Annotated in this window: 52 protein-coding genes (1 of these 52 running past the window's edge); 30 read left to right on the top strand and 22 right to left on the bottom strand. The window is 34.4% G+C overall.

The window, feature by feature from the left end; all coding sequences use genetic code 11:
• Positions 1 to 125, top strand: the 3' end of a protein-coding gene (locus tag PQO00_RS14125) for a TonB-dependent siderophore receptor (protein WP_274185496.1). The gene continues 2,287 nt to the left of window position 1, outside the view; the window shows 125 of its 2,412 coding nt (coding positions 2,288–2,412); the start codon falls outside the window, past its left edge; the stop codon is at positions 123 to 125.
• 100 nt (positions 126 to 225) lie between these two features.
• Here the strand turns inward: PQO00_RS14125 and PQO00_RS14120 are convergent, their stop codons facing one another.
• Positions 226 to 2,682, bottom strand: a complete 2,457-nt coding sequence (locus tag PQO00_RS14120; RefSeq protein ID WP_274185495.1) for a T9SS type A sorting domain-containing protein — start codon at positions 2,680 to 2,682, stop codon at positions 226 to 228.
• A gap of 106 nt (positions 2,683 to 2,788) precedes the next feature.
• Here PQO00_RS14120 and PQO00_RS14115 point away from each other — a divergent pair, with 106 nt between their 5' ends.
• Complete coding sequence (locus tag PQO00_RS14115; RefSeq protein ID WP_274185494.1) at positions 2,789 to 3,265, top strand: regulatory protein RecX; 477 nt, start codon at positions 2,789 to 2,791, stop codon at positions 3,263 to 3,265.
• Here PQO00_RS14115 and PQO00_RS14110 read toward each other — a convergent pair.
• Positions 3,255 to 4,127 carry a cupin-like domain-containing protein gene (locus tag PQO00_RS14110; RefSeq protein WP_274185493.1) on the bottom strand — a complete coding sequence of 291 codons (873 nt, stop codon included), beginning with the start codon at positions 4,125 to 4,127 and terminating at the stop codon, positions 3,255 to 3,257. The two genes, PQO00_RS14115 and PQO00_RS14110, sit on opposite strands and share 11 nt — an antisense overlap.
• 126 nt (positions 4,128 to 4,253) lie before the next feature.
• Entirely contained in the window at positions 4,254 to 5,348 is a 1,095-nt protein-coding gene (gene bioB / locus PQO00_RS14105; RefSeq protein WP_274185492.1) for a biotin synthase BioB, read from the bottom strand.
• 197 nt (positions 5,349 to 5,545) lie between these two features.
• Here bioB and PQO00_RS14100 point away from each other — a divergent pair, with 197 nt between their 5' ends.
• Positions 5,546 to 6,577: a sugar-transfer associated ATP-grasp domain-containing protein gene (locus tag PQO00_RS14100; protein ID WP_274185491.1), complete on the top strand. Its 1,032-nt coding sequence runs from the start codon at positions 5,546 to 5,548 to the stop codon at positions 6,575 to 6,577.
• A 52-nt stretch (positions 6,578 to 6,629) separates the two neighbouring features.
• Here the strand turns inward: PQO00_RS14100 and PQO00_RS14095 are convergent, their stop codons facing one another.
• The 3 genes from PQO00_RS14095 to PQO00_RS14085 are packed head-to-tail and all read right to left on the bottom strand — an operon-like array spanning position 6,630 to position 9,920.
• Complete coding sequence (locus PQO00_RS14095) at positions 6,630 to 8,051, bottom strand: flotillin family protein (protein ID WP_274185490.1); 1,422 nt, start codon at positions 8,049 to 8,051, stop codon at positions 6,630 to 6,632.
• The gene (locus PQO00_RS14090) at positions 8,020 to 8,649 is read right to left on the bottom strand and encodes a hypothetical protein (protein WP_274185489.1); all 630 of its coding nucleotides are present in this window, start codon (positions 8,647 to 8,649) and stop codon (positions 8,020 to 8,022) included. Before PQO00_RS14090 ends, PQO00_RS14095 begins: the two co-directional genes overlap by 32 nt.
• 59 nt (positions 8,650 to 8,708) lie before the next feature.
• Entirely contained in the window at positions 8,709 to 9,920 is a 1,212-nt protein-coding gene (locus PQO00_RS14085; protein WP_274185488.1) for a beta-ketoacyl synthase N-terminal-like domain-containing protein, read from the bottom strand.
• A gap of 336 nt (positions 9,921 to 10,256) precedes the next feature.
• On the opposite strand from PQO00_RS14085, the gene PQO00_RS14080 reads away from it, so the two are divergent.
• Positions 10,257 to 10,688, top strand: a complete 432-nt coding sequence (locus PQO00_RS14080; protein WP_274185487.1) for a cytochrome c oxidase assembly factor Coa1 family protein — start codon at positions 10,257 to 10,259, stop codon at positions 10,686 to 10,688.
• 328 nt (positions 10,689 to 11,016) lie between these two features.
• Here the strand turns inward: PQO00_RS14080 and bioA are convergent, their stop codons facing one another.
• From bioA to PQO00_RS14030, 10 genes are all read right to left on the bottom strand, one after another.
• Positions 11,017 to 12,282: an adenosylmethionine--8-amino-7-oxononanoate transaminase gene (gene bioA / locus PQO00_RS14075; RefSeq protein WP_274185486.1), complete on the bottom strand. Its 1,266-nt coding sequence runs from the start codon at positions 12,280 to 12,282 to the stop codon at positions 11,017 to 11,019.
• A 110-nt stretch (positions 12,283 to 12,392) separates the two neighbouring features.
• Positions 12,393 to 13,001, bottom strand: a complete 609-nt coding sequence (gene bioD / locus PQO00_RS14070; RefSeq protein WP_274185485.1) for a dethiobiotin synthase — start codon at positions 12,999 to 13,001, stop codon at positions 12,393 to 12,395.
• Positions 12,998 to 13,411 (bottom strand): DUF2007 domain-containing protein, encoded by a 414-nt coding sequence (locus PQO00_RS14065; RefSeq protein ID WP_274185484.1) that lies wholly within the window; start codon positions 13,409 to 13,411, stop codon positions 12,998 to 13,000. The genes bioD and PQO00_RS14065 overlap by 4 nt, the downstream gene beginning before the upstream one ends.
• 40 nt (positions 13,412 to 13,451) lie before the next feature.
• Positions 13,452 to 14,624: an 8-amino-7-oxononanoate synthase gene (locus tag PQO00_RS14060; RefSeq protein WP_274185594.1), complete on the bottom strand. Its 1,173-nt coding sequence runs from the start codon at positions 14,622 to 14,624 to the stop codon at positions 13,452 to 13,454.
• A 428-nt stretch (positions 14,625 to 15,052) separates the two neighbouring features.
• A complete protein-coding gene (locus PQO00_RS14055; RefSeq protein WP_274185483.1) occupies positions 15,053 to 16,030 on the bottom strand; it encodes a T9SS type A sorting domain-containing protein in 978 nt (325 codons plus the stop codon).
• Between the two features lies 1 nt (position 16,031).
• Positions 16,032 to 17,069 carry a hypothetical protein gene (locus tag PQO00_RS14050; protein ID WP_274185482.1) on the bottom strand — a complete coding sequence of 346 codons (1,038 nt, stop codon included), beginning with the start codon at positions 17,067 to 17,069 and terminating at the stop codon, positions 16,032 to 16,034.
• A 73-nt stretch (positions 17,070 to 17,142) separates the two neighbouring features.
• Entirely contained in the window at positions 17,143 to 18,075 is a 933-nt protein-coding gene (locus PQO00_RS14045) for a hypothetical protein (RefSeq protein ID WP_274185481.1), read from the bottom strand.
• 33 nt (positions 18,076 to 18,108) lie between these two features.
• The gene (locus tag PQO00_RS14040; protein ID WP_274185480.1) at positions 18,109 to 19,065 is read right to left on the bottom strand and encodes a DUF6175 family protein; all 957 of its coding nucleotides are present in this window, start codon (positions 19,063 to 19,065) and stop codon (positions 18,109 to 18,111) included.
• 16 nt (positions 19,066 to 19,081) lie between these two features.
• A complete protein-coding gene (locus PQO00_RS14035) occupies positions 19,082 to 19,603 on the bottom strand; it encodes a hypothetical protein (RefSeq protein WP_274185479.1) in 522 nt (173 codons plus the stop codon).
• Between the two features lie 12 nt (positions 19,604 to 19,615).
• Entirely contained in the window at positions 19,616 to 20,896 is a 1,281-nt protein-coding gene (locus PQO00_RS14030) for a hypothetical protein (RefSeq protein WP_274185478.1), read from the bottom strand.
• 225 nt (positions 20,897 to 21,121) lie between these two features.
• Between PQO00_RS14030 and PQO00_RS14025 the strand changes: the two genes are divergently transcribed.
• Together PQO00_RS14025 and PQO00_RS14020 are read left to right on the top strand one after the other, a co-directional pair.
• Positions 21,122 to 21,778, top strand: coding sequence for a response regulator transcription factor (locus PQO00_RS14025; RefSeq protein ID WP_274185477.1), 657 nt, complete (start codon positions 21,122 to 21,124; stop codon positions 21,776 to 21,778).
• The gene (locus PQO00_RS14020) at positions 21,775 to 23,862 is read left to right on the top strand and encodes a tetratricopeptide repeat-containing sensor histidine kinase (protein WP_274185476.1); all 2,088 of its coding nucleotides are present in this window, start codon (positions 21,775 to 21,777) and stop codon (positions 23,860 to 23,862) included. The genes PQO00_RS14025 and PQO00_RS14020 overlap by 4 nt, the downstream gene beginning before the upstream one ends.
• Before the next feature lie 495 nt (positions 23,863 to 24,357).
• On the opposite strand, the gene PQO00_RS14015 is transcribed toward PQO00_RS14020, so the two are convergent.
• Positions 24,358 to 24,519 (bottom strand): hypothetical protein, encoded by a 162-nt coding sequence (locus tag PQO00_RS14015; RefSeq protein ID WP_274185475.1) that lies wholly within the window; start codon positions 24,517 to 24,519, stop codon positions 24,358 to 24,360.
• A gap of 276 nt (positions 24,520 to 24,795) precedes the next feature.
• Here PQO00_RS14015 and PQO00_RS14010 point away from each other — a divergent pair, with 276 nt between their 5' ends.
• On the top strand, positions 24,796 to 25,551 hold the full coding sequence (locus PQO00_RS14010) for a hypothetical protein (protein ID WP_274185474.1): 756 nt from the start codon (positions 24,796 to 24,798) through the stop codon (positions 25,549 to 25,551).
• A gap of 21 nt (positions 25,552 to 25,572) precedes the next feature.
• On the opposite strand, the gene PQO00_RS14005 is transcribed toward PQO00_RS14010, so the two are convergent.
• The 3 genes from PQO00_RS14005 to PQO00_RS13995 all read right to left on the bottom strand — a co-directional run bounded on the left by PQO00_RS14005 (position 25,573) and on the right by PQO00_RS13995 (position 28,587).
• Positions 25,573 to 26,736 carry a hypothetical protein gene (locus tag PQO00_RS14005; protein WP_274185473.1) on the bottom strand — a complete coding sequence of 388 codons (1,164 nt, stop codon included), beginning with the start codon at positions 26,734 to 26,736 and terminating at the stop codon, positions 25,573 to 25,575.
• 37 nt (positions 26,737 to 26,773) lie between these two features.
• Positions 26,774 to 27,661 (bottom strand): hypothetical protein, encoded by an 888-nt coding sequence (locus PQO00_RS14000; protein WP_274185472.1) that lies wholly within the window; start codon positions 27,659 to 27,661, stop codon positions 26,774 to 26,776.
• A 233-nt stretch (positions 27,662 to 27,894) separates the two neighbouring features.
• A complete protein-coding gene (locus PQO00_RS13995) occupies positions 27,895 to 28,587 on the bottom strand; it encodes a hypothetical protein (RefSeq protein ID WP_274185471.1) in 693 nt (230 codons plus the stop codon).
• Positions 28,588 to 28,960: 373 nt separating this feature from the next.
• Here PQO00_RS13995 and PQO00_RS13990 point away from each other — a divergent pair, with 373 nt between their 5' ends.
• From PQO00_RS13990 to PQO00_RS13930, 13 genes are all read left to right on the top strand, one after another.
• Positions 28,961 to 29,125 (top strand): hypothetical protein, encoded by a 165-nt coding sequence (locus PQO00_RS13990; RefSeq protein WP_274185470.1) that lies wholly within the window; start codon positions 28,961 to 28,963, stop codon positions 29,123 to 29,125.
• A 101-nt stretch (positions 29,126 to 29,226) separates the two neighbouring features.
• Positions 29,227 to 30,822, top strand: coding sequence for an ATP-binding protein (locus PQO00_RS13985; protein WP_274185469.1), 1,596 nt, complete (start codon positions 29,227 to 29,229; stop codon positions 30,820 to 30,822).
• 2 nt (positions 30,823 to 30,824) lie between these two features.
• A complete protein-coding gene (locus PQO00_RS13980; protein WP_274185468.1) occupies positions 30,825 to 31,490 on the top strand; it encodes a response regulator in 666 nt (221 codons plus the stop codon).
• A 222-nt stretch (positions 31,491 to 31,712) separates the two neighbouring features.
• Positions 31,713 to 31,868 (top strand): DUF1508 domain-containing protein, encoded by a 156-nt coding sequence (locus tag PQO00_RS13975; RefSeq protein WP_274185467.1) that lies wholly within the window; start codon positions 31,713 to 31,715, stop codon positions 31,866 to 31,868.
• Positions 31,869 to 31,885: 17 nt separating this feature from the next.
• Positions 31,886 to 32,029: a hypothetical protein gene (locus tag PQO00_RS13970; protein WP_274185466.1), complete on the top strand. Its 144-nt coding sequence runs from the start codon at positions 31,886 to 31,888 to the stop codon at positions 32,027 to 32,029.
• Between the two features lie 259 nt (positions 32,030 to 32,288).
• A complete protein-coding gene (locus PQO00_RS13965; RefSeq protein WP_274185465.1) occupies positions 32,289 to 32,513 on the top strand; it encodes a hypothetical protein in 225 nt (74 codons plus the stop codon).
• Between the two features lie 16 nt (positions 32,514 to 32,529).
• Positions 32,530 to 32,823 carry a TM2 domain-containing protein gene (locus tag PQO00_RS13960; protein ID WP_274185464.1) on the top strand — a complete coding sequence of 98 codons (294 nt, stop codon included), beginning with the start codon at positions 32,530 to 32,532 and terminating at the stop codon, positions 32,821 to 32,823.
• A gap of 6 nt (positions 32,824 to 32,829) precedes the next feature.
• Positions 32,830 to 33,375 (top strand): hypothetical protein, encoded by a 546-nt coding sequence (locus PQO00_RS13955; RefSeq protein ID WP_274185463.1) that lies wholly within the window; start codon positions 32,830 to 32,832, stop codon positions 33,373 to 33,375.
• Between the two features lie 4 nt (positions 33,376 to 33,379).
• Complete coding sequence (locus PQO00_RS13950; RefSeq protein WP_274185462.1) at positions 33,380 to 33,805, top strand: hypothetical protein; 426 nt, start codon at positions 33,380 to 33,382, stop codon at positions 33,803 to 33,805.
• A 41-nt stretch (positions 33,806 to 33,846) separates the two neighbouring features.
• A complete protein-coding gene (locus PQO00_RS13945) occupies positions 33,847 to 34,509 on the top strand; it encodes a hypothetical protein (RefSeq protein ID WP_274185461.1) in 663 nt (220 codons plus the stop codon).
• Between the two features lie 8 nt (positions 34,510 to 34,517).
• Entirely contained in the window at positions 34,518 to 35,648 is a 1,131-nt protein-coding gene (locus PQO00_RS13940) for a hypothetical protein (RefSeq protein ID WP_274185460.1), read from the top strand.
• 4 nt (positions 35,649 to 35,652) lie between these two features.
• Positions 35,653 to 36,156: a thermonuclease family protein gene (locus tag PQO00_RS13935; protein ID WP_274185459.1), complete on the top strand. Its 504-nt coding sequence runs from the start codon at positions 35,653 to 35,655 to the stop codon at positions 36,154 to 36,156.
• Positions 36,153 to 36,518 carry a hypothetical protein gene (locus PQO00_RS13930; protein ID WP_274185458.1) on the top strand — a complete coding sequence of 122 codons (366 nt, stop codon included), beginning with the start codon at positions 36,153 to 36,155 and terminating at the stop codon, positions 36,516 to 36,518. Before PQO00_RS13935 ends, PQO00_RS13930 begins: the two co-directional genes overlap by 4 nt.
• Positions 36,519 to 36,544: 26 nt before the next feature.
• Here the strand turns inward: PQO00_RS13930 and PQO00_RS13925 are convergent, their stop codons facing one another.
• Both PQO00_RS13925 and gltB read right to left on the bottom strand, forming a co-directional pair.
• Complete coding sequence (locus tag PQO00_RS13925) at positions 36,545 to 38,008, bottom strand: glutamate synthase subunit beta (protein WP_274185457.1); 1,464 nt, start codon at positions 38,006 to 38,008, stop codon at positions 36,545 to 36,547.
• A gap of 4 nt (positions 38,009 to 38,012) precedes the next feature.
• A complete protein-coding gene (gene gltB, locus PQO00_RS13920; RefSeq protein ID WP_274185456.1) occupies positions 38,013 to 42,527 on the bottom strand; it encodes a glutamate synthase large subunit in 4,515 nt (1,504 codons plus the stop codon).
• 465 nt (positions 42,528 to 42,992) lie between these two features.
• Between gltB and PQO00_RS13915 the strand changes: the two genes are divergently transcribed.
• From PQO00_RS13915 to PQO00_RS13870, 10 genes are all read left to right on the top strand, one after another.
• A complete protein-coding gene (locus tag PQO00_RS13915; RefSeq protein ID WP_274185455.1) occupies positions 42,993 to 43,994 on the top strand; it encodes an outer membrane beta-barrel protein in 1,002 nt (333 codons plus the stop codon).
• 26 nt (positions 43,995 to 44,020) lie between these two features.
• Entirely contained in the window at positions 44,021 to 44,359 is a 339-nt protein-coding gene (locus PQO00_RS13910) for a P-II family nitrogen regulator (protein WP_274185454.1), read from the top strand.
• 24 nt (positions 44,360 to 44,383) lie between these two features.
• On the top strand, positions 44,384 to 45,625 hold the full coding sequence (locus tag PQO00_RS13905) for an ammonium transporter (RefSeq protein ID WP_274185453.1): 1,242 nt from the start codon (positions 44,384 to 44,386) through the stop codon (positions 45,623 to 45,625).
• A 359-nt stretch (positions 45,626 to 45,984) separates the two neighbouring features.
• Positions 45,985 to 46,332, top strand: coding sequence for a hypothetical protein (locus PQO00_RS13900; protein ID WP_274185452.1), 348 nt, complete (start codon positions 45,985 to 45,987; stop codon positions 46,330 to 46,332).
• Between the two features lie 32 nt (positions 46,333 to 46,364).
• Positions 46,365 to 49,610 (top strand): hypothetical protein, encoded by a 3,246-nt coding sequence (locus tag PQO00_RS13895; RefSeq protein ID WP_274185451.1) that lies wholly within the window; start codon positions 46,365 to 46,367, stop codon positions 49,608 to 49,610.
• 5 nt (positions 49,611 to 49,615) lie between these two features.
• On the top strand, positions 49,616 to 53,362 hold the full coding sequence (locus tag PQO00_RS13890) for a DUF6443 domain-containing protein (RefSeq protein WP_274185450.1): 3,747 nt from the start codon (positions 49,616 to 49,618) through the stop codon (positions 53,360 to 53,362).
• 430 nt (positions 53,363 to 53,792) lie between these two features.
• Positions 53,793 to 54,296: a hypothetical protein gene (locus PQO00_RS13885; RefSeq protein ID WP_274185449.1), complete on the top strand. Its 504-nt coding sequence runs from the start codon at positions 53,793 to 53,795 to the stop codon at positions 54,294 to 54,296.
• A 9-nt stretch (positions 54,297 to 54,305) separates the two neighbouring features.
• Positions 54,306 to 55,115: a hypothetical protein gene (locus PQO00_RS13880; protein ID WP_274185448.1), complete on the top strand. Its 810-nt coding sequence runs from the start codon at positions 54,306 to 54,308 to the stop codon at positions 55,113 to 55,115.
• 270 nt (positions 55,116 to 55,385) lie between these two features.
• Positions 55,386 to 56,216 (top strand): RHS repeat-associated core domain-containing protein, encoded by an 831-nt coding sequence (locus PQO00_RS13875; RefSeq protein ID WP_337992851.1) that lies wholly within the window; start codon positions 55,386 to 55,388, stop codon positions 56,214 to 56,216.
• A 41-nt stretch (positions 56,217 to 56,257) separates the two neighbouring features.
• On the top strand, positions 56,258 to 57,085 hold the full coding sequence (locus PQO00_RS13870) for a hypothetical protein (protein WP_274185447.1): 828 nt from the start codon (positions 56,258 to 56,260) through the stop codon (positions 57,083 to 57,085).
• The last annotated feature ends 586 nt before the right edge of the window (positions 57,086 to 57,671 follow it).

The raw sequence follows: 57,671 nt of genomic DNA, 5'->3' as shown, positions 1-57,671 counted from the left end.
TAAGCGATTCAACGACACTTACTGCTAGTTTGGAAAACATCACGGACCAACGTTACAAAACATATTCTTCTGGAATTGCCGCAGCAGGAAGGAACTTTATTATGTCTTTAAAATATAGTTTGTAATGGTGTGCTTGTCATTCAGAGCGCAGCGAAGAATCTCTAAAAAAGAAATCATAGTTTGAATGACAAAAGATTCTTCGCTGCGCTCTGAATGAACAGTAGCCTATTTTTTTAAAGCTTTTTTAGTAACAATAACCCCATTGGATAATTCTACTTTAGCAATATAAATAGTATTGCTTAAATTTGAAAGCCTATAAATTTCAGAATTGTTTTGACCTTTAAAATGGTATAATTGGCGACCAATAAGATCAAAAACACTAATGGTTTTAATGTTTAAGCTATTATTTGTGTTAAACTGAACTCTGTCGTTATCTAAATCAACAATACTGAATTGATTTTCTTCTATAGAAACATTATTTGTAGATAACGAGTTTGCATTAAACACAATTTCAAAACGTTCGTTAAATTCGCCTACTTCTGAGGTGAAAGTGTAATCACTTGTAGATAAATCGTGCTGCTTATGAAGTAAATTGTCTTTTAAGTAAATGGTATTGTTACTTAAGAAATTGCCCTGTAATTGGGCAATGGATAATTTGTATAATGTAGGGATATCAATACTTGTCTTAAAACCAAGTTTAATAATTTCATCTTGATTAATACTATTAATTGCTTTGCCTTGAATAGTGAATTTTTTAGTAGAGCCTTCAATGGTCGAGTATAATGCAGAGCCCTTAGTTGGGAATTTAACCGTATCGTATGAAACCCCATCATCATCATTAGTCGCCCCGTTTACATAGCCCACAAGTATTTGATTAAAAACCCCATTATCGGAAGTTAGATCGATCCATAATTTATTTACCGTGGTATTGGATGCTTTTTTAGTATTTGAATTTTTAAAAAACTGACTATTAGCTGTTGTACTGGCAACACGCATAGAATTGTTAAATACTATATTAGTTGTATAGACATCACCAGACACTAAAGTTGCAGGAGCAGAGTTAGACATAGACACAAAAAAGCCTTGACCAGATGGAATAAATCGAGTTGGTATAACACCATCACCACCAGCAGATTGCCCTACGGCATTAATAATGGCAAAGTCATCATTTGTAAAGTTAAGTTGTTGATTTCCATTGGTGGTACTGGAAGGCAGAGTATTTTGAGACCATAAGAATATGGCCCCATTAATAGATTTAGCCGTTGAAATATCTGTAGAAACGTTACTATTAGCTGCTAAAAATAAATCGGCATCAATAGCTGAGGGGTATGGGTTCCCTAAAAAATTCCAGTTGTAATCCGATAATTCGGAATCGTTTCTATAGATGGGTATTGTTTTAATGCCATTGTTAAAATCGCCGGTAAAAGTGTATCTAAATTGTTTATTCGATGGGGCAGGATGAGTGTCATAAGCAAAGCTTGTTAAAGTAGTAGCATAACCTACTCCGGCTTGCATAATGGTAGCACCACTTACCGGTTGCCAATCATCTCCATTGTCATCTATATCATCTTGACCCGGTATCGCTGTACCATCATTATTTGTTTCTGCGGTGGCATCTAAAAAGTTTTGTCCATCAAATATAAAACGTCTACTTGGATGCGAATCAGTGATAGAGCCACTAATGGTTGCTCCAGAAACGGGAGAACCCCAATAAGTGTATTCGTACCATTCATTCATCGGTGCGGTTTCTTTGTCAACTGTCATGGTGCCACTATTATTAACAGCCCCAAAATTATTATTTTGAACGACTGCTCCATAAGGGTGAACATCAATAGAACTTCCTGCATCTACCGTAATGTCATTCTGAATTTCAATATAGGTATTGTCGTTCACAGTTAAAATGGAATTGTTGTTAACCGTTAAACTACAAGCACTAAAGCTTGCCGCACTTGTGTTGTAGTTACCATTAATAATAGCTTCGGTATTAATATCAGGACCTACTACATTATCCCAATCAGAACCATCCCAAGTTACAGGTGCACCACAAGGAATAAGAGTGCCCCAAACTTCAATATTATCTATGGCAATATCTTCGTCACCATCATCAAGATTAAAGACAATTTGAATATCTAAGAGAGAACCTGTACCAGTAATGCTTTGAGTAAATTGAGTAAATGTGTCTGTTATTTCAGGTCCATCCCCGGTACCATCGTAATCAGTATCTATATATGGTGCAGAGTTAAATGTACTTCCGTCATTTTCCAACCATAATAAATTTGAGAACGAACTTGAGTTATCAATGTCATAATTAAAATGTACATAGTTAGGGGCATCCCAATCTTCATTGGCTCCGTCATCATCTTCAGCTAAATTTACTCTAAACACTAGGTTAGAATAGCCACTTATATTGATGTTATTTATAAGTAGGGTTAGTGGTAAAGTAGGTTCAACACCATTTGTGTCTTGAGCAGCAAAATAATAAGAACCTTGAATATTAGAAAGCGTGCCAGTTGTATTAGTCCCATCAGTTCTAATAAAATAATCTGTTGTGCCACTAGTGAATTCAGTTACATTAGTTGAGTAACCTCCAACGGATTCAAATGTTAATTCTGCAATTTTGGTTTGCCCATAACTTAAATTAAAAGTTATAAGCAATAATATAATGGAAGTAATTTTTTTCATCATAGTTCGTTTAAAATCTATACTTCGACTACGCTCTGTACAGTGGATTTGGTTTTTATAAATTTTTATTCTTATTGTTAATTTTCTATTGCTATTTTTGAAAACCATGCAGCCATCAAAAAAAACATATACCGTACAAGAAGCCACTAAAAAATTAGAGCATTATTGTGCGTATCAGGAACGTTGCCATCAAGAGGTTAGACAAAAGTTAGAAGGTATGCACATGATACCCGAGGCTATCGATGTCATCATAGTTCACCTTTTAGAACATAACTTTCTTAATGAAGCACGTTTTGCCAAAGCATTTGTAAGTGGTAAGTTTAAAATCAAGAATTGGGGGCGTCGTCGCTTAAGTTATGAACTTAAGAAAAAAGACGTGGTCAAAGTTAATATAAATCAGGCACTTAGTGAAATAGGAAACGAGGAGTATATCGGGGTTTTCAATGATTTAGCCGAAAAAAAAGCAAATTCAATTAAGGAAACGAACAAGTTTAAGAAAAGAAAGAAATTAATCGATTATTTGCTGTATAAAGGATGGGAATCCCACTTAGTTTACGAAAAAGCAAACGAGCTTATACAGTAATATTGTTGTTTTTATGCGTTCTTACAACTGCCTGTTCATTTTTCCAATCAATCCATTTTTGTCCTTTTAAACGTCTCATAACGTTATCGTAATGGCGCATAATGACTATGTTGTATAGAGCTCTGCTAAGATTTTTTGGGTTTCTGGCTATAGCTCTCAAACTCATAGAAAACCCAGGTGTAATATAGCGCATATAATGCCAATAACCTTCTGGCATATATAAAACTTCACCATGTTTTAACTCTGTTTTGTAACCTTTGGCTTTTTTAAGCATCGGCCACTTTTCAAAATCAGGGTTGTTAAAATCAATATCTTCCCTGGTGATTAAAGAATGTGGGATTTTATACAAGTAATTGCTCTGCTTTTGGTCAAATAGGATAACTTGTTTTGTGCCTTCAAAATGAAAATGAAAAATATTGGCCAAATCTATATCATAATGCATGAAAGTATGCGAATCTCTCCCCCCAAAAAACAACATAGGAATTCCTTTCATGAGGCGTAAACCAAAATCCGGAAACGTGAAATCTTTTTGTAATTGGGGTATTTCTTTTAACGCATTCCAAAGAAAAATGCGATATTTTGTAGGTTCCCTTTTTAGCAAATCCACATAATCGCCCATTTTCATTTTTGTATGCGGTTCGTTAAACCCATCTTTATAATCTACGGGTCTGTCATCGTAAAGAGGAATGGTAATATCGCCTGCAATGGCTTTCATGTAGTCTAGGTTCCACTTGGTATAAGCTGGCCAGTCTTCTGTGAGATTCTCAATAACTACAGGTTTTTGCAGATTAAAATAATATTTTAAAAAGTCCGCTTTAGCAATAGTTTTTACACGAGGGATGTCTTGCAGATTAAGTGTCAATACTTTAGTGATTTTGTATTCAAAGTTAAGAAAACGTTACGAAAACAGAAATAGTATTTGAGGTGCTGCCTATAATTTATTGAAAACGGTTTTTTGTATAAGCAAAGTTAAAAGGTTATAGTCTACTTATTTTAAAGCTTTAGCTTTTTCTTTAGCAGCTTCGTTACGTTCAATAGTATGCTCTGGCCGTGTCCATTTGGGTTTTTCTCCTAAAGCTTCATATTGGGAATCGTTTGCTTCAACAGTTTTAGGTTGTACCTTTTTTGTGAATGGCTTTTGCGGATTCAAGCCTAACAATTCAAACATTTTCATGTCTTCATTGACATCGGGGTTTGGGGTCGTCAATAATTTATCACCGGCAAAAATAGAATTGGCACCGGCAAAAAAGCACATGGCTTGCCCTTCTCTAGACATTTGGGTTCTACCAGCACTTAAACGCACTTGTGTTTCTGGCATGACAATACGCGTGGTAGCGACCATACGAATCATTTCCCATATTTCAACAGGTTTCTCGTCTTCTAAAGGCGTGCCCTCAACAGCAACTAAAGCATTTATTGGTGTAGATTCCGGTTGCGGATTTAGGGTTGACAATGCGACCAACATGCCAGCACGATCTTCTACACTTTCGCCCATACCGATAATACCACCACTACAAACGGTCACATTGGTTTTACGTACATTGTCAATGGTATCCAATCTGTCTTGATAGCCTCGTGTAGATATAACTTCTTTATAATATTCTTCAGATGAGTCTAAATTATGGTTATAGGCATATAAACCAGCTTCTGCTAGCCTTTGTGCTTGATTTTCGGTAATCATTCCAAGTGTACAGCATACTTCCATGTCTAGTTTATTAATGGTACGTACCATTTCTAAAACCTCGTCAAACTCTTCACCATCTTTTACGTTACGCCATGCGGCACCCATGCAAACGCGGGAGCTTCCAGCAGATTTTGCACGTAAAGCTTGGGCTTTTACTTGTTGCAGAGACATCAAGTCGTTTCCTTCAATATTAGTATGATAACGAGCTGCTTGTGGACAGTAGCCACAATCTTCTGAGCAACCGCCTGTTTTTATAGACAACAAAGTTGATACTTGTACAACATTAGGATCATGATGTAAACGGTGAACCGTCGCCGCTTCGTAAAGCAGCTCCATTAATGGTTTGTTGTAAATTTTTATGATCTCTTCTTTTGTCCAATTGTGTCGTATCTCGCTCATAAATAAAGTTGATTTGTATCAATCAAAAGTACTAATTAAATAGAATATATGTTCACTATTTTTCTAATTAATACGCCCCGATTTAGGGATATGTTTTTTGTAATGTTAAAGATTTTGCGTTTTCCAATGGTCTAAATGATATATAAAATGTGTTACTTTGCCTATTTAATGTTTGTCCTTAATTAAATTTTAAGATTATGAACAGAATACGGGTTTTCTTAAAGCATCCAGATAAAAAGAGTCTTCTGAAAATGATAAAGGAAATAATAACTCTTATGGTAAAAAAGAGAGAAATACCCTTTTATTATTTTAAATATTTATATAGGAAAAAAGTCACTAACTATTTAGATTATATTAGTTTTAGGGAACAAGTACTGCTTGTGGAACATCGATCTTTGCATAATCCGGATTATGTTGCCTTAATAAACAATAAGCTTTATTTTGCCCTATTTTGTAAAAGAACATCCATTAAAACTCCGAAATTAATAAGTTATAATTTGGGAACCTGTTTTTTCTTTAATGATAATGTTGTACAAATTTCCAATAAAGAGCAGCTTAGTGAATTTTTTGAAAATTTATTCAACATACATAAGACGGACGAACTGTTTTTTAGGCCACCATCTGATTTTGGAGGAAAAGGATGCTTTAAGATTAAAAAGTTGGAGCTTCAAAATGATTTGGATAACATATATGAAACTTTGATCAATGGGAATTTTGTTCATACGGAGGTTATTAAACAACATGATGACATTAATAAAATACATAGCAAATCGGTAAATACAATACGGTTTATTTCTTTAATAACATCTAAAGGAACTATAGAAATAATCAGCAGCGTTTTCAGATTTGGAGTTGGAGATAGTGTTGTTGATAATGCTACATCCGGAGGTTTTTTTGTTGGAATCGATCTCGAAAAAGGTGTTTTAAAATCTGTAGGACATTATTTGCCAGAACATGGGGGCGGAGAAATAACCGAGCATCCTGATAGTGGATTTAAACTTGAAGGGTTTAAAGTTCCGTATTTTAAAGAAGCATGTGATATTGTAAAAGAAGCGGTTAAAATTATTCCAGATAGGTTTATAGGATGGGATGTTGCAATAACACCAAATGGACCAATAATCATAGAAAGCAATGCAGAACCCCATGTTCCAGTTAGTGATATATCTTATGGAGGCTTGTTAAAGAATCCGCATATAAAAAATCTGGTTGAAGAACTGAAAAAACAGTAAATGATTCTTAAGTTTTTTATAGAGCTTAAGAACCATCTACTTAAAATTCAATTTAATTATCTTCTTCTTTTTTTGAATCTGATTTAGCAACCGTTTTTTCGATATCTTTCCCCTTTAAATATTCGGGCAGTTCCATACCCGCCATATTAAACATATCCTGCAAAGGCGGTACAGATTTATACATGCCAGAAAGGAAGTTCGCTGTCGAGGATTTTCCTTCTTTACTATTGCCTCCATTTTCCCAAACAGTTACTTTGTCTATCTTAATATTTTTTATAGCCTCAGCCTGTGTTTTAACCAGTTCAGGTAATTTATCGGCAATTAATAATAATACTGCGTCTTTGGAGTTATTACCTGCTGCTTTTACAATTTGGTCTAAACCAGCAGCTTGTTTTGTTAAGACTTCGTAAAGTCCTTGTGCTTCAGCTTGTGCTTTAAAAAGAATGGCATCTGCTTCCCCTTTTGCTCGTCTTCTAATCTTTTCAGCTTCGGCTTCGGCATCGATTTCAACTTTCTTTTTATCAATTTCTGCAGGCACAATAACATCGGCCATTTGAGAAGAACGCTCTCTTTCTGCTCTAGCGGTTTCAGCTTCTTTTTCGGCAGCATAAGATTCTTCTAAGGCTTTTGCGCTTTGTACTTTTTCAGATGCAATTGCTACTCTTTCTGCTTCTGCTTCTCTTTGACGACGCAACGAATCTGAATTTGCCACAGCGATTTTCGCCGTATTTTCACCTTCAACGGCCTGAGCATTCGCTGCTGCAACTTGAGTTCTTTCATCTTGCACGGCATTGGCTTCACCAATGGAACCATCCCTGGTTTTTTCTGCAACCGATTTACGCGCTGCATTAATAGCGTGTGCGGCTGCTTCTTTACCTAAAGCTTCAATGTAACCAGACTCATCGACAATATCGGTAATATTTACGTTGATTAGTTTTAAGCCTACTTTTTTGAGCTCAGATTCCACAGATTGTGAAATATTGGCTAGAAACTTATCCCTATCGGAGTTAATTTCTTCAATATCCATAGAAGCAACAACTAAACGGAGCTGCCCAAAAATAATTTCCTGTGCCAAATCCTGTATTTCGTTTTGTCCTAGTCCCAGCAAACGTTCCGCAGCATTCTGCATGATGCCCGGCTCGGTTGAAACGCCAATTGTAAAACGAGATGGAACATTCACGCGAATATTTTGTTTGGAAAGGGCATTTACTAGATTGACTTCAATAGAAATGGGCGTTAAATCCAGAAACTCGTAATCTTGAATTACCGGTAAAATAAATGCCGCACCACCATGGATGCACTTGGCCGATTGACCGCCGCCTACTTTACCATAGACCACTAAAATCCTGTCTGATGGACAACGTTTGTAGCGTCTTATTAAGACGATTAAAAAAAGGAATATAAATAATACCCCAAAAATAAGGGTCATTGGAAACCCTAAGTTAGGCCCTTCCTGAATTATCAGTAATCTCATAAGTATGTTGTTTTATTGGTTCTATTGGTTTTTTTGTTTGATCTACTATTAATATGCCATTGTTGGTGACATCTAATACTTTAACAATGGTTCCGGATTTTAATTCCATAAGGGAATCTGTTAATGCATCTAGTTCGCGCAGTGCTCCTTGAACCCTTACGCTAACTTTTCCCATTTTTGTGCGATTGGCACCAATGGTGAGGTATACTTCACCAATGGCATCAATAGCGTTTTTATACTTTAAAGTACCACTATCACTTAATTTTCCCATAAAATAAAACATGGCGGCCATGATGGTCATCATAGCCAACCCAGAGAAAATAGAAATAACAATGGTTAAAGGTTTAGATAATCCCGCTTCTAAGCAGGCAATACCGCTCCAACCAAAAATAGTAAAGAAGCCAACAAGGTTTTTAAAGGTTATAAATTGAAACCCTATACCCGAATCGGCATCTATTTCAGAATCCAGATCTTCAAATTCATCAGCGTCCCCTCCAATAAAGGCCAAAAGGATTACCATAGTAAAAACTAGCGAACCTATAATGGCAATTAACCAGTATATTTTTAAAAGGAAATCAAGATTTGAATACCATTCCATAGTTTTGAGGTTTAAAAATTTAAGATTTAAATGTAAGCTTATTTAATTAGTTTACAATCTTATTTTGAAAGCAAAATAGAAACTGCATTCCCTCCAAAACCGACAGCATTTACCAGAATATTTTCTATTTTTTTTGGTGTATTTTGATTTTTTAAATAAGGGATGCCTATAAATTTTTTGTACTGTAACATTAATACGGCCAGTTCAATACTTAAAGCACCTGATGCGCCAAAGGTGTGACCTATCTTCCATTTATTTGTAGTTAAAGCTGGTATTTTGTTACAAAATATTTTTTCTATAGCGTTATATTCTGAAAGATCACCTTTTATGGTGCCAGGTGCGTGCATAACAATAACGTCAATATCGTTAGGGCTTAAAGAGCCTAATGCCATCTGCATCGATTTCTGAAAGCATTGTGCATCACTTGAAATAGAAATATTATGTTCTAAAATCTCGGTAGCATAACCAACCCCTTTTATAGTAGCTAGGGCATGGTCTTTTTTACCTGCCTCTAAACAAGCTATAGATGCGCCTTCCCCTAGGACCATGGTGTTTTGCTTTTTGTTAAGATCTAAAGCGAGACAAGGAAAAGATGCTTCAATACTTTGATGGTCCTGGTCATATATTTTTCCAGAATGTTTAATGCCATTCAATCGGGCTTTCGAATATATTTTGAGAGCCTGCATTTGGGCAATGGTAAATGGCGTTAGAGGTGCTTCGCTACCACCCACCAAAAATTTATCGCACATACCGGAATTAATCCATGCCATACCATTAAGTATAGCATGTAATGCGGTAGAACACGTTATGGAATGGCTAATTTCTGGGCCTTGGGTTTGCAAATCATGAGCCACCCAGGATGAAATATTACCCAATGTTGTTGTAGGCGAACTTAACGTTTTGGCCTTGTTTTTTTTAAGGAAATCTTTATGATAGGTTTCAAAAAGTTGTGTGGCGCCGCGAGACGATCCAATATTAATTCCGAAATTATCCGAACCATTCCAGTTTGCTTGTTTTATAGCTTGTCTAGAAGCGTGTATGGCAAATAAAACGGTATCATCAAGAGATTTATATTTAGAATCCGATTGACGTAATAATTCGATATGTTCCTTAGTATTTTTAGGGATTTCGGCAACTAGAGCACGTTCAGTATCAAATGATTTTTCTGAAATACAGTGCTGATTGTTTTGATAGCTTTTCCATGCATCCTCTAAAGAGTTTCCTAATGGAGAAATAGATGAAATAGCTGTTATTGAGATTGGTTTTTGCAAGATTTTAAAACTTTAAACAAAAGTAGTGTTATTGTATTTATTTCACATAAAAAAGTTTAGATCACTTCTAATTTAATAAGTAATAAATTCTGAATGTCCGTAATCATGCATAAAGATATTTTTGTCATTCAGAATACTTCGACTACGCTCAGTACAGGCTATAGTGAAGAATCTGTTGATAATCAATGGGATCCCTCGAGATTCCTCGTTGCCTCGGGATGACAAAATCAATATATTTTTAGGTTTATGACATATGACGGTCAATCAAAATAAATTACATAATAATGTAACAAGTTTTTTAATTGTAAGACCTACATGTATATATAGAGATATTATATGGAAGAAATAAAAAGGAAGAGCTGGTTTGGTAGAAATTGGTTATGGGTACTGCCCGTAGGGGGGTGTTTAACAATTATTATATTATTTGTATTAGGAATTGGTGCTATATTTTTTGGTGTTTCTGAAATGCTTACATCCTCTACGCCTTATACCTATGCTGTTGAAAAGGCTTTTGAAAACGAGGAGGTTATTAGGGTTTTAGGAAAGCCCCTTGAAACAGATGGTATTATAAGTGGTAATATTTCGCTAGAGAATGGTGATGGAGAAGCGGATTTTAAAATCCCTATAGCTGGTCCAAACGGAAAAGCCAGAATCGTTGTTGTCGCAAACAAAACGTATGGTAAATGGGTCTATGAAAAACTTTATGTTTTAATAAAAGAAACCCATGAAGAAATTAATTTATTAGATAAAGATTTAGAAGGCATTTAACCGCAAAGAATTTTCTGGGGTTTTGTCTCGAGATTTCAGTTGAAATTTATTCCTGAACTTCCTGAAATGAATTCAGGATACATGTTTTCGGTAAAATTGAAAGGTTCATGAATTCATTATGATAAAATAGAAAAACAATGAACAAAACGGGAAATGCAAAGCATTGGCTTCGCCAAATCTAGATTTGGTAAGCAAATCTTCGATTTCACGATTTCCTATTTAATCAAATAAAATGCATGAGTAATCTAAATTATAGAATTTTGATTTTTGACCAGAAGGATCAAAATATTTCTGTGGCTGTTCCTTTTAAGAAATTATTCACTTAATCCTAAACAATTTCCAAAGCCGTTTCAATAACTTGATAAACCTTCTGCAGTTGTTCTTTGGTAATTGTATAAGGTGCTTGAATGTAAATAGTATGTCCTAAAGGACGAAGAAAAACACCACGATCTAAAAAGAATTTAAATAGTTGGTCTCGCAAATGGCCATAACGTTTCATTTCAACGTTTAAATCCAGTGCAAAAATAACCCCGGTTTGTCGTGTAGATTTTACTTTTGGATGTTTTTTTATATGGGCATTAAACGTTTTATGGGAAGCCATAATAGTTTTTATATTTTGTTGAATGGCTTCCGATTGCAGTAGTTCTATACTTGCTAGGGCAGCGGTACAAGCTAATGGGTTTGCCGAATATGTATGCCCATGGAACAAGCCTTTACTCATGTCATCACTATAGAAAGCTTCATAGATTTCCTGAGAGCACGTGGTAAGGGCCATGGGTAATAAGCCGCCAGTTAGGGCTTTGCTTAGGCAGATAATATCTGGCTTTGTATCGATATGAAGCGAGGCGAAGTAGTCTCCCGTTTTCCCAAAGCCTGTCATAACTTCATCGGCAACTGTAATAATATGATGATCTTTGCAAAATTTTAAAATAGTATTCAATCCTTCCGAATCATACATTTTCATGGCTGCCGCGCCTTGTACTAAAGGTTCGTAGACAAAACCTGCTACTTTATTGGTTTTTACGATGGCGTTTAAAGCGTTTAAAATGGCTTCATTGTTTTTTCCATTTGGCGTAGGAATCCGTTTTACTTCTAAAAAGAAATCTTCAAAAGGGCCATTATAAACGGATAGTCCGGATACACTCATCGCACCAAAGGTATCCCCATGAAATCCATCTTCAAGCGCAATAAGAGTGTTGCGTTTTTCTCCTTTGTTAAAATGAAATTGCAAGGCCATTTTTATGCCAATTTCAACGGAAGTAGAGCCATTATCACTAAAGAATATTTTATTTTGATTGTTGGGCAAAATTTTAATAAGCGCTTCCGATAGCTTTATAGCTGGTTCGTGAGTAAAACCACTAAAAACTATTTGGTCCAACTGCTGCATTTGAGTTGCAACGCGACAGGTAATATAATCGTTACAGTGCCCGTACATAGCTGTGTACCATGAAGCAATAGCATCAATATATTCATTACCGTTTTCATCATATAAAAGGCATCCTTTCGCTTTAATGATTGCTATAGTTTCTGGGTGCAACTTATGTTGCGTCAAGGGGTGCCAAAGATGTTTTTTATCGCGGTCTTTTAGTTTCATGGTTTTTATCATTCCCGACTTTCGTCTTCACTCAAGATAAACTACAGCGGGAATCTCTTTTTTGTTCTGAGTTTCAATTTATAAGATTCCCGCCTTCGCAGGAATTACAGTTACAATTTACCTTTAAATATTTCAGCATATTCCCTTACAACATTTTTATCAAAATAAGGTTCTTCGTTAATACGCCCGATCACAGGGACGTTTGTCATTTTTTTAATGATATCTTCGGTCGTTTTATGTTCGTTTCCACTAAAAATAAGCGAGACATCAAACCCTTTTTCTTTTAAAGTATTTACAGTTAGTAAGGTATGGTTAATACTTCCAAGGTAATGCCTGGAAACAACAATTACTTTGTAATTAGGCTTAATAAGGTCCAAAACGGTTTGTGTGTCATTTAAGGGGACTAATAAGCCCCCAGCACCTTCAATAACTAAATGGTTTTTTGTTTTAGGGGCATTAATCTGTTTTATGTCAATGGAAACACCATCAATTTCTGCCGCCGCATGTGGACTCATGGGGGTCTCTAATGCATAGCTATTTGGATGAATTTTTGACTGGGTATTGGTTATAAGTTTTCCGACGGTATATTTATCGTCATGGTCTAGTTCGCCTGCCTGGACGGGCTTCCAATAATCTGCTTGTAAAGCTTCTGTAACTATAGCAGAAGCAATAGTTTTACCAACGTTGGTAGATATTCCTGTAATGAAATATTTCTTCATTTTAAATCGAATTCTGTTTTACAATCCTCACATTTAAATGTATGCTTTGTATAAAAAGGAAGTGAGGAGAATAAAAAGCCAAAAATAAACCAGAATAATGATTTGGCATCTTTTATTGTAGAAAATAATTCTATTTTTTCACTTTTACAATGGGGACAGTGGATTCTATGACCTTCATCATCAATGGCGTATTTTTCGATAGAATTAAGTATATGTTGTGCTTTTAATGCTTGACGCGATAATACTTTTAGTTTGACACCGCCTATGGCATTACTTACTAAAGGATCTGTATCTATAGTTAGATTGTCCGATAGAAATACCTGAATACCTTCCGCTTCTAAGCGCCCTTTAATAATTTGCGCTTCAGATGAATATTGAAACCGGGCTATCGTTTTAAATGTATCGCTCATACATAGTTTTCAAAAGTTTTAATGAAATACCGAAGCGAGTTCAGTATGACTTCGTCACAAAAGTAGTAAGTCCTTTTAATACTTTTGAGATGTCTTCTTTAGAATGTAATGCATGCAAACAAAAGCGTAGTCGTTCATGTTCTTTTGGAACTGTAGGCGATAATATAGGTTTTATATTGAAGCCCTGCTCTTGAAACTTTTGGGACATTAGTTTTACAGTGTCGTTTCCAGAAATAATACAGCAATGTATGGCCGAATCACTTGCTATAAAATAGTTTTGAAGTCCGTTTTTAATAACTTCACCTTTAAAATGAGCAATATTTTTATGAAGTTTTTTTATGTTTTCGGTTAAAATCAATTCGTGATAAGCAGTATGGATATTAGCTAAAGTATGGGGTGTTAAGGCGGTGGTATAGATAAAGCTACGGGAAAAGTTTACCAAATATTGCTTTAGGGAGTCGCTTCCTAGGATAGCAGCTCCATGAGACCCCATAGCCTTTCCAAAAGTAACGATTCGAGCAAAAACGTCTTTTTCTAGTTTTAAATGTTGAACTAAACCTGCTCCATGTTCTCCAAAAATGCCAACGGCATGCGCCTCGTCTACAATGAGGTAAGCATTGTGGGTTTTGCAGATCTGAGACATCGTTATTAAATCTGGAGAATCACCATCCATTGAGAAAACAGATTCTGTGACTACATAGATATTATTTTTTTGCGAAACCTCTTGGCTGCCTGACCGTCCGGCAGGCGGGCGTGCAAGGTGACACTCTAAGTCCTCTAAATGGTTATGCTTGAATTTATAGGCCTTTGCATGAGAAAGTTTTATGCCATCACGAATGGATGCATGAATATATTCATCGTATAAAATAATATCCCCACGTTGCGGAACACATGAAAAGATCCCCACATTGGCATTATAACCAGAATTGTAAATGAGGGCAGATTCACTATTATGAAAACTGGACAATAAGGATTCCACGATATTGTAAAGCGGATGATTCCCCGAAAGTAGGCGTGAGCCTGTCGCCCCGTTATAGGTTATATTTTGTTCGGTCAAAAACGCATGGGTATTATTAAAAATGGTTTTGGATTTTGAAAAACCCAAGTAATCGTTAGATGAAAAATCGGTTAAATTGTTTTGTGTTCCTAATTGCCGTAAGGCATTATTTGCTTTACGCTCTTCCAGTTTTTGTTGAAGTTTTTTAGGAAACATGGGGTAAAGATACGAAGAGCTGGTAGGTTGTGGAAATTTAAAAAACATAGAAATCATGATCTATGTTAAATGCAAGATCTTATAAAGCTAAAAGTATCATTCTGAATGTCATGAAGAACCTCTTATAAAATACATAGCTAAATCCATATAAAATAACAAGAACCTTCAGAGTAAAAAACCGAATTTCTTCGTTAAAAATACTCGCCGTAACTAAGCTATGCCTGCGTTTTTTACCTTGAACTTCAATTTTTTATATCTAAATATTCTATGCCATTTTATAGCGACTTAGCTATAGCATGTTAATTTATATGGGTATAAGGTTCCCTGTCTAGACAGGTAGATTCGTTACATTCAGAATGACAAAATATATTACTTTTTAGACCTCTTTAAATCCCTCAATTATAGCGGATCATAGTTGGTATAATAATTTACTTCTTTATAATCTTAAAAGAGGCCTCTCCGAGACTTGTTTTTAGATTTAAAATATATATCCCTTTTTTTAAAGTTGATAGCTCTAACGTAGTTTTAGGTTCTAAGCTATAATAAACCGTTTGTCCTAGAGTATTGTAAACTTCTATTTTTAAAACCTGGATATTGTTTGGTGATTTAATGGAGAGATTGTTTTCAAAAGGATTGGGTAATAATACTATTTTAGATAGTAAATTATTTTCGACCCCTAAAGAGTTATCAATTGTAAAAAGAGCAGAATCGTAAATAGACCAATCACCATTTGTGTCTTGAACTCTCACATAAAAGATATGGTCTCCCTCGGCTAAACCCGTAGAATTTATATTTAATATTTGAGACGTTTGTGAAGGGTTTCCAAAAATAACCGAAGTCCCATTACCAATTCCCGGATCGCTATCAATAAAATACTCAGCAGCAGATACTTCATCAAGTGTAAAATCAAAATCTTTAATATAGATAATTTGCCTATCATACAAGCTCCAATCCCCATCAGTACTTTGAGTTCTTATATAAAAGCTATGAAACCCTTCTAATAAACCTGTTGTAGAAATTGTAAATATTTGTGATAATTGTCCGGTATTAGTATCTACAGATAAAGTTGTTGCATTACCAACCCCAGGGTCAGTATTAAAAAAGTACTCCGCTGCTGCAATATTAGTAGAAGTAGTCCCTTTTAAATAAAAATTCTGTCTATCGTACAAGCTCCAATTATTGTCACTATTATACACTCTTACATATACGCTATTAAAGCCTTCTGAAAGGCCTACGGTAGGGATAGTAAACGTTTGAGTGAGCACCCCTGTATTACTATTTACAGTTAATGCAGTACCATTACCTAGCCCAGGATCTGTATTGAAAAAATATTCGGCTGTAGTTATGCTTTGAGAATTAGTTATGAAACTAAATAAAGTAAAAACTAATAATAAAACCTTTTTCATACTAATTGGCATTTGTATTTATAGTAACACTAAGGTTTGCATTAGGAGCAATTCTATCTGTAATATTGGTGATTTTTACAGTTGGTATTCCGTTGGTATATCCAAAATTATTGAAGGTAAAAGCACTACCATCATAAATACCCATATCTACACCACCAATACCATTACCAATTGCAGGGGATCCCGCTTGGAGATGGTAATCGTCTGTTTCGGAATCAAAAGTTGTATCACTTGCACTAACAAAATTTGGGTTCTGATTATCCAAGTTATTCGAACCGTTTAAGGCTATTACGCTACCGGTCCCAATATTATAGGTTAAACAATTTTCAAATATTACACCATCGGCATCAGGGTTTAAAACACCACTTGAGTTATAATAAAATATGTTATTTTGTACAGTAATACTACCACTGGCATCACCAGCATTATATACAGGGTAGCTGTTATTTGGACTTAAAAAAACATTGTTTTTAATGGTTATGGATTGATGGTTTTTTAAGCCTATATAATGTGTTATTATATTATTTGAAATGATAGTATTTGTATAATTATCGCTATTTGATGAAGTACTACCAGAACCTATTTGATAAATAATATTTCCTCTAATTATAACGGTATTTGCACCGCCAGCACTATTAAACAATAGAGTACTATCTATAATATTATTTTCAATTTTTAAATTAGATATAGTTGTAGTACTGTTAGTATAAATATCATCTGTTACATGAAATCCTGAAATCGAGACATTTGATGCATTAGCAGTTAACACAAAATCTGTAACTTTAGTTTCTTTATCTGGATCGCTATGTCCAAAACCAATAAGAGTAAGCTCTTTATCTATGGTGATGTTTCCATAATTAATTTCAGATGGGTGAACTTGGATAATGTCGCCATTACTGGCTGCACTAATGGCACTTTGTAAATCGCTGTATTGCGCATGACTTCCTATAGAGTTGTCGACTGTAATTGTTGTTTGTGCATGGCATATAAAAGCAAATAGCATGGTTGTACTTAATAATAGTAATTGTTTTGTTTTCATTTTTTAAAAGATTAATTAATAGTTATTTTAAATGTAGCATGCTTATACTACTTAATGTTTTTATTTGGTTTACCTAATACCACCCTCTTACATTATAGGTCACACTTTTAGGCTGGTTTTTGCCATAGGCCATGCCTACATCTCTAGCTGCTTTAACGATATTCGATTCTACTTCTAAAACTTTTAAGTCATAATTCCAATCTCTGTCACCTAGATCTTTAACCCGTATCGCTATTTTATTATATAATGTTTTCACTTGAGAGAAGCATGAGGCCGTTGGTTCTATGGAGGATAATAAAAGACCGGCTTCATTTGCAGCATCAATATCTTGGTTAGCGGCCCAAATTGCTGAAGCTTCATTTAATTTTAATTTACAATCTCTATTAATTGCTTTAGTGTATAAGGGTTTGATTTTAGATTTTATTGAGTTAAAACAAGTACTGGCTTCCGGAACATTGATTAGAACAAATAAAGCTTCTTCATAATTATTCTGAGCTTCTAAAGATTTGGCCTTTTTAATCATAAGGTTACAATTCGTATTGTAATAATCAATTATTTTTTGCTTTCCTTTAGATATAAAGCGTTGTATATCTTGGCTTTTAGGCTTTAGTTGTTTTAAAGCTGCTATGTATGCTTTATTTTCGTTAGTGCCAACTCCTTTTAGTTGTATGGATTCATTAGAAAATAAATTACCGGCGATCCCATCACCTATATATAAGGTTAAATCGATATTCAATACGACCATTGGTGGTGCCGTACCTGTAATGTTTTTATTTAATACCGTTATATTTGGTGTTATTATAAAACGAGAATTATAAACGTTATCACTAATACCATTTTCAGTAATGATACGACCCAGTTTATTTTTAAGCATACTTTTTGCATAGGTAGGGATACCTTCGGCTTGTTCTGGTATGTAAGCTCCTAGTGTTATACCATTATTGTTTTCCTGTCCAAATATTACCATTGAGATTAAAAACAGTACTGTATATATTATTTTTTTCATTTTAGATTGTTTTAATAATTTATTAGCTTGTTGTTATTTGCCGCCTAAAATGATGGTTGCACGCCCTAGGCCTTTCATCACTAACTTATTTGGGATACTGTAAGGCGCATTTTTAAGAAACTTACTAAGTTCGTTTGTATAACGTCTGGCATCAATAGCTCTATCCTTTTCGTTATAAAGTGGTATTCTCACTTGCTCAAACAGGGCCATGCTCTCTGTTATATCGGTAGTATTAAATCTTCCTTTTACAGTATGATCGGCTAACCAATCTTCAATGATATATCCTAATTCTTCACCGTCGAATTCAGTTTCCAAGTCACCGTCCCAATCATCCCATTTTTGAATACGGATAATAATTTCCCTCCCGTTTTCGAACATATCGTCAAAATGGATCTGTAGAGATTCACAAAAATTATCCATGTGAGCTAAAACAGCTTCAGAAAGTAATACAGGGAGTTCAGCTGAAAAGGAAGGTGCTCCTGTACCTACAGCTGTGGCTACTTGCTTATCGGTATAGGCATCCAACCCTTGCAAATTGAAGGTTATAGATTTTTTAGGCCCAGTTTTGTTTACGGTCCATGTTAATTGTATTATAATATCGGCCTTTGCAACTTTTTTAAAAGCATCAATAGGGCTTTCGCTTATACCACTACCTGAAGATTTTGAGGCTCTAAGGTTGTCTTCGGCCATATTGGAATTTAACGTTTTTATGGCAGATTCCATGTTTTTAAGAGGGAACCCTCTTTCTGCCATCATACCATTTATATGGCTAATAACCTGTAATACTTCAGCATTTTCCTGAAATGCTCTTTTATAATCCGGTATTTTAACAGGTGTACCTTGGTCATCAAAATTAAGAGTATATCCATTTTGAAAGCACCATACATCACTAGGAACGACCATAAGAGTTGGCTTTTTTGCTTGACTAAAAACAGTAATACTTATCAGTAAAAACGTCATTGAAAACCCTAATTGTAATATTTTTTTCATGATTTAGCTTTTTTAATTAAAATCCAGAGTTTAAACTTCTAATAATATCCTCGCTTTCAAGACGTTTTCTTAATTGATTAAATTGAATATTTACAATAACACCTATTTTGTATTCACGTCTGCTTACTTTTAAACGGTCTCCTGGAGCTATACTACCATCGGTTGCTGCCGATACGTATTTTAAATATTCGCCACCATCGGCAAAAAAAGCATCGAAGAACTCTTTATAATTTTTTTCTGTATCTGCAGATTTAACTAATGGTTTTTGCGATGTGCAACCTTGACCGCCTCCGGCATAACCTTTAAAAATAATACCATGAACGGCGTTCTTCATGCCTCGAGAAATAGCATGTTTTGGGTTTTTGGAATAAGACCATACTTTTACAAGTTTAGAGCCTTGCTTTGCAATGCCCTCACACTCTAAATCATAGCGCCATATTTTAGTGTCTTCATTGGCTTTGTTTTTTTTCCATTGAGCATTGGCACTTGCTCCTATAATGAAAAATATTGTTAATATTAAAAAGGGGGTTAATTTCATTTTTATTATTGTTTAATTAATTTGTCTAATTAGCATACCAGCATAGTATTTGTTTTTCGCACCAGTAAATGTGGTATATTCAATAGTGGATGAAGTTTCTTCTTCTGCTAAATGTCTATTATCCCAGATATGATTTTTATCAACCTTAATAATTCCTAGGCGTTTATATTCCGTTAAACCATTTTTATTGATAACTTGTTCTAAAACCTCATATTTATCCCCTTTTTCTATGCCTTCTTTTTGGCCTATTTTTGCAGCGATAGGGTCTCCGCTTAGTAAAGGTGATTTGGTTCTAAACACTTCATACTTTCTTTGAAGTTTTGCAATAACATTATCTGCAGCTCTAACAGTGGCAACCGAAATTAAGTCTTCATTGGATTTTTTTGTTAAAATGGTACTTTGTATATCTGCCCAAGATGTTTCGGTTCCTATTAATTCTAATTTGAAAATATCTGTTTCATCAAAAGCTTTTTTCTTTTCTAAGTCGATCGAGCTATCTTCAGTCCAGAAATCATTATAAAAAATAGCTGCTATTTCATCATTCCAAACGAGTTTGTATAAATATGCCGTGGTTTTTATAATATAACCTTTGGCCATAATATCTACCCCAACAGATGTTGCTTCTGTAGCTAAAGCGAGATCACTATTGCCCGTGTAAGTTGCTACCGTGGACAACAACCCCTTTACTTTTGTACCTACTTCTTCTTTGTTTGTATATTTAAAATCGTTTACAACTACAAACGTATTGTTAATTAACTCTTCGCCAGCATCTGCGAGTAATGCCTGCCCTCTTTCTGTGTTTTTAGCTATTTTAATATCCAAGTCTGAGGCATTATAAGCGCCTCTTTCGGAAATCAAGTTCATATTGAAACCGCCTTTTTCACTTCTGTTAAACCATTTGGCTACCATAGCTTTTGCTATAGATTGGTTGTTTAAATAATTAGTAATGGCCGTTAGTTTTTTTGCCTTTAGTTCTTTTTTTTGACCGCTTAATTTAGATATGAATCCTTTTTTCTTTTTGTTAGGGTCGCTTTGTGTTTTACTTATTTGAAGGGTGTCTGTTATGGGAACAGTTCGAATATTTATTATATGGTCATTAAACTTCTCTGGAATAGGTGTTTCTTTAAAGGATTTTTGTATAACGCTACTATATTCTATGGTGTCATTATTAACCATAAGTGTATACAAGGAACTCCTTTTGTATTTTATATCTATGGGTTTTTCTTGAGAGAAAGAAAAAATACAGTAAGGGAGAAAAATTAAAAAGAGTAATAGGCTTCTTTTTGTTTTCATTTTAACGAATTATTTGTTATTTAATCATAACAACTTGTAGGTAATAGTAAAAGGAAAACTTGGGGGCTTACCAGAATAATTTTACATGTCAATATTAGCACTTACACAATCAGGCTACAATAGGGGTATTCCCGTATTTTATGTAGATAATATTTTTCTAACTTAGAGGGCTTAAATAACAGCACGTTAAATGAAGGGTTTAATAGAATTACATATAGTTTATTAATGAAAAATCTTAAGGTTTTAATAGTTGAAGACTCCGTTATTTTTTCGGAAGGATTAAGATTGATTTTAGAACAACATGCGTCTATAAATAAGGTCTACCTAGCTCATAATTTTAATGATACCCTAGATATTTTGATTGCTGCCTCCATTGATGTTATCTTTTTAGACTTAAATTTTGAGACTAGTGATTATGATGGGTTTATAATAGCAAAAAAGATTAAGGAGCTTTACAGTGACATAAAAATTATTGTTTTAACGCAACATGCTAGAATTTATATATATGAAAAACTTTTTAATGAGTGTAAAGTAGATGCTTATTTGGATAAACAACTAGGAGCAGAGGACATGTTTTTTGCTATAGAACAAGTTATTAATAATGAGAAATATGTTGATCGTAATATTTCAGAGATATTAGAAATAGAACAATGGCTAAAAATCTCTAAAAGAGAGGGAGAAGTCATCCTGTTATTAATGGATGGTCTGGTTCAAAAAGAAATAGCATTTAAATTAAATATAAGCCCTAAAACAGTTGAAAAGCATATTTTTAACTTAATGAAAAAATTTAAAGTTAAAAATTCAGTAGAATTAATTACAAAATATATGAGGTATATAAATGGTAACAGAGAAAATCTTGCCGGAGAAATCTCTTTTCCATGAGACATGGCAAAATGTTTTTTAGATACCTCATTTTTAGTACATTTGAAGTTTTAGGTAAGAATAACTGTATGCTTAATTCTGTTTTTAAAAAAGCACTATTGCTACTAAGTTTTGTTTGCAGTTTGAATATTGTAGGGCAGAACGATAAATTAGAATCCTTAAAAGCTTTGATATTTGAAGCTGATAGTCTTAGTAAAAATAAGCATTATGATCTGGCAGAGAAGAAATACCATGAAGCATTAAATAGTTCCTTTAATATAAAAAAGGATGATTCAACAGCATTAGTATACAGGAAATTAGGGGTTCTTGAATGGAAGCGGAAAGACTATTCAAAATCTGAAAATTTCTATAAAAAAGGATTAAGATATGACTCTATAAGCTCACTTGGTGCCGATTTATATTATAATATTTCATTAACCAAAAGAAAGAACGGAGAGGTAGACAGTACCTTGTTTTATCTTGATAAGGCCATTAAAATATATAAAGGATTAGAAGACTCCCCAAAAGCCTTTAATGTCTTTTTAAGTGCAGGATTGATATATAGAAATTTACAGCAGCATAAAAAAGCTTTAGAATACGCATTAATAGCTCATAATGGTTTTCAAAAAACCGATAATCTTAAAAAGCTAGCATCAACATCCGATCTTATTGCCCTAATTCAGGACGATTTAGGGAATACGGAAAGAGCTTTTTACTATTATTTTCATTCATTAAGGTTAAAGAAAAAACTAAAAGATACTTTAGGCATTTGTAATAGCTATAATAATATAGCTATTGCCCATAAAACGGAAAAGAATCATGACTCTGCTATATATTATTACAAAAAAGTTCTTTCTTTAGAAAATTCGGGTACAATATTTAATGCTAAAACCTTACATAATTTAGGAGTTTCGTACCATAAACTAGGTAATAGATTTTCAGCCAAAAAGACATATAACGAGGCCCTTAATATAGAGTTGCATTTAAAAGATACCCTGTCTGCAATTTATACATTAAATGAGTTGGTGTTACTGAATACAGAATTGAATGATTTGGAAAACGCTAACAAGCAGTTACGTTTTTCTAATACATTAATAAAAAAGACTCAGGCACCTCCCGAAGTGGTTTATCGAAATCATTATGTAAAATCTTGTTATTATTCTAAAATTGGAGATTATAAAGCAGCGTATCGACACCAAAAGGAGTATAGTGAATTATACCAATCCATATTTAGTAATAAACAAATTGAGGTTATTCAAGAATTACAAGAAAAATATGAAAGTGAAAAAAAACGGAATGAGAACCTTAAATTATCTTTAGAAAATAAAGAGAATCATATCTTGATTAACAAACAGGGAAATGAAATTAGAAAGAATCATATCTTTTTAATATGTTTAGGGCTGTTGGCCTTACTTTTAATGGTGGCCTATTTACTTTTAAAACAAAAACAGAAATCATTAAAGCAACAACAAAAATACGAACGTCTTCAAGCTATTTATGAAGGTCAAGAAACTATTAAAAGTAGTATTAGTAAGGATCTTCATGATATTATTGCTTCAAATATTTCGGGAATAGGATTAAAAATAAAAGCACTGTCCCTTTCAAAGGATAGACAGCAGTTAGAGACCGAAATCTCTAATGGGATTACTGAAATAAACAAACAAATAAGACTTATTTCCCATAGGTTGTCGCCTTTGGATGATAAGATTAAAGAACACAAACTATCTGAGATTATTATTTCCCGTCTATCGGAGTTTCAGCTTTATAATGACATTTTTATAAATTTAAAAACCGAAATCCCCACTGTATTAGATAATCTTCCTATTGAGAAACAATCTAATTTTTATGGTATTTTGTTAGAAATCCTTAATAATATTGTAAAACATGCTAAAGCTACATCTGTAATCATTACAATGAAAGTAGATAAGTTAAATAAATTTCATTTAAAAATTAAAGACAACGGAATAGGTTTTGACGTTTCAAATGCTACAGGAATTGGAATAATTAATATAAAGCAACGAACACAATTATTAAAAGGTAGTTGTGTTTTTAATAAATTAGATGACGGAGGAACTGAGTTTTATCTTGAGTTTCTTTTTAGATAAAAAAGGGCTATTAAAATATTGACACTCAATGCGGGTTTTATAATATATTTGACTAGTGAATTCTATTAAGGATTAGGTTCAGGCTCTGGTATTTGAGGTTCCGTATTCCCCTCATTATTTGCTTGGATTTGCTCATCATCATTAATGGTTTCTGATGTGCAAGAGAGACAAGATGTTGTTGTTACTGAAATTATTAATAGTAATGTTAAAAATTTTAAATACGTTTTCATTTGTAATGTATAGAATTGTGAGTAAGTTTACTTATTAGTTGTTTTGCTTTTTACTTGAGGTTTATATGTATATGCTTAATATTTTAAAAGTAAGAAAAAATTGCAGGAATAAAAATTGATAAGTTGAGTTGTTTGTGATAAGATTAGATATTGCACATGATACCTATAAATAAAAAAGTGCCTGTCAAAAGACAGGCACTAAAAACCGGTTTCATTATGTGTTCAACTAGTTAAATTCTAGTAAGGGTCTAATCTAAATCCTGTTTCAAGGATTAGGTTCTGGTTCGGGCAACCTAGGTTGTGTGTTACCCTCATCATTTGCCTGAACTTGCTCTTTTTTAGTATCTGAAATACTTTCTGGGTTGCAGGAAGTTACAGAAACCAAAACAATAAAACAAAGAGCAATTACATGAAATATATTTTTCATATGACACTTTATTTGCCCTATATTTAACATCTAGAATGTTAAAAAATAGGCGTTAAACAATGTGTCTTGCAAGACCGTAGCTTTACCGAGAAATAGGCCTTTTCGGAAAAGCTTATACCAAAAATAGTGTAGAAAAATGCCTGAAAATGGTGAATTTCAATGAGCTTTCATATCGTTTCATTGAATTTCAAAAACAACTATTAACATATTGATTATCAGTATTTTATTATGAGAAAGTATCATTACTCAAAAGATGAAATCTTATATATTTTTTATATGATAGATAAGATTAAGAATACAGGCTCATTTAAAGAAAAAGAAAGACCTACCGAAAAAGAGTGTCAAGATTTTGTAAAACAAAATTCCTTACCCATGAGTGGTCGAACCATGTGGGAGTTTTTGAAATATGAAGAAAGGCCTACTAACTTTTCATTAAAATCGCTTAATATTTTGCTGGGATTTATTTTTGAAAACCCGGCTTTAGATTTTTTGAATCGCTCTGTTAAAAGTAAGCATGACCCAGAATTTGTGGGATTTAAAAAAAACATTAATAGGAGAAAGAACGCTTTTTTTAAAAAATATGCTTATTGTAAAGATTTAAAAGAAGACCGTTATGATTTTACAAAAACAGCTATACCAAGCTCACTCAATACTTCAAATATACCGAAGTCGAAACCCTCGACCGTCGTTTCAAGCCATAAATTCATTATTTCGTTAAATTCCGAATCGAGTGAAATTTTAAAAAAATATAATAAAATTACAGACATTATTCAGTTAAATGAAAATACCTGTAGGATAATAGAAAAATTAGAGGTTAAAGATGATCCTTTAAATTTTTTCGATTCAAACTTGTCTTACTTTTGGTTGATGGAAGGGACTTCAACAAGTATGTCCGATCTTTCTAAGGCTATTATTAATAACATAAAATTAGAAGAAAATATTAAGGAGAAAAAGTTATTAATAATTGAAAAACCAGATAGGGTTATAATTAATGATTCTGGAGCTATTATTGAGATTAAAAAAGTGTCTTGATATAATGAGTTACAATGGGGTTTAATAGATCAATTTAAATGGTTGAGTTTCCTTTTGTACTTGTTTAGAAGTTATAATTATTTTTTTATACGATGTATAGCTAAATAAATTTCTATAACTTCCTTCTTTTAAATCTTTGTCCGATAATAAAGTCCAAGGGTATTTAATTTCGAAGTTATCCTTGAATGTAGCAATATTGAGAGCAAATGGTTTCAGAAAATAATGGTTAAAACTATTTTCGTCTCCAACCTCATAGCTCATTTCTGTTATCATCCATTGCATTCTAATAAAAGGATGTGGGTGTGTTTTAATTAGGGTTTCCGACATATTTTCAATCAATTTTCCTGGGAAAATATGTAATATAATACTTAAAGCATTTGTTACAGATCTAGAGATAAGCATTTCACGGCTTAATTTTGAAGATTTTAATTTTGAGCTATATACATTGTAGATTGAATTTCCTTGAAGCGTTTGTACCAAAATGCCTCTACATGTATTCCTATCGGCCATAAACTCTAACGCTTGAGAAGTGCTAAGTGGTATTTTGTGTTCTCTTTCTTCAGAAAACTCAAGATAATCATCTAAATTAAATTTTTGTTTAACATAACCAGTATGGCCTAATATAACATGCATACATTCATGCATTGTTAAAAACCTAATAGCTATCTCATAAAGAAATAAGGCATATTGGAATACAAGCTTATTAATATGGGCTGAGTCTTTTAATAGCTTTTGAAATAAACGCTCTATTGACTCGGGATTGGCTAACGAATAATCCAATTTTTGAGTTAATTTAATTTTTTTAGTTGCTAACAACTTTAATTTTTTTTCCTTTATAGTTGATTTTTTTATATCACATAACTCCGCATAGGAAATACAAGCTTTAAAGAGTAGGTAGGGCACGGAGCTATTAATAAAAATGAAGCTTGCACCATCTCGATTACAAGTTCCAGCATTGAAAGGTTCGTTTATTAAATACTTAATTGAATAGTTTAACTTGATTGGTTTTTTATTTACATCTTGTTGTGTTTTAGCTAATGAAAGTGCTTGTGTCGCGTATTCAATAGGTATTTGATAGAGTGTTTTTACAAACCCGGAAAGCAGACTTAAATTAAACTCTTCTCCAAGGTAGAAGAGCTTTTCTTTAAAAATGGCATTTATTTCTTTGTTATTTAAAGGAGGCATTTTTATTTATTGTAATCTACTAAAGTTTCCCAGAAGATTATGGTTTAGTGTTTTTCGATAAAGAAAGTAGTTCTAATAAGTTGTCTATTCCACCAAGAAGGACGTTTAAGACATTGATATCATGGTCGTTACTAGTTGCTTTAAAATAATTTGCCATTCTTTTGGCTCGTTCAAGTGGATTTGGGTGTGTTTCTCTGTTAGGTATAGAGCCTCTTGTTTTAGTTGAATACCTTTCTTCAATACTTAAGTAGTTAAAAAAAATAATTGGAGCACAAAGAAACATGCTTTGTAAAGAAATATATTTTGATTTGTCAGGATGCATGATGACTTTTTTAAAATAATCGAACCCTATAGAGTCTGCCTCAAATTCTTTTTCGTGCCATGTTAGTTTTTTATCGGTTAAATGATTTGAAGTTAAATGAGCTATTTCATGACAAATAACAAATACACTCATGGCTTTATTTAAATCATGGGAAAAACTTAAAACATCTGCATATTCATCTTCCAAAGGGAGCATTAATTCTCTTTCGAATTCGAAAAGATGAGGTGTTCTAAAAATATCTAAAGTGGATGACAAAACTTTTAAAAGATCTTTTTTCCCAACCTCTTTAAAACTAGCCAGTGTATTTATAAAACTCATATTAAACAACCAGAACTCAAGTTGGTCATCAAAATAAATATCACCAGAACCATGTTTGTTGGGTGTTACTTTAGCATTGATTTTTCGAATAGAGCCATGTTCAAAATTAGTTTTAGGGATATTTAACTGTAACTTTTCTATAATTTCATCGTAATATATTTTTTGGAGATTCTTTGCTAAATAGTCTACTTCTTCTTCGTTAAAATCAAGATGAAGCTTTTTAGCAATAGATTTAGATATGCCTAAAGACTTTTTGGTAGGTTTAAATCCTGACTTTTTTTTCATAAGAAAAAAGAGGTTATTTGTTAGATGTTAACAATTAATCAAATATAATACTTGTTTTTAATATCTAATGGAGTTAGCACAAAGTACCTTCATTTAAGAGGGATAAAATAAAAAGGCTAAACTTCTTATAGTTTAAAAAAAGGTTAAGGTGTCCAGAAAAGTATCATTCTATATTTACAAAATAAACCTCATAAAAATCAAATAGTCTCTTATCAATGTTATTTTATTAAGATTTAATAGTCTTCACAGATATACTTTCTTATCATATAAACCGTAATAGGATCTAATGTTTTTCCTGTTTCTGGATGAAGGCCTACAGAGGTAAAAAACTCCAGTTCTTTTTTACTGTTTTTTCCGTACCAAATTTTAACTTCCCTATGAGGTCCAAAAAATTCTGTATTGCAATCTGCATCTATTTTTTTAAAATACTTTATCCGGTCTTCATTGTAAAGCTTCATCTGTCCTAAGCTATATTTTTGGGTGTCAAATTTTACTTCAACATAGCGATCCTTTTCCCAAACCATCCAACACTGTCTATTCATTGACATAATTATCAATAAAATGATGGATATTATGGCAATTGTAGAAAGAATGTAACGGTTCTTCTTAAAGAAAGCACATAGCTTTTTTGTTTTTGATTTATTTCTTGATTCAAAATCCTCATACCTGTCAAATCCTAAATATTTGCATAACCCAATGATCACTTTGAGCTGCTTTATATTAATATCTTCATTTTTGTCGATTAAATTTTCTGCTTCGTTCTTATAATCACGAAAACTTCTTTCTCCTAATTTAAATTTTTCATTTTCATGAATGTATTCCGATAAGTCTTCAGCGATATGAATTGTCGATGGATTTTTTTCTCCAATCTTTTTCCTTTCTGCTCTTGCCTTATCAAATGCTTTGATTATTAGTTTTTTATGCATCTTATGGTTGGTTTAAAGGTGTATTGAATTCAACTAATATGTCAAGAAAAAACATGGAAACTATTTTCTAAAAACTTTCCAAAACACTTCCGTTCTTTTTCCACGGTTTCCTTTTAAATCTCATGTTATTTGCTTCAGAATTAATAAACGCCTTAGGCGTAATAAGGTTTACGAATTTTAATTCTAATAGCAGGTGAAACAAAGTAGAGTTGGGTGATCTCTGGGAAGTAATTGCGTCTCTTTACTCTTGTTCTCCATACTTCCCAAATAGAGAGACGTCTCTTCTGAATTAATCATGTGTTGCCCAATGCAACCTCGCATCCGATAAAGTTCGGAAAGCAACACTATTGTAAAATTTTAAACAATGTACAAAATGAAAAAAATATATTTAATTATGTTTACGGTTTTTCTCAATTTGGGACTGTTTTCTTGCTCACCGCAAACCAACACGGATGGAGAAAACCCAGAAGCAATTGAAGAACCCGCAGATTGTTGTGGCAATGGAGGTGATATTCCACCACCGCCACCCGGTCCATAAAAAAGATGGCTAAATAACTGAAAAATAGTTGTTATTTTAGAGGAATGAAATACCAAGGGTTATCATTCCTCTTTTTTCTGTTTTGCTGTTACAGTTTTAGCATGTCTAATACACGCCCATACCAAAAAGACAGTCTAAGGTATTATTATAATTTAGCAAATACACCAAAGACCCCTTCGAGTTTAGCCGAAGCCTATTTATTCTTTAATAAGCAAAAAGAAGAAAGTCTCTTATTAAAAGATACGTTGTCTACTATCAATCATTTAAGGCAAATAGCAATCATTCAATTTAAACTTGGAGATTATTATGGTAGTGAGACTAGCGTAGTGAGTGCTTTAGGTTTGTTAGACCTGCTCAAGAACAATAAACCCGACAATGAAAATAAAGTAGGATTGTATAATCAATTAGGAAGAATTAATAAAGAATTATTGGATTACGACACTGCCTTAAAATACTATAATGAAGCTTTAAAATTTGCTCATTCTAAAGCAAACATAAATATTATTAAAAACAATAAAGCTTTAATATACATAGATCAATCTCACTTTGCTCTTGCAGAAAAAGAGCTCAAAACGATATATGAAAATAGTCTTCCCTTAGGCGATACCATACAAATTGCCAGGGCTTTGGACAACCTTGGTTATGTTCAATTTAAATTGAAAAGAAAAAATGCTTTAGACAAGCTGTTTAAAGCCCTGGAAATAAGAATTAGCATAGAAGACATCCCGGGCACATATTCAAGTTACAAATATTTATCTGAATACTACAGAGATCAAAAAGACACCATAAAGGCATTAGACTATGCCAATAAAGCATACAAGGTTGCAAAATCTATTAAGAGTGCTTCATATATTGAAGATGCGCTTTCAAATCTTGTAACACTGAACAATAACAGTAAAGTACTTGAGTATAAAAGAATAAAAGATAGTATATCCCATGCGAAACAAATAGCCGACAACAAATATGCATTCATAAAATTCAATTATTTAAAACAAGAGAAAATAGCAACTCAAAATAAGTTACAAAAAGAACAAGAGAGGTCAAAAAGAATTACATATCAGTCCATTGGATTGCTTATCACAGTAGTTTCAATATTCTTGTTTTATATATTAAATCAAAGGCATCAAAAAGAAAAGAGACAACAGGTTTATATCACCGAAACACGTATCTCCAAAAAAGTACATGATGAAGTAGCTAACGATGTATATAATGTTATTTCTAAACTACAAACCTCAAGTATCAAAAAAGGTGTTTTAAAGGATTTGGAAGATATTTATATTAGGACTAGAGACATTTCCAAAGAAAATAGCGCTATTGATGTAGAGGAAAGTTACGAGGGTTTATTAAGGGATTTATTCCTAAGCTTTAAAAATGACGATATCAATGTCATTGCCAAAAATATTTCAAAAGTTAATTGGAACACCATTGAAAGCAATAAAAAAACAACACTCTATCGAGTGCTCCAGGAATTATTGGTAAATATGAAAAAACATAGTCAGGCTTCCTTGGTTGCCTTCAATTTTAATCAGACCTGGGGCAAAATACACATTACGTATACAGATAACGGCATTGGAGGATCCATTAAAAAAAGTACTGGCCTACAGAATGTGGAAAACCGTATAAAATCTATTGGTGGAACTATTATTTTTGATTCTGAAATAAACAAAAAGGGCTTTAAAGTGAAAATATCTATATAAAAATGTTCAAGAAGGTTTTAATAGTTGATGATCATGACGATATTAATAGTGGTGTTTTAAATGTTTTAAAAGCTAATAACATTGTTAATATAGTATACTCACAATATTGTGACGATGCGCATTTAAAATTTAAAAGAGCCATATTTGATCAAGAACCTTTTGATTTATTAATAACAGATTTGTCCTTTAAAAAAGATCATCGGGAATGCAAAATCCTTTCAGGTGAAGCTCTAATCGATGTCTTAAGAACCGAAGCTCCTGAGTTGCCAATTATTGTGTACTCTATGAATAGTCTCTTTCAAAAAGTTAGAACCCTGATCACTAAGCATCGGGTTAATGCCTATGTTTGCAAGGATAGAAAAGGATCTTTAGAGCTATCCCAGGCCATCAAAGCTGTATACAATAAAATACAATTTTTATCTCCACAGGTAAAAAATGCATTAAGTTCGAAATTGGATTTAGAAATTAACGATTATGATGTCGAACTGGTCAAGCAACTTTCCAATGGATTGTCTCAAGCAGAAATCAGTGCATATTTAGAACAAAATAACATGTCTCCAAGTAGTTTAAGCTCTGTTGAAAAGCGACTCAACAAATTAAAAGATCAATTTAAAGCCAATAATGCCATCCATTTAGTGGCCATTGTAAAAGATTTAGGGCTTATTTAACATGATATCCCACCATTATGGCTTTCCTCAAAAAATTAAACTTAACAAACCATAGTTTTACAATGCTATTGATGATTTTGTGTTATTGACAGTTATTGAGGGCGAATTTAAAAGCACGTTTTTAACGTGCTTTTTGTTTTTTATGCTTTGTGGATTACCGTAAGGATGTTGCTCTCTTTAGATTTAGTTTTATAGGATTATTAATCATTAAAAAGTAAAATTATGAATGACAAATGGGAAATTTACCAAGATTCTAAAAAAGAGTGGAGATGGAAAAGAACAGCTCCAAATGGGAAAACAGTAGGAGCTTCCACTGAAGGGTATAAGAATAAATCAGATTGCATTGCTAATGCCAAACGTAATGGATACAAAGGTTGAATTAAATGTTCTAAATCATGAAAAAATCACTTAAAATTGTCCTAAGTATTATTATGATCATTATATCTATTAGTTTTTATTTCGGAGGAGGTCTTGAAAAACTAGCCCAAAACGAACTTGATAGAATTGAAAATCAAGTTGCAATAGATTCTGAAAAATAATATGAAATAGCAAAAAAGAATGGCTCTGACACGGATGCTTATGTTCAAGCTGGACTTGTTGCAGCAGCTTATTTGCAAGCTAATGATGAAGCTAACTATAAAAAATGGAAAGCAATTGAAATCCAATTGGCTAAAAAAATAGGATTACAATAATAAATATAATTAGATTTTAAAGGATTAATCAAGCCTTACGGATTTCCGTAAGGTTTTGTGTTTTAAGGGGTTTAAGTTTGGATTGTTAAACTTTAAAATTATAGATATGACTTGGTATAAAAACTTAGGAGGTGATTCAGGTATTGCTTCGTATGAGATTGGCGCAGATAAAATAACAATAACTTTTTCCACAAACGTATCATATGAGTATACTTATGATAGTGCAGGTGTTGACCATATTGAAAACATGAAATCTTTGGCAAAAAATGGGCAAGGACTAAATAGCTACATAAATAAGTATGTTAAAAAAAGATATTCAAGAATATTTTAAAGTTAATTAAGATAAAATGAACAAACATTATTTATTATCAAAAATCAAATCGACTGGAACAGCCTACCTATGTTGGTTCTTTATAGGTTGTCACTACGCTTATTTGGGAAAGTGGGGATTACAATTTTTGTATTGGATTACATTGGGAGGATTGGGGGTTTGGTGTATAATTGATCTATTTCATATACCAACTAAAGTTAATAATCATAATATGATGATCACTAACCGAATTGCAGAAATTGAAAAGAATGAAAAAGAAGAAATGCACTCAAGAAACATGGCAATGATCGCTGCATCAAAACATAACTAAAGAATTATGAAAAAAACAATTATCATATTATTAGTATTTATTTTAACTAATAACATCTTTAGTCAGGAAAAAAAAGAGGAGCAGTCTAAAATGTTAAATTTTGTATCACAGACTGGAGTAATCCTAAAGTTTGAAGATTATGAGTTGCCTAAAATTAAATTAAGTTATGGTACTGCAGACTCTAAAATCAGAAAAATAATAAGTGGTGATAGGCAAGAGTATTTTTTGCAAATATCAAAAAAAGGAGAATACGACACCAAAGTTGTATCCATAGCTTATGAAGACTTAATCGAAATAATAAAAGCTTTATCCACTTTACAACAAGCTTCGCTAATAGATACTTCCAACACAGCATCAGATTATCTAGAAAACAAATTCATAACCGATGATGGCTTTCAATTAGGCTATTATGTTAGTAAAAATAAATTAGTTTGGTACATGAAGTTGGAAAGATATGGTAATGGCGCAACAATTTTTTTAAAGGATTACAATACTGTAAATTCTGTATTCATAGAAGGTAAAAGTAAAATTGAGTCACTTAAACAAAGTTAATAGTATGGGACTACAAGAATTATTCGAAAGTTTTGATAAAAAGAAGAGGAAGAGCCATTTTAAAAACTTATTAGCTTTAGCGATGGCTGATGGAAAACTTGATAATATTGAATTTGATTTTATTATGGGTTTAGCCAGAAAATGTTACATGTCTCAAGATGAAGTTCAAAGGGTTATTGATTATCCAGAACAGATTAGTTTTTATGCTCCAAAAACTAATGCTGAAAGGTTTGACCAAATATATGATTTGGTTACCGTAATGCTAATCGATGGTAGAATTGATAAGAGAGAAATGTCATTATGCAAGGTGTTTGCAATAAAACTTGGATTTAGAACAGCAATAGTTGATAAATTGATTCAGGATATTATTGATAAAGCTATACTCGGAGTAGCAAAAGATGTAGCACTTAATCAAGTATTAAAGGAATAGCTCTTCAAAACTATAAATCAAATAACAAATAAATTATTGTCATGAAAAAAGCACTTACATTTTTAATTATAATACTATTGTTGTCTTGCTCTTCACCGTTAAAGAAAAAGTTTAGCGAAGAAACAGCAAAGGAAGATATCGAAGAGATAAAAACTAAAATAGACTCTTCCGAAATGGCACTTTTAGCAGGAACGATGATAAGGTTAAAACTTCAAGATGAAAAACTTGAGGAAATGACTTATTTTGAAATATTAGAAAAAGGAAAACTATGGAAAGAGGAACAAGAAAAAATTGAAACGGAACAAAGAGAACTAGCAGCCAAAGCCTTAAAGTTAGAGAATGAAAGAATTAAGCGATTATCAGAAAGCGTTTTGGTATCATGTTTTTCTAAAGGATTCACTAAGTATGATTATGAAGATTATATAACATATAAATTTATTATACATAATAAGTCTGATAAAAACATCAGAGCAATTAAAGGCTCCATTACATTCACAAATTTATTTGATGAAACTATAAAGTCCTTAAATTTGGTATATGACCAGCCCATTGATGCTGGATTAGAAGTAACTTATAATGCTCAAACAGATTATAATCAATTTACCGACAGTGACAAGGCTTTAAGAAATAAGGATCTAAAAGATATTAAAGTCGTTTGGAAACCAGAAAAAATTATTTTTGCAGATGGTACAACATTAGAATGAGACTATATATGAAAACAAATCTATTTTTATTATTTATTGTTTCTATTGCATCTAATTTCTGCTATTCAAATAGTCCTATTCTAGTTAATGAATCAACAATCATGTTAGACTTAGACCAAACTAAAGAACTTTATTTCAGTTTTGCAGAAGGTGATGAAATTATTTTCGAAATGGAAATGGTTAAAGGAAAACACATTAAGGAAGTAGAGCTAATCGAAATGCCTGCATATTCAATTTTCACAGAGTTTAAAGCTCAGAAAATTAATAAAAAGAGTATTTACATTAGAAATAAGGGCATCTATAAATTTAGGTTTTATAGCTCCTCAATTACCAGAAAAGTTTGCAAGATTAAAATTTATCGAATCCCTGCAAGTGATTTAACAAAAAACTTCAATACAAATTGGAAATGGGAAATTAAGCGAGATACAACTTATACAGCATATCAACAAGATAGTTTAGTAGGTTATAAAACCATCAAATACCAAGAAACAGTTAGAGAACTAAAAGAAAAAAAAATCGAAGAGGTATTATTCTTAGACAGGTTAGAAAAAGTACATTCTATCCTTAATCCTAATAAAAGCAGAACCTACTTAAAAGTTGACCTTCCTCAAATAGTATCATCAGAATTTAAAGAAGAAAAGCTAATAACATGGTCTTATTGGATTGGTGTTGGAAAAGAATCTCAAGAGGCATATAAAAGAAATGCAAAAATGATAGGCGATATGGCTAAAGGGTTAGCCAAAACCTATACTTCTCCTTTAGGGGCCTATGCAGTAGGTGCTGTAACAGATTTGATAGTAGCCAATACAGGTAGTGATATTGAATATTTTTTTGTAAATGATTATCAAAATGTAGAATTATTTATGAATTACCAACAGTTTTCTTTATTTGATAGAGGCAAGGTAATTAACTCCTATGGTAAAAAAGACCGTCCTAATAACGGTACTTTCTATATTTGTTTATATAATGATAATGATTTGACACCAGTTGAGGTTGATGTAAAAGTGTTAGTGGTAAAAGAAATCAAGATTTTTGAAAATATTACTTACAATAGGCAGAAAGAAGAACCACAATATGTAACTTTGGATAAAACAAGAATGAATATTAATGAAACCAAGGTTAGGGTTCCTGTAGAGTAAGTAAATGTTCAAACATTACATATCGGTCGTATTTATCACTTTTCAATCATTAGTTTTAATTGTTGATAACCAAATTCAAGATAAAGAAATTCTCGGTAAAATAGTTGGTATTACTGATGGCGATACATTCAAACTATTAAAAAAAGATTCTGTTTTAATAAAAATAAGGATAGCAAACATAGACTGTCCAGAAAAAAAACAACCTTATTCTGAGAAAGCTAAACAATTTACCTCGCAAGCTATTTTCAATAAAAATATAAAGTTGGAATCTTTAAAAAAGGATCTTTATGGCCGTTTTATATGCCATGTCATTTACGACGATTCGTTAAATTTAGGTCATGAACTTTTAAAACAAGGGTTGGCATGGCGTTACATAAAGTATTCGAAAGACAGTTATTTAAAAGATCTAGAAGACCTCGCTAGGTCAAATAAAGTAGGATTATGGCAAGACGAACATGCCATACCACCTTGGAAATGGCGGGATAACAAAAAGAAGCCTAAACCATGAAAGCCCGTAAAATATTTCTTTTTATAATATGCATCGCTTTTTCTTTTTGTACGACAGCACAAACCGTTTACATAACAAAAACTGGAAAAAAGTACCACAAAAACAATTGCAGATACCTCAAATATTCCAAAAAAGAAATCACTTTAGAAAAAGCAATAGCTTTAGGTTACCAAGCATGTTTAGTATGTAAACCGGTTACAAAAAGTGAATCGGGAAATAAAGCCTCTTCTACAAAATCTTTAACAACAAAAGAACAAACACGAAAAGTAATGAGTGTTCAGTGTTCAGGAAAAACCAAATCAGGTTCAAGATGTAAGCGAACAACTAAAAATGCTAATGGTAGGTGTTACCAGCACCAATAGCTTTCTAAACTTCAATTATTTTTTTCTTATAAAGCAACCAAATCCCCACTAACATCCTTAGAAGGCAAATTGGATTTCCCCATTAAATAAAGATCTACTTGTCTAGCTGCTTCACGACCTTCGGAAATAGCCCAAACAATCAATGATTGCCCACGACGCATGTCGCCTGCGGTAAAGATATTAGGAATATTCGTTTGGTATGTTCCGTATTCAGCTTTATAATTAGAGCGTGCATCTTTTTCAATGCCTAGTTTATCTGCTAAAGTGCTTTCGGGGCCTGTAAACCCAAGGGCTAATAAGGCTAAGTCACAAGGCCATGTTTTTTCGGTGCCTTCAATTTCTATGAGTTGCGGACGCTCACCAGGAACCATTTTCCATTCCACGTTAACGGTTTTTAAGGCTGTTAATTTACCGTTTTCGTCTTTTACGAATTCTTTGGTATTAATCAGCCAGTTTCTTTCAACACCTTCTTCATGGGAAGAGGATGTTTTTAACTGCAATGGCCAATAAGGCCAAGGCGTCGTTGGCGAACGATGTCCCGGGGGCTTTGGCATGATCTCAAAATTCACTACCGATTTCGCACCATGACGGTTCGATGTTCCTATACAATCAGAACCGGTATCACCGCCACCAATGACAATAACATCTTTATCGGTCGCTAATACTTGATCTTTAACTTCTTTGCCAAATAGTACCTTTGTTTGCTGTGTTAAGAAATCCATGGCCTGTACCACGCCATCGGCATCAATACCGGGAGTTGGTAAGCTCCGTCTTTCTGTGGCACCTCCACAAAGAACAACCGAGTCGAAGGCTTTTAATTGCTTAACATCATAATTAACACCAACATTTACATTGGTCTTAAAAGTGATACCTTCGGCTTCTAATATAGCAATACGGCGGTCTATGATTTCCTTTTCCATTTTAAAATTAGGAATGCCATAACGTAATAAGCCTCCAATGGCATCATCCCTTTCAAAAACAGTTACGGTATGGCCTGCTCTATTTAATTGCTGGGCAGCTGCTAAACCAGCGGGACCAGAACCTACAATAGCAATCGTCTTTCCTGTACGTGTTTTAGGTGGTTGCGGCTTAATCCAGCCTTCTTTAAAAGCCCGTTCTACAATGTTCTTTTCGATATTTTCGATAGACACGGGATCTTCAATAATACCTAATACACAAGATTTTTCACAAGGTGCTGGGCATAAACGCCCCGTAAATTCCGGGAAGTTGTTAGTGGAATGTAATAACCAGGAGGCTTTTTGCCACTCGCCCTGATGTACCATATGGTTAAAATCCGGTATGAGATTCCCTAACGGACAACCACTATGGCAAAAAGGAATGCCACAATCCATACAACGAGATCCCTGTTTTGTTAATTCTGGTTCACTTAAAGGAACCGTAAATTCTTTATAATGTTTTACACGGTCTTTTACGGACGTGTATTTTTCGTCTTGTCTTTCAAATTCTTTAAATCCTGTTGCTTTTCCCATGACATTATGCTGTTGTTAGTTCTTCTACCATTGGTTCTTCATTAGCAATTCTTTCCAATGCTACTTTATATTCTTTAGGCATCACTTTAACAAATTTTGTTAAGTAATTATCCCAGTCAGCTAGAATTTCCGCACCTTTTTTACTGTTGGTATAAGCTACATGCTTTTGGATAAGTTCCTTCAGTTCTGTAGCATCTGCGTTGGTAATAGGGTCAAAATCTATAGTCTCTTCGTTACATAGCCCATCTGTGAACTGTCCCGTTTCGTTTAATACAAAGGCATAACCACCACTCATACCAGCAGCAAAGTTTCTACCTGTTTTTCCAAGTACCACAACACGACCACCGGTCATATATTCACAGCAATGATCCCCAACACCTTCAACAACTGTAGTGGCCCCAGAGTTACGTACAGCAAAACGCTCGCCTGCAATACCATTTATATATGCCTGTCCATGTACGGCTCCAAATAAACATACATTACCAACAATAATATTGTTTTCTGCTAAGAAATCTGCTTTAGCAGGTTTTTTGATAATCAGTTTGGCACCAGACAATCCTTTACCCAAATAATCGTTTGTGTTTCCTTCTAAATTAAAAGTTAATCCGTGCGCACCAAAAGCTCCGAAACTTTGTCCGGCAGATCCAGTAAAGTTAATATTCAATGTGTTTTCTGGTAAACCGAGGTGACCATAAATTTTAGAAATTTCGTTACTTATAATGGCTCCAACGGTACGATTTATATTTTTGATCGGGTATTCCAGAGTCATTTTTTCTTTTCTATAAAGGGCCCTATGCGCGTCTTTAAGAATTTTAAAATCCAAAACATGGTTTAAATCATGATCTTGTTGTTTGGTGTTTTTTATAGTCATACTACTATATGCAGCAGGTCTGTGCAGGATGCTCGATAAGTCCAACCCTTTAGCTTTATAGTGTTTAATGGCTCTATTGGCATTGATTTTATGGGTTTGACCAATCATTTCGTCCATGGTCCTAAATCCAAGTTGAGCCATAATGCTTCTTAACTCTTCTGCAACGTAGTAGAAGAAGTTAATAACATGTTCTGGTGTGCCTTTAAAGTTTTTACGTAACTCTTTATCTTGGGTGGCCACCCCAACAGGGCAAGTATTTAAATGGCATTTACGCATCATAATACAACCAGAGGCTACTAAAGGAGCAGTTGCAAAGCCAAATTCCTCTGCTCCAAGAAGTGCTGCAATTGCAACATCCCTACCTGTTTTTAGTTGCCCGTCACATTCAACAACAATTCTGCTTCTAAGGTCATTTAATACTAATGTTTGTTGTGCTTCCGATAATCCAAGTTCCCATGGTAGTCCAGCATGTTTTAATGAGGTTAATGGTGAAGCTCCCGTACCGCCATCGTAACCTGAAATTAAGACCACATCGGCTTTGGCTTTTGAAACTCCGGCAGCAATGGTCCCTACGCCAACTTCTGAAACCAATTTTACATTGATTCTGGCTTCGCGGTTGGCATTTTTTAAATCGAAAATTAATTGTGCTAGATCTTCAATGGAATAAATATCGTGATGGGGCGGTGGCGAAATCAAACCTACGAAAGGGGTTGAGTTTCTTGCAGCAGCAATCCATGGCAGCACTTTTTCACCAGGTAGTTGCCCGCCTTCCCCAGGTTTTGCACCCTGGGCCATTTTAATTTGAATTTCCTTCGCATTCGTTAAATAATGTGAGGTTACTCCAAAACGTCCTGATGCTACTTGCTTAATGGCAGAGTTTCTGCTGTCTCCGTTTATATCTTTTTGGAAACGCTTTCTGTCTTCTCCGCCTTCACCAGAATTAGACTTTCCTCCAATTCGGTTCATGGCAATGGCTAAGTTTTCATGTGCTTCCCTGGAAATAGATCCGTAAGACATGGCGCCTGTTTTAAAACGCTTTACAATCTCGGTCCAGGGCTCTACCTCTTCTAAAGGAATAGGGTTTAAATTGTCAAACTCAAATAAACCACGAATGGTCATTAAGTTTTCCGATTGCTCGTTGATCGCCTTTGAATATACATCGTAACTTGCTTGATCGCTTAATCTAACGGCCTGCTGTAATTTAGCAACAGTGGTCGGGTTAAACAGGTGTCTCTCACCATTACGTCGCCATCTGTAATCCCCCCCAATGTTTAATCCCAAACGCTTATCGATTAGGTTGTCCGGATATGCCTGCTTATAGCGTTCGTTGATTTCTTTTTCAATTTCGTATAAGCCAATACCTTCAATTCTAGAAGCGGTATAAGGAAAATATTTTTCGACAAATTGGGAATTGAACCCAACAATTTCAAAAATTTGGGAACCTCTATAAGAATGCAGTGTAGAGATTCCTATTTTGTTCATGATTTTTAAAATCCCTTTTCCTATGGCCTTATTGAAATTATCAACGGCTTTTTGCTCGTCCATTCCGGTTATAAAACCTTCTTTTACTTGCATTCTGATGATCTCGTTTACCATATATGGATTTATGGCGCTGGCACCGTAACCGAACAAGGTGGCAAAATGGTGAGGCTCTCGAGGTTCTGCAGACTCAATAATAATATCAAAGTATGAACGCTTGCGTAAACGGTTCATTTGATGATTTACATAAGAACATGCTAACAGGGAAGGAATAGGCGCAAATTCCTGATTGACGCCCCTGTCTGATAATATGATAATATTGGTGCCCCTTTCTAAAGCCTTGGTCACTTGAACAATGATATTCTCTAAAGCATCTTCAAGACCGTTAAGGCCTTGGTTTTTAGGGTATAAAATCTCAATAGTTTCGGCTTTAAAGCTTTCAATGGAAATACTTCTTATTTTTTCTAGATCGGCATTTGAAATAACAGGGTTTTGGATTCTAAGTTTTCTACACTGTCTTTCTGTGATACTAAAAATATTTCGGTCCTTACCTAAGTTTAAACTAATATCGGTTACAATCTCTTCTCTAATACCATCCAATGGCGGATTAGTAACTTGAGCGAATAATTGTTTAAAGTAATTTGAAATGAGTTGAGGTCTATCAGATAAAACAGCTAAAGGCGTGTCAATTCCCATAGATCCCAAAGCTTCTTTTCCTGCAATGGCCATGGGGGTAATAACCTCTTGGATATCTTCGAATGTATAATTGAACAAACGCTGTCTTGTTTTTATATCAATCGTTTCAATGGGGCAGGTTTCGCTGGTATAAGGAACGTCTTTTAAGTGCAATCGTGTTTTATCCAACCATTTTTTATAAGGTCTTTCTGAAACAATTTTACTTTTAATTTCCTCGTCTTCAATAATGCGCCCCTTGTTCATGTCTACCAGAAACATTTTCCCAGGCTCTAACCTACCATGTCTTTCTACATCTTCGGGGTCTATTTCTACAACACCAATTTCGGACGACATGATTAACTTACCACTTTTGGTTACGGTGTATCTGGAAGGTCTTAGGCCATTTCTGTCTAATAAAGCACCAATATAGTCCCCATCTGTAAAGGGTACAGATGCAGGGCCATCCCATGGCTCCATGATACAACAGTTGTACTCGTAAAACGCTTTACGTTCCTCAGACATGGTTTTGTGTTTTTCCCATGCTTCAGGAATCATCATCATCATAATTTCCGGTAATGATCTTTCTGTGTGGGTTAATAATTCAACTACCATATCCATAGAAGCGGAATCTGACTTACCGGGGAGTATGATAGGGAATAATTTATCTATTTGAGGCCCAAAAACATTACTTTTCATGATTTCTTCGCGAACACGCATTCTACTAACATTACCACGAAGTGTATTAATTTCACCATTCTGACACATAAAACGGAATGGTTGCGCTAATTCCCAGGTAGGCATCGTGTTGGTAGAAAAACGCTGATGTACCAATGCCAAACGGGTTACTAGATCTTTTTGTTGTAAATCGGTATAATAAGGACCGATATCTTCGGGCATGATGATACCTTTATATATTAAGGTTGTTGTTGATAAACTTGGTACATAAAAATAACTGCTTTCAGAAATTTTCGATTTTCTAATGGTGTGTTCGGTAATTTTACGTGCTGCGTATAATTTGGCTTTAAAATCTGCTTCACTAATGTCTTCAGTTTTGCCAACAAAAAGTTGTTCTATATTTGGTTCAGAATCTAAAGCTATTTGTCCTAATTGTGTTGAGTCAACAGGTACTTTTCGCCATCCTAAGATAGCAAGGCCTTGCGTTTTTATTTCATTTTCGAATGTGTCCTTACAAAATTGGTATTGGTTTAATGCTTTTGGTAAGAATACCATACCTACAGCATATTCTCTTTGAGCTGGGATATTAAAATCACAAACTCTTTTAAAATAATCATGAGGGATATCAATTAATAAACCAGCACCATCACCAGTTTTTCCATCGGCACTTACACCACCACGATGTTCTAGCTTTACGAGAATTTCTAAGGCATCATGAATGATTTGATTTGTTTTATCTCCATTAAGATTACAAATAAAACCTGCGCCACAGTTTTCGTGTTCAAATTCGGGTAAATACAGTCCTTGTTTCTTCAGCATAATCAACAAATTTTGGTTTAAAAACTTGAGTTGGAGGGCTAAGGTATGGACTAAGGTTTGAATAACAATAAGGGGTATTTCATTATTCCGATTATAGAAACGAAGTTGAGATAAAAATAATTATATATCAATATTAAACGTGTTTTTTAATAAATATTCAATCTATATTTTTTAGGAATAAATACATATAAGTGAATTAATGCTAATAAATGGTCAAATGAATGAGAATAACAGCATTAAAATTTGGAAAACATTGATAATCATTCAAATAAGAGGGTTGTTAAAAATTTAAAAATATTAATAATAAACATTATACCTATAAAAAAATAGGGTAAAAAATACAATATTGATAAAAATGATACAATGACCCCTATTTTTTATAGGGTATATAATTTTTTTATATAGTTTCGTCTTGTCGATTATAAAATAAACACTAAAAAATTAATAACTAAAACGAAAATAATTATGAAAAAATTAATTACTCTTTCAGTACTTTTTATGGCAACGATTTTATATGCACAAGAAGAAACTTCCAAGAAGAAAGTATCTATAAGCGGAACCGTTGATGCCTATTACAAAACAAATTTAACGTCGACAGATAGGGCCGTCTTTGGAGATAATGCAGACGAATTTCAGTCTTTTGGTACTTCTTTTGCCGATGAGACTGGTTTTGCATTGGGTATGGCTAATATTATAGCTAGTTATGAAGGTGCAAAAACAGGGGTTGTTGCAGATGTGGCTTTCGGACCTAGAGCAGATGCTGCTACTGGGGGGTATAATTTAAACCAATTGTACGCTTACTGGAATGTGTCCGATGGAACTACATTGACTTTAGGTAGATTCAATACATATTTAGGGTACGAAGTGATTTCGCCAGCAGCAAATTTTAACTACAGTACTTCTTATTTATTCTCTAACGGGCCATTTTCCCATGTAGGTTTAAAAGCAGATTTTGCCTTATCGGACGATTTTAGCTTGATGTTGGCTGTTATGAACGCGACAGATGTTAATAGTAATACCACAGGAGACTATGCTTTAGGGGCTCAATTAGGATATGCAGGTCAGTTTTTAAACTTCTATTATGATTCTGGTGTTGTTCTTGGGTTTGAAATTGATTATACAGGTGGGTTTGATTTATCTGATGATTTCTTCTTGGGAATTAATGGTGCCTATGCAGATAATGATGGCAATGGATTTTATGGTGCCGCTTTATATCCACAACTTAAAACCTCTGATGATTTCTCTATCGGCTTACGTGGAGAATATTTTAACTGGATGATTGATGGTGCAACGGACGAGCCAAATGTGTTTGCGGTTACTTTAACAGGGAGCTATACATTAGAAAACTTAATAATAAAACCAGAATTACGATTAGATAGCAATTCTGAAGAGGTTTATTTTAACTCAGATCTGGAGCCAACAAAAAGCTTAGCTGCTTTTACATTGGCCGCTATATATTCTTTCTAACAAAACTAAAACTAAATAATACAATCATGAAGAAAATTGAAGCAATTATTAGAAAATCAAAATATCGTGTTGTTAAAGAGGCATTGCACGATGTTGGGGTGAACTTTTTCTCTTACTGGGATGTAACTGGTTTAGGGAATGAAAAGGAAGGACACGTATACAGAGGTGTGTCGTATAGTACAAGTGATATTCAACGTAGATATTTATCAATTGTTGTAAATGATGATTTTGAGGAAGTAACTATTCAGGCGATCATTAGTTCTGCTGCAACAGGTGAAGTAGGAGATGGAAAAATATTTGTATCGGATATTAGTGAATGTTACAGAATACGAACAGGGGAAAAAGGCGGGGATACTTTAAAATAATCATCATTTAAAAAAATATATATTATGGAATTACTTACAACAAATAATGTATGGATGATGATCTGTACAGCTCTAGTTTTCTTTATGCACTTAGGTTTTGCATTTTTAGAAATTGGATTAACAAGACAAAAGAATACTATAAACATTCTTTTTAAGAATATATTTATTATCACAATTGGCTTACTATTATATTGTTTAGTTGGTTTTAATTTAATGTATCCAGGTTTTGCTGAAGGTTCGTCTGGAATCTTTGGTTTTGCAGGATTTGGATTAGATTCGCCTTTAACAGCCGAAGGTGCCTTGGATTTAACTTATAATGAAGGTTATACTTACTGGACAGATTTCTTATTTCAAGGAATGTTTGCAGCAACAGCAGCAACGATTGTTTCTGGTGCGGTAGCTGAGCGTATGAAGATTGTACCATTTATGATCTTCACAATAATATACGTAGGATTTGTTTACCCAATAGCCGGTTCATGGAAATGGGGTGGTGGATTTTTACAAACATTAGAAACTCCTTTTTATGATTTCGCAGGATCAACCTTAGTGCATTCAGTTGGTGGATGGGCAGCATTAGTAGCTGTTTGGTTATTAGGATCTCGTATAGGGAAATTTAAAGATGGAAAACCTCAAGCGATTCCTGGACACAACATTCCTTTGGCTACGGCTGGGGTTATAATTCTTTGGTTAGGATGGTTTGGATTTAATGGTGGTTCTGTGCTTTCTGCAGATCCAAGTTTAACTTCTTTAACTTTAGTTACAACTTGTTTAGCAGCTGCAGCTGGAGGCGTGGTAGCGATGTTAGTTTCTGCGGCGATGTATAAAAATTTAGATCTAACAATGTTCTTAAATGGGATACTTGGTGGGTTAGTTGGTATCACGGCCGGAGCAGACCAAATGAGTCCTACAGATGCTATTTTAATTGGAGCAATTGCTGGTGCTATTATTGTTTTAGCGGTAAGTTTTGTTGATAAAATTAAATTAGATGACCCTGTTGGAGCTATTGCAGTTCACTTAATATGTGGTATTTGGGGAACATTAGCGGTAGGCCTTTTTGGAGCGTTAGCGGGAATGGATCAATTTATTAGTCAATTAATTGGTGTTGGTTCTTATGCTGTTTTCTGTATTGCTACAGCGTTTATTATAATCTTCACGTTGAAGAAAACTATAGGAATAAGAGTTTCTGAAAAAGAAGAATTAGAAGGATTAGATGGTCATGAGCATGGTATGGATGCATACCCTGACTTTAGAATGAATGAGCATTAATAAAGATTAAATTTAGCTAATTAATGTTAAAAAAGGATGCCTACCTAGGCATCTTTTTTTTTGGATTATTTGTAGAGCTTTTTTCGGCTGAGGTCAAGATAATATCTGATTTTTTCTTCTTTTTCTTATAACCAATTCATTTACAAAATGTTGTAAATCTGTTCTAGATCATAGGTACTCTAAAATAAGGAAAACCTTAGTAAAAAAATGTTTTTCCCTTACAAATACTAAGGACAAACCTTATCTTTTTCTCACAAAAATCACATACTTTTACAGTGGTATCCTTTTAAGTAAAGCCAAGAAAGAAATTAGTAAAATTCTTTCTTTTTTAATTTAAAAAAATCTATAATTACAAGCCAATGAACACACGTTTGTTTTTCTCTTTTTTCTTTTGTTTGAATGTGCTTATAGCGCAGGAATTGCCAAAAATGGTTCCATTAATTCCTAATGCAGCTTCAATAGCTAAATATGGAGAAGTGCCCGTTGGGCATTTTACAGGGACACCAAATATCAATATCCCAGTTTATCATATAAAGGCAGGCGATTTAAGTTTGCCGCTTTCCTTAAATTATCATGTGGGAGGTCATAGAGTAGAAGATGTTGCGTCATGGGCGGGTTTAGGTTGGTCCTTAGGGGCCATACAAAAAAAGAGCTTTATTAACATTGGCTTAAAAACAAGTATGTGTGAAAACGAATTTAAGATCTAAAATAAATCAACCATAATTAAACCAATATTTTAATGAAAAAACTATTTTTTTGGTGTTTGGTCGTAATATCTGCTGCCACATTGGCTCAAGAAATTACCACATTAAACCCTACTTTGGAAAATTTTGTTCCAAGTGCTCCTGAAGTTAGCGCTATTCAAAAATTTGGAAATTATCCCGTAAGTGAATCTACAGGGGTTCCTTCTTTGTCAGTACCAATTTATTCGTATAGTAACTCTACAAGTAAATTAGCACTAAGTATCTCTTTAGATTACCATTTGGGAGGTGTTAAAGTTAATGAAAGAGCTTCTCGAGAAGGATTGGGATGGGCACTAAATGCTGGGGGCGTAATATCGAGGTCCGTTAGGGGCATTTACGATGAAGAAGCGTCTTTTGGGTTTATAAATTATAGCCCGCCACAAACGGAAGATGGAGGGAACGTTCCCTCTGCTAGAGATTTAAGGCCCTTTAACAGAATGTATGCAAATGTTCAAGATAGCCAAGCAGATGTTTTCAGCTATTCTTTTGGAGGCAAAAGCGGAAAATTCCAATTAGGAAGAAATGGAGATCTTCTCTTGCTTAATATGTCCAATATTAAAATCGAAAAATATATTGGAGATACAGGAGTTATCAGTGATGGAATAATTGGTTTTACCATTACAGATGATGATGGGTTAAAGTATTATTTTAATAAACCAGAGATTACCCAAACATGGGTACTTCCAAATCATATCTATACGACATCATGGTTCTTGACCAAAATTGAATCCTTAGGAAGTGCAGGGAAAAGTATTGATATTGAATATGAAGAAGAATCTATGTCAAACTATAGTTACAGTACAAGTCAAACAAGTTACAATCGTGTTGATGGTACTGGTAATGAAATATTCAATTCCAATACTTCCTCGGTTAATATTCAAACCTGGAGAGTTAAGAAAATTAAATTCCCGAATGAGGTCAACGTTGATTTTCAATACTCAACTACTTCACCAAATGAAGGCCATTTAAGTTCCATAACCGTAACCGATGATCAAGATAAAGAAAAGGGCTTTTTATTTGATTATGACCAATCCTTAAACCGGTTGACCTTAAAAAGTGTAACCCCTTTTGCAGATTCCAATACCAATACCATGCCCCCATATACCTTTGAATATATTGGAAGCCTACCATCATACTTCAGCACAGGGTTTGATCATTGGGGGTATAATAATGGGTCGCCTTATGGCGGTATTCCACGTGAGGTCTTTCCCAATGGACTAGGTCATGGTATTTGGGAACTTCCAGGGATAAGTCGTGATACGGACAGTACTTATGTTAAATACGGTAGTTTAAAGAAAATCAGCTATCCCACGGGCGGTGCCACAATTTTTGATATGGAGGCCAATCAGGCAGAAGATGATCGGTTAGATCAGGAATTTACCATAAATGAAACGGGTCCGGGATATGAAGAGAAAACAGAGATCTTGACAATTGATAGCGATGTTAGCTATGGAACCAATGTTTTAGAGTTCTTATTCAATGGAGATCCGAATACAGTGACGCCTTTTGAAATAGATATCCAAGCTGGAAGTAGTTGTACTAATTGCTCCGTTATAGCCCAGCTATTTTATTCTACTTCTGACAATTACCCTATTGAGGAAATTGAAATACAAAGTGGGCAATATGGGAGTACAGGAACTTTTCAAACAGCGAACCTAATCCCAGGACATTACTACTCAATGGTATTTTACACACAAAACATGAGCGATTATTATAGTTATGTTACGGTAACATGGCAGGAAGCAGATGAAAACTCGACAGCATCGCATACCTATTCCCATAAACAACCCTTTGTGGGGGGGTTAAGAGTGAAACGAATACTTAATTATGATGGAATTCACCCTGATCCTGTAACTGTTAAATCGTATAGTTATAAAATGCCCGATGGAACTTCTTCTGGAACCTTAGGGGTGTTTCCGGTATACACACACACCGTTTATTATGAAAACAGGCATTCTATACATGGTGCTTACAATTATCCGGCCCCTGAGGCGTATGTTGATTTAGGTCCAAATGTAATTGTAAGAAGTAATAACCCCATTAATGATTTAGGCTATGCGAATGGTAGCCCTGTAATATATAAAAGGGTAGAAGTGAAATCAACTTCCTTGAATGGAAGCTTAGGAAAGGAGGTGAAATATTTTACCAATTTTAAGGATAGCCCGATTAACCTATACAATACCTTTCCTTATGTGCCTACGGTAGTCGATCAATGGGGGTACGGCTTATTATTGAACGATTCAATCTATAATAGTAATGGCGATTTAATTAAAAGCATAAACAACCAATATAAATATAAACAAGATACTTATTTTCATGATGCCTATCGCTTTGAGAATTTCCGATCTGTTTCAATTGCTCCTGTAGTATTTTTTACTGGTGATTATGTTCCTTCCTCAGGTGAAACCCCACCTTTGGGAACTCCCCTATATTTTAAAAAGGCTGATTTTTATCCATCCGCTGGCCGTGCAGATTTGGAAAAAACAGTAACCGTGGACTATACTAATGGCGAACCGATCACCAATGTTAGAAAATACCAGTTGGACGATGTTTATCATAAATTAAGATATCAAACAGTTAATAAGAGCAACGGGGATTCTTTAAAGGTTCATTATAGATATTCTTTTGATTTATTGGGAAGTAATGATCCTAATGGAGCCCACCAATACCTTTATAACCATAATGATTTATCGACTATGATTGAAGAGGAAACAAGTTTAACCAGTCAATCATCCCCTTTAGTCTATAGTGTTAAAAAAATGAATGTAAATGGGGGAGGGAAAGTAATAGTTGATTCTATACAGGTACAAAAAAAAGGCAGTGTTTTAAAGACCAGTCTCATCAATCATGCTTACGATAGCCATGGTAACCCGTTAGAGGTTTCAAAAGCAGATGGGACACATATTAGCTATGTATGGGGTTATAATTCGGAATATCCAGTGGCCAAGATAGAGAATGCGACTCAGGCACAAGTAGCGACCGCCAACTTAAATATGGCCTTGATTAACAATACCAATACCTCGGATACCGATATGCGTACAGAGTTAAATAAATTGAGAACGGGTCTTCCTGGGGCAATGGTGAGTACCTATACGTATGCTCCCTTGGTGGGGGTCACGAGTATGACCGATCCCAAAGGATACACCATGTTCTATGAATACGATGACTTTAACCGTTTGGAGTTCGTAAGGGATGCCGATGGCAACCTATTGAGCGAGAACAAGTACTACTACAAAAACTAAGCCCCATGAGACATTATATATACACCTTTTTGTTTTTATTGGTATCGCAGGCCGCCTTATCTCAAACACCAGCAACGATAGTCAAGGACGGCAGTTATACGGTAGATTCGAGTAGCGGGACCGTTGCGCTAACGGCCACCCAGAGCATTACCCTAAAGCCCGATACATGGATCAAGAGTGGCAGTACCTTTTTGGCACAGATCGTAGAGCCCACGACGGCGCTGGACGATTATACGCCCTTTTCCTTTAGTAACGAGAACTATGTGTTCACGCGGAGTTTTCAGGCGCCCATGGCCACTTTTAATGCGGCTACTGCCAAAGAGGGGGATGTTGTGGAAAGCATCACTTATTTTGATGGTTTGGGCAGGCCCATGCAAAGCATTGGGATAAAGACTGCCCCGGACAAAAAGGATATCATAACGCACATCGATTACGATGCCTATGGCAGGCAGGACAAGGACTGGCTGCCCTATCATGAAACATCGGGCACATCGGGCACGTACCGGGGCGATAGGGCCACGGCCACCAAACAGTACTATATGGACAATTATGCCGACGACTTTACTGGGGTGGCCCTGCCGGATATCAATGCCTATTCCCAGAAGGGGCTTGAGGCCTCGCCTCTGAACAGGATCCTGGAACAGGGCGCTCCGGGAGCAGACTGGGTGGTAAACAAAGCGTCCGATACCGATCGCACCATAAAGTTTGAGTACCAAGCCAATACGGCCAGTGAGGTGAAACAATATGGGGTCACATTGGCCTTTGCAAATAATACCTATACACCGACCTTGGCCATAAAGGCATCCAATAATGGATTTTATGAGGCAAACGAGCTCTATAAGACCATCACCAAGGATGAGAACTGGACTAGTGGCACCTCCCATACCACCGAGGAGTTCAAGGACAAACAAGGACGTGTTATATTAAAGCGCACTTATGGGACCTCTGTAGTAAACGGGGTTTCCCAAACCAATGTAGCGCATGACACCTATTATGTATATGACGATTATGGCAACCTGACCTATGTGCTGCCACCAAAAATGGATGCCAGCACGGCTAGTTTGACCACCGTTAATAGCCAATTGGATGACCTAGGCTATCAATATAGATATGACCACAGGAATAGGCTCGTAGAAAAGAAAATCCCGGGCAAGGATTGGGAATATATTGTGTACAATAATTTGGATCAGCCGGTTTTGACCCAGGATGCACTGCAACGTCCCAATAAACAGTGGTTATTTACAAAATATGATGCTTTTGGCAGGGTAGTCTATACGGGGATTTATACCCATGGATCCGTAGCTACCCGTCTGCAAATGGTTACTGCTCTGAATACTTATTATAGCACCAACACTTCTGAGGACCTATTTGAAGAAAAGCTAGCCTCAGAGGGAAGCTATCATTACTATAGTAACGGAACATTTCCTAATACGGGACTGGAAGTGCTCACCGTCAACTACTATGACGATTACAGCTTTAACAGGGACGGACTGAGCCTGCCCGCCACTGCCGATGGCCAGGCGGTCATCAATCATGATGATGCCAACAAGCTATTGACCAAGGGCCTGGCCACGGGCTCCAAGGTAAAGGTGCTGACCACCAACGATTGGATTACGTCCCTTACGGGCTACGATGCCAAGGGGCGCCCCATTTATGCTGCCAGTAACAACGGCTATCTATCGACCACGGACATTGTTGCCAGCAAGCTCGATTTTGTCGGCAAGGTGGAAAAGGTGACGGCCACCCATACCAAAACGGGACAAGCAACAATTACCACCCAGGACGATTTTGTCTATGACCACGAGGGCAGGCTCTTGAGGCAAAAACAGGCTATCAACGGCCTTGGACAGGAAACCCTTGTGGACAACACCTATGACAAGTTAGGGCAATTGGAAACCAAGGGCGTCGGGGGGAAATCCTCAAGCGCGAACAGGTTGCAGGACGTGGACTATGCCTATAATGTGCGCGGCTGGTTGAAACAGATAAATAATCCAACTACTCTGGGTAACGATTTGTTTAGTTTTAAGCTCAATTACAATACTAATAACCACGGGGGGACCAATCTGTTTAATGGTAACATAGCTGAAACAGAATGGAAAACAGCCAATACAGATAACAGTTTACATTGGTATAAGTATGATTATGATGCTTTAAACCGATTAACAAATGCTGTAGATAATTTAGATAAATTAAATGAAACTTTAAATTATGACAAAAACGGAAACATTACCCATTTAGTCAGGTTAGGACATATCGTTGGTGGAAACACAATTCCAGATATTACAAACCCTAATCATTTTGGTGTTATGGACGATTTAACTTATATTTATAGTGGGAACAAACTTCAAATGGTAAGTGATAATGGAGATGACTTTTATGGTTTTAAAGATCTTTTAAATATCACAACAGAATTTGCCTATGATGCTAATGGTAATATGAAGCACGATTTTAATAAGGGTATTGTTGAGATATCATATAACCATCTTAACTTACCTGTTTATATAAGTTTAAATGGTGGAAGTAGTGTTAATACTGGAACAATTTCGTATATTTATGATGCGACCGGTGTAAAGCTCAAAAAGACGGTGAGCACGGGAGTAACGACGGAGTACGCTGGTAACTATGTATACGAGAACGGTTCATTGAAATTCTTCAGCCATCCAGAAGGGTATGTAGAGCCTGATGGAAATGGCGGGTTTAATTATGTGTATCAATATAAGGACCATTTGGGGAATGTACGCCTAAGTTATATGGATAGTGATGGTAATGGTAGTATCACAGCTTCTACTGAAATACTGGAGGAGAACAACTACTACCCCTTTGGGCTGAAACATAAAGGGTACAATACGAATGTTGCTAGTACTAATATTGCTCTTAAAAGAAAGTTCGGTGGTAAGGAATTCCAAGATGAATTGGACTTAAACTGGTATGATGTAACTGCAAGGAATTATGACCCTGCTATAGGTCGTTGGATGAACTTAGACCCATTGGCTGAACAGATGCGTAGACACTCACCTTATAATTACGCATTTAACAATCCTGTGTTTTTTATAGATTATGATGGGATGGCTCCTACTGACCCCATAGATCCAGATGAGAAAACTTTTGTGAATACGACTTCAGCAACAGTAGTTGGCGAGAACGTTGTAAACCAATTAGACGAAGTGGTAATTGGAACTGTTACATCTTCTAGTTCTAAAGGAGCTCATGTTGAAGGCAATAGGTTTAACGGTTTCAAGATAGAAGGTGAAACTAGAACTCAGGATACTAAGACTAATGGCAGTGTTTCAGGTTTTAGTGCTGGTTATGAAAATACAACCGAAGGAAATATGTGGTCAGGGAATGCTTCCGTTTATGGTGCCGAAGCAGAGTTTAGCTCAAAACAGGATGGAGTTACTGAAACTAAGGGTAAGGTTAGTGTGTTTAAGGCAGAAACATCAGGAGCTTTTGGAGTATATTCACCAGAGGTGAGTGAAGGAAAAGAGGGAGTTGCTATAAAAGGAAGTATAGGGTTATATGCTGCTAAAGGAGAAGTATCTACTTCTGTTACAATTCCTGAGTCTATACCATTAATTGGAGGATTTAAAATAGGAATGACTAGAGGAGCGTCATTTGGTAGTGCTCATATTGGTGGTGGTGTAGAAGCTTCAACAGTTGATGGTGTTGGTACATTAAGAGCGAGTGCTAATATTGGGCTTGGAGTTGGAGCTAAATATGGTTTTTCTTTTTCAACTGCTAAATTGAAACCATAATTTATATAAAATAGTTATTTATGTTAATATTATATATTTTGCTCTTTAGTGGGGTTAACTTTTTAATCTATAACTTATTAGTTGGAGATATTAAGTTGAATTCAAAACTAATTATCTGTATTGCTATTTTAGTATTTCTGTTTTTATTTGTTCAAATTTTCTATTTAGATAGAAAATTTATACCAAACACATATTTTTATAACCTTATACAATTGAGCATAGGTATAATAATTATTCATTTTCTTATAAAATTTATGATTTCTTTAATTCTAGGAGATATTGAAAAAATGGGTAAAAACAGTTCTTTTGCGAAAGATTTTTTAACTAATTTTTTTGATTTACTAAGGCTTAAGTTAGTTTATGTTTTGGTTTTTATTTATCAAACATATAGTTTATTTTCGTGGTATCAAACATATAACCATTAGTTAAAATGAATAGAAAATTATATCTTATAATTCTTTTTATATCGGTATTGAACTGTCAAACAAAAGGAGATAAAAAGGCGAAAGAGTTCAAAACGGAAGATTATTCTATTACCTATCCATCTAATTTGAAATTGGAAGAGAAAATAGATGGTGCCGAATTTATTTTGAGTACTGAAAAATCTTCTGAAACAGATAGTTTTATGGAGAATATAAACTTAGTTACACAGGATATAAACATTAGTTTCAAAGATTATATACCTTATTGTGAAGAGGAAATTAAAAAAGCAGCTAAATTAACAAAAAGTGAAGTTATTTCTAATAATGGTAGAAAAACGCACAGAATAGTATTTACGTTAAAACAAAATGGTATTCAATTAAGTTTTATTCAGCATAGTTTGATTGTAAACAGTAAATTATATATGCTAACTTTTTCCTGTAAGTCATCTGAATTTAATATTTACAAATCAGAAATGGAAGATACTATGCTCAGTTTTAAAATAAATAAGTAGCAAAAAAATATGGTTTCAAGAAAAGTTGATTTTTCAGTATTCTATTCTTTAATAAAGAAAAGGCCTATATTGTCAATGTTTGGGTTATTATTTACCATTCCATTGTTGTTTCTTTTAATTCCGTTTCTCATTTTAACATCTAATATTAACGGAAATTCCACTGAGGTCGATTACGAAACATTATTGAAAGAAGGTTTCCAATCAAAAGGTGTTATAGAAAGTTTTGAAACTGTTTATGATGTAAGTATAGATAATGAACATCCAACAATTATTACATATACATACGTTAAAGAGAATGAAACGAAAACAGATTCGTATCAGACTTTTGCTCCGAATAGAATTAAAAAACTTAACAAAGGGCAAGAAATTGAAGTAAAGTATTCTGATAAAGGTTCTATTATTGTTGGATTCCCTCCATATTCATTCCCTATTCACATAATAGGCTTAGTATTTGTTATTTTTCCTTTAATAGGTTTACCCTTTTTAGTCATCTTAATAATAAAAATAAAGAAAGAATTATATTTATATAAAAAAGGTGTATTAAATACAGGAATTATTCTTTCAATATCTGATAATATAGGATTAATGTTTACTAAATATGGAAATTCTGTAACAGTGACTTATGAGTATCAAGGCGAAAGAGGTAAGACCTATATTGGAAAATCTAGAACTATAACTACAGACCTTCCTTCAGAAAAAGTGAGAAATGGTGATAAAATAGACATATTGTTTCTGCCAACTAGACCAACAAAATCATGTATATGGCCAGAACAAATAGCAAAAAAAAAGAAATGGAGGAGTTCCCCCCGCTACCGCTAGTTTTAAAAACTAGTGGCGTACCGAGTAAGAAAAAACACAAGCCATATTAGATAGTTGTAGTGTGGTTTTTGTTTATAACCCCTGCTAGTCCTCGTATGCGCTAGCGCTTCGTTTTTGACGAGTGCCGTGTCGAGTAGGTAATAAATAAAAATAAGAAGCCACGCTTTAGCGATAAAGTGTGGTTTTAGTATACGTTCTTAAAAAGAAAATTTTTGTAGCTGCTCTTTGGAGTAATAGGCTGTAAAAGGTGACCGTAGTTGAAAAAAACGCATAGACTACTATCCCTTTGGGCTGCGCCATCAGGGGTACAACAATAGCGTAAACTCTACGAATATTGCGCTCAAGAGAAGGTTCGGCGGCAAGGAGTACCAGGACGAGCTCGGGCTCGGCTGGTACGATATCACTGCCCGAAACTACGACCCCGCGATCGGCAGGTGGATGAATATTGATCCTTTAGCTGAGCAAATGAGGAGATTTAGTCCATATAATTTTGCATTCAATAATCCAATATTCTTTCAAGATTATGATGGGATGGCTCCAATGGGACCAGACTGGATTGATAACGGTGATGGAACTTTTACTGCTGAAGCTAATGATAGCGCTTCAACATTACATACCCAGTATTTGGAGGCCAAAGGATATACTTTTGAGGAAGTCGATGCAATGGTCGAGGGTCAATATGGAGAGAACCGCGTTGAAGATGGCATCGAAAAATCTAATATTGATGAAGGAGATGTTGTTGAAGTTCAAGGGGAAATGGATGTTATTGCTTTTGATAAGGAGCAAGCGGTAAAAACCGAAAAGGCTGAAACTACACGAATTGAATCAGGCAGAAAAGAAGTGACAAAATTAGAGAGTAAAATTGATTCTATTTCTAAAGAGATAACAAAGTCACATAATCAATCTGAGGCTTATAAGGCATTAGTTGATACGGATATGGCCAACCCAACTAAAGTTCAAGATGGAGGTGTAGGTGCTATTGCGGCAGGTTCAATGGGAGCTGCTAGAAATGAAAGAGACAGTGTTAATAATGTAAAAAAGAGGAAAGAATTAATAGAGAAAAGAGCTGCTATTAATAAGACTCTTCCAAAAAGGAATTAAATAATTCTAGGGTAATAAGTCCATTAAATTAATGATTTAATATGAAAGAAATTTTAAGTTTTGCAATATTAGCAATCATGTTACAAGGTTGCATTGAAAAAACCAAAACCAATTTAGAATTAATAAAGGAAATAGATTCTCTAAAGGAAAAAAGAATTATTTACGAATTTCAAGTTGATTCTACTGGGGCATTAATAGATACTTTATCAATCGAAAAAAGTAAGATAAATAAAAACCAAGTCATTGTTTTTAAAGAGAAAATAATAAACAAAGAACATTTGAAATCTACAAATTATTATAGAGATAATGGCGATTTGTTTTATTCTAAGAATGAATCTTCAGAATTAGGAATATTATCAACATCCGAATTTTGGAAAAAAAACAATGAGATATCAAAAGGACTATATCTTGGGTATAGAGATAATAAAATTAAAGACACTATCAATATAAATTACGAGTATTTTTATAATGATAATGGATTAAAGAAAAAAACAATAGTTACTTCAAAATTTAAAGATGAAGATGAAATTGGGAATACTACAGAGTTATTTTATAGTAATGGAGAGAAATTAACTTCTGAAATCTCTATAGAATATGGAGACACTTTAAAGGTTAATAAATATATATACACAAAAAATTTAATAAAAAAGAAAACAATTAAAGATTATAAAAATGGAGTTTTTGTAAATTTAGATTATAATGAAAAAGGATACATTATAAGTAAAAAAGTTTTTTTACAACAAATGGACTCTCTTTTAGAGGTTAGTGAAACCCAATTTATCACAGACGAAAAAGGTCAAATAATTAAAAGTATTCAAACACAATTACCTTCAAATAATAAAATATATATAGAATTTAAATATAATTAGGTTTGGGTCGTTCCCCCGCTACCGCTAGTTTTAAAAACTAGTGGCGGGCAAGAGTAAGAAATAAAGACAAGAAACCACATTTTATAAATAAGTGTGGTTTTTTTATGTGTTAAAGACCCCGCTCCCGCTAGTTTTAAAAACTAGTGGCGTACCGAGTAAGAAAAAACACAAGCCACATTAGATAGTTGTAGTGTGGTTTTTGTTTATAACCCCTGCTAGTCCTCGTATGCGCTAGCGCTTCGTTTTTGACGAGTGCCGTGTAGTAGGCAATAAATAAAAATAAGAAGCCACCCCCCGCTCCCGCTAGTTTTAAAAACTAGTGGCGTACTGAGTAAGACCCCCCCTGTTCCCTAGCATGCACTACCGCAAGTAACCCTCAGCTGGTGCGTGATTGTGTCACGTTCCAAAATAAAGGTCCCCGTATTCTATGATCTTTAAGCACTGATATGATGGGTTGATCAGCATTCAATACCCAGGATTCTGGGGCAAGAGGTTGGGGTTGAGTTCGAGCTCTGTACGGGGCAGCGGCAGCAGTATGTGGTGGTCCCTCCAATTGGGCTTGATGGGCCCGAGCGCCCCGGCGGCC

It is taken from the genome of Flavivirga sp. 57AJ16 (assembly GCF_028736925.1).
Classification (GTDB): domain Bacteria; phylum Bacteroidota; class Bacteroidia; order Flavobacteriales; family Flavobacteriaceae; genus Flavivirga.
Note: the sequence above shows the minus strand (reverse complement) of the source record. Positions and strands in the feature narration are given on the sequence as shown.

Excerpts from the sequence above, each read along its gene's own strand:
- PQO00_RS14100 (WP_274185491.1), top strand. The coding sequence starts at position 5,546 with ATGAACAGAATACGGGTTTTCTTAAAGCATCCAGATAAAAAGAGTCTT.
- PQO00_RS13985 (WP_274185469.1), top strand. The coding sequence starts at position 29,227 with ATGTCTAATACACGCCCATACCAAAAAGACAGTCTAAGGTATTATTAT.
- PQO00_RS13980 (WP_274185468.1), top strand. The coding sequence starts at position 30,825 with ATGTTCAAGAAGGTTTTAATAGTTGATGATCATGACGATATTAATAGT.
- PQO00_RS13930 (WP_274185458.1), top strand. The coding sequence starts at position 36,153 with ATGAAAGCCCGTAAAATATTTCTTTTTATAATATGCATCGCTTTTTCT.
- PQO00_RS13965 (WP_274185465.1), top strand. The coding sequence starts at position 32,289 with ATGACTTGGTATAAAAACTTAGGAGGTGATTCAGGTATTGCTTCGTAT.
- PQO00_RS13870 (WP_274185447.1), top strand. The coding sequence starts at position 56,258 with ATGAAAGAAATTTTAAGTTTTGCAATATTAGCAATCATGTTACAAGGT.
- bioD (WP_274185485.1), bottom strand. The coding sequence starts at position 13,001 with ATGAAGAAATATTTCATTACAGGAATATCTACCAACGTTGGTAAAACT.
- bioA (WP_274185486.1), bottom strand. The coding sequence starts at position 12,282 with ATGAAACTAAAAGACCGCGATAAAAAACATCTTTGGCACCCCTTGACG.
- PQO00_RS14060 (WP_274185594.1), bottom strand. The coding sequence starts at position 14,624 with ATGTTTCCTAAAAAACTTCAACAAAAACTGGAAGAGCGTAAAGCAAAT.
- PQO00_RS14065 (WP_274185484.1), bottom strand. The coding sequence starts at position 13,411 with ATGAGCGATACATTTAAAACGATAGCCCGGTTTCAATATTCATCTGAA.
- PQO00_RS13990 (WP_274185470.1), top strand. The coding sequence starts at position 28,961 with ATGAAAAAAATATATTTAATTATGTTTACGGTTTTTCTCAATTTGGGA.
- PQO00_RS13975 (WP_274185467.1), top strand. The coding sequence starts at position 31,713 with ATGAATGACAAATGGGAAATTTACCAAGATTCTAAAAAAGAGTGGAGA.
- PQO00_RS14015 (WP_274185475.1), bottom strand. The coding sequence starts at position 24,519 with ATGAAAAATATATTTCATGTAATTGCTCTTTGTTTTATTGTTTTGGTT.
- gltB (WP_274185456.1), bottom strand. The coding sequence starts at position 42,527 with ATGCTGAAGAAACAAGGACTGTATTTACCCGAATTTGAACACGAAAAC.
- PQO00_RS14080 (WP_274185487.1), top strand. The coding sequence starts at position 10,257 with ATGGAAGAAATAAAAAGGAAGAGCTGGTTTGGTAGAAATTGGTTATGG.
- PQO00_RS14035 (WP_274185479.1), bottom strand. The coding sequence starts at position 19,603 with ATGAAATTAACCCCCTTTTTAATATTAACAATATTTTTCATTATAGGA.
- PQO00_RS13915 (WP_274185455.1), top strand. The coding sequence starts at position 42,993 with ATGAAAAAATTAATTACTCTTTCAGTACTTTTTATGGCAACGATTTTA.
- PQO00_RS13955 (WP_274185463.1), top strand. The coding sequence starts at position 32,830 with ATGAAAAAAACAATTATCATATTATTAGTATTTATTTTAACTAATAAC.
- PQO00_RS13880 (WP_274185448.1), top strand. The coding sequence starts at position 54,306 with ATGGTTTCAAGAAAAGTTGATTTTTCAGTATTCTATTCTTTAATAAAG.
- PQO00_RS14020 (WP_274185476.1), top strand. The coding sequence starts at position 21,775 with ATGAGACATGGCAAAATGTTTTTTAGATACCTCATTTTTAGTACATTT.
- PQO00_RS13890 (WP_274185450.1), top strand. The coding sequence starts at position 49,616 with ATGAGACATTATATATACACCTTTTTGTTTTTATTGGTATCGCAGGCC.
- PQO00_RS14090 (WP_274185489.1), bottom strand. The coding sequence starts at position 8,649 with ATGGAATGGTATTCAAATCTTGATTTCCTTTTAAAAATATACTGGTTA.
- PQO00_RS13995 (WP_274185471.1), bottom strand. The coding sequence starts at position 28,587 with ATGCATAAAAAACTAATAATCAAAGCATTTGATAAGGCAAGAGCAGAA.
- PQO00_RS13895 (WP_274185451.1), top strand. The coding sequence starts at position 46,365 with ATGAAAAAACTATTTTTTTGGTGTTTGGTCGTAATATCTGCTGCCACA.
- PQO00_RS14045 (WP_274185481.1), bottom strand. The coding sequence starts at position 18,075 with ATGAAAAAAATAATATATACAGTACTGTTTTTAATCTCAATGGTAATA.
- PQO00_RS14055 (WP_274185483.1), bottom strand. The coding sequence starts at position 16,030 with ATGAAAAAGGTTTTATTATTAGTTTTTACTTTATTTAGTTTCATAACT.
- PQO00_RS13905 (WP_274185453.1), top strand. The coding sequence starts at position 44,384 with ATGGAATTACTTACAACAAATAATGTATGGATGATGATCTGTACAGCT.
- bioB (WP_274185492.1), bottom strand. The coding sequence starts at position 5,348 with ATGAGCGAGATACGACACAATTGGACAAAAGAAGAGATCATAAAAATT.
- PQO00_RS14000 (WP_274185472.1), bottom strand. The coding sequence starts at position 27,661 with ATGAAAAAAAAGTCAGGATTTAAACCTACCAAAAAGTCTTTAGGCATA.
- PQO00_RS13970 (WP_274185466.1), top strand. The coding sequence starts at position 31,886 with ATGAAAAAATCACTTAAAATTGTCCTAAGTATTATTATGATCATTATA.
- PQO00_RS13950 (WP_274185462.1), top strand. The coding sequence starts at position 33,380 with ATGGGACTACAAGAATTATTCGAAAGTTTTGATAAAAAGAAGAGGAAG.
- PQO00_RS14025 (WP_274185477.1), top strand. The coding sequence starts at position 21,122 with ATGAAAAATCTTAAGGTTTTAATAGTTGAAGACTCCGTTATTTTTTCG.
- PQO00_RS13960 (WP_274185464.1), top strand. The coding sequence starts at position 32,530 with ATGAACAAACATTATTTATTATCAAAAATCAAATCGACTGGAACAGCC.
- PQO00_RS13925 (WP_274185457.1), bottom strand. The coding sequence starts at position 38,008 with ATGGGAAAAGCAACAGGATTTAAAGAATTTGAAAGACAAGACGAAAAA.
- PQO00_RS14040 (WP_274185480.1), bottom strand. The coding sequence starts at position 19,065 with ATGAAAAAAATATTACAATTAGGGTTTTCAATGACGTTTTTACTGATA.
- PQO00_RS14030 (WP_274185478.1), bottom strand. The coding sequence starts at position 20,896 with ATGAAAACAAAAAGAAGCCTATTACTCTTTTTAATTTTTCTCCCTTAC.
- PQO00_RS13945 (WP_274185461.1), top strand. The coding sequence starts at position 33,847 with ATGAAAAAAGCACTTACATTTTTAATTATAATACTATTGTTGTCTTGC.
- PQO00_RS13910 (WP_274185454.1), top strand. The coding sequence starts at position 44,021 with ATGAAGAAAATTGAAGCAATTATTAGAAAATCAAAATATCGTGTTGTT.
- PQO00_RS13900 (WP_274185452.1), top strand. The coding sequence starts at position 45,985 with ATGAACACACGTTTGTTTTTCTCTTTTTTCTTTTGTTTGAATGTGCTT.
- PQO00_RS14050 (WP_274185482.1), bottom strand. The coding sequence starts at position 17,069 with ATGAAAACAAAACAATTACTATTATTAAGTACAACCATGCTATTTGCT.
- PQO00_RS14120 (WP_274185495.1), bottom strand. The coding sequence starts at position 2,682 with ATGAAAAAAATTACTTCCATTATATTATTGCTTATAACTTTTAATTTA.
- PQO00_RS14005 (WP_274185473.1), bottom strand. The coding sequence starts at position 26,736 with ATGCCTCCTTTAAATAACAAAGAAATAAATGCCATTTTTAAAGAAAAG.
- PQO00_RS14010 (WP_274185474.1), top strand. The coding sequence starts at position 24,796 with ATGATAGATAAGATTAAGAATACAGGCTCATTTAAAGAAAAAGAAAGA.
- PQO00_RS13940 (WP_274185460.1), top strand. The coding sequence starts at position 34,518 with ATGAAAACAAATCTATTTTTATTATTTATTGTTTCTATTGCATCTAAT.
- PQO00_RS14115 (WP_274185494.1), top strand. The coding sequence starts at position 2,789 with ATGCAGCCATCAAAAAAAACATATACCGTACAAGAAGCCACTAAAAAA.
- PQO00_RS14095 (WP_274185490.1), bottom strand. The coding sequence starts at position 8,051 with ATGAGATTACTGATAATTCAGGAAGGGCCTAACTTAGGGTTTCCAATG.
- PQO00_RS13885 (WP_274185449.1), top strand. The coding sequence starts at position 53,793 with ATGAATAGAAAATTATATCTTATAATTCTTTTTATATCGGTATTGAAC.
- PQO00_RS13935 (WP_274185459.1), top strand. The coding sequence starts at position 35,653 with ATGTTCAAACATTACATATCGGTCGTATTTATCACTTTTCAATCATTA.